This window comes from Chloroflexota bacterium (genome assembly GCA_026706485.1).
Taxonomy (GTDB): Bacteria; Chloroflexota; UBA11872; order UBA11872; family UBA11872; genus JAJECS01.
Map to the genome: position 1 here is coordinate 173,015 of JAPOYR010000002.1, position 57,671 is coordinate 230,685.

General features: G+C 69.1%; 42 protein-coding genes, 1 tRNA gene and 1 pseudogene (1 of these 44 cut by a window edge). 24 read left to right on the forward strand and 20 right to left on the reverse strand.

Translation table 11 applies throughout. The features are described 5' to 3' along the window. Positions 1-26: 26 nt before the first annotated feature. Positions 27-1,307, reverse strand: a complete 1,281-nt coding sequence (locus tag OXG79_01150) for a glutamate-5-semialdehyde dehydrogenase (GenBank protein MCY3782375.1) — start codon at positions 1,305-1,307, stop codon at positions 27-29. A 26-nt stretch (positions 1,308-1,333) separates the two neighbouring features. Further along, positions 1,334-2,446, reverse strand: a complete 1,113-nt coding sequence (gene proB / locus OXG79_01155) for a glutamate 5-kinase (GenBank protein MCY3782376.1) — start codon at positions 2,444-2,446, stop codon at positions 1,334-1,336. Between the two features lie 123 nt (positions 2,447-2,569). Here proB and fusA point away from each other — a divergent pair, with 123 nt between their 5' ends. Both fusA and OXG79_01165 read left to right on the forward strand, forming a co-directional pair. Next, positions 2,570-4,633 carry an elongation factor G gene (gene fusA / locus OXG79_01160; GenBank protein ID MCY3782377.1) on the forward strand — a complete coding sequence of 688 codons (2,064 nt, stop codon included), beginning with the start codon at positions 2,570-2,572 and terminating at the stop codon, positions 4,631-4,633. A gap of 8 nt (positions 4,634-4,641) precedes the next feature. After that, complete coding sequence (locus OXG79_01165; GenBank protein MCY3782378.1) at positions 4,642-5,700, forward strand: M42 family metallopeptidase; 1,059 nt, start codon at positions 4,642-4,644, stop codon at positions 5,698-5,700. 97 nt (positions 5,701-5,797) lie between these two features. Here the strand turns inward: OXG79_01165 and OXG79_01170 are convergent, their stop codons facing one another. Then, a complete protein-coding gene (locus OXG79_01170; GenBank protein ID MCY3782379.1) occupies positions 5,798-6,148 on the reverse strand; it encodes a HigA family addiction module antitoxin in 351 nt (116 codons plus the stop codon). A gap of 337 nt (positions 6,149-6,485) precedes the next feature. Here OXG79_01170 and OXG79_01175 point away from each other — a divergent pair, with 337 nt between their 5' ends. Together OXG79_01175 and OXG79_01180 are read left to right on the forward strand one after the other, a co-directional pair. Continuing rightward, positions 6,486-8,225 (forward strand): hypothetical protein, encoded by a 1,740-nt coding sequence (locus tag OXG79_01175; GenBank protein MCY3782380.1) that lies wholly within the window; start codon positions 6,486-6,488, stop codon positions 8,223-8,225. A 240-nt stretch (positions 8,226-8,465) separates the two neighbouring features. Continuing rightward, a complete protein-coding gene (locus OXG79_01180) occupies positions 8,466-10,130 on the forward strand; it encodes a hypothetical protein (protein ID MCY3782381.1) in 1,665 nt (554 codons plus the stop codon). Here the strand turns inward: OXG79_01180 and OXG79_01185 are convergent. Then, on the reverse strand, positions 10,127-11,752 hold the full coding sequence (locus OXG79_01185; protein ID MCY3782382.1) for a DUF3179 domain-containing protein: 1,626 nt from the start codon (positions 11,750-11,752) through the stop codon (positions 10,127-10,129). The genes OXG79_01180 and OXG79_01185 overlap by 4 nt on opposite strands. A 422-nt stretch (positions 11,753-12,174) precedes the next feature. Between OXG79_01185 and OXG79_01190 the strand changes: the two genes are divergently transcribed. From OXG79_01190 to OXG79_01225, 8 genes are all read left to right on the forward strand, one after another. Continuing rightward, positions 12,175-13,050, forward strand: a complete 876-nt coding sequence (locus OXG79_01190) for a class I SAM-dependent methyltransferase (GenBank protein ID MCY3782383.1) — start codon at positions 12,175-12,177, stop codon at positions 13,048-13,050. Positions 13,051-13,531: 481 nt separating this feature from the next. Then, positions 13,532-16,891 carry an N-6 DNA methylase gene (locus OXG79_01195; GenBank protein MCY3782384.1) on the forward strand — a complete coding sequence of 1,120 codons (3,360 nt, stop codon included), beginning with the start codon at positions 13,532-13,534 and terminating at the stop codon, positions 16,889-16,891. Between the two features lie 127 nt (positions 16,892-17,018). Then, positions 17,019-17,849: a hypothetical protein gene (locus OXG79_01200; GenBank protein ID MCY3782385.1), complete on the forward strand. Its 831-nt coding sequence runs from the start codon at positions 17,019-17,021 to the stop codon at positions 17,847-17,849. Between the two features lie 641 nt (positions 17,850-18,490). Beyond that, positions 18,491-22,741: a DEAD/DEAH box helicase gene (locus OXG79_01205; protein MCY3782386.1), complete on the forward strand. Its 4,251-nt coding sequence runs from the start codon at positions 18,491-18,493 to the stop codon at positions 22,739-22,741. 193 nt (positions 22,742-22,934) lie between these two features. Beyond that, positions 22,935-24,170: a redoxin family protein gene (locus OXG79_01210; protein ID MCY3782387.1), complete on the forward strand. Its 1,236-nt coding sequence runs from the start codon at positions 22,935-22,937 to the stop codon at positions 24,168-24,170. A gap of 11 nt (positions 24,171-24,181) precedes the next feature. Beyond that, the gene (locus OXG79_01215) at positions 24,182-24,898 is read left to right on the forward strand and encodes a sulfite exporter TauE/SafE family protein (protein MCY3782388.1); all 717 of its coding nucleotides are present in this window, start codon (positions 24,182-24,184) and stop codon (positions 24,896-24,898) included. 95 nt (positions 24,899-24,993) lie between these two features. Then, entirely contained in the window at positions 24,994-26,466 is a 1,473-nt protein-coding gene (locus OXG79_01220) for a hypothetical protein (GenBank protein MCY3782389.1), read from the forward strand. Positions 26,467-26,534: 68 nt separating this feature from the next. Beyond that, positions 26,535-26,609, forward strand: a tRNA-Cys gene (locus OXG79_01225). A gap of 49 nt (positions 26,610-26,658) precedes the next feature. Here OXG79_01225 and OXG79_01230 read toward each other — a convergent pair. From OXG79_01230 to dnaE, 5 genes are all read right to left on the reverse strand, one after another. Further along, positions 26,659-28,449: an exonuclease domain-containing protein gene (locus OXG79_01230; protein ID MCY3782390.1), complete on the reverse strand. Its 1,791-nt coding sequence runs from the start codon at positions 28,447-28,449 to the stop codon at positions 26,659-26,661. 19 nt (positions 28,450-28,468) lie between these two features. Continuing rightward, a complete protein-coding gene (locus OXG79_01235) occupies positions 28,469-28,864 on the reverse strand; it encodes a phage holin family protein (GenBank protein ID MCY3782391.1) in 396 nt (131 codons plus the stop codon). Between the two features lie 39 nt (positions 28,865-28,903). Then, entirely contained in the window at positions 28,904-29,803 is a 900-nt protein-coding gene (locus tag OXG79_01240) for an NAD(P)-dependent oxidoreductase (protein MCY3782392.1), read from the reverse strand. A gap of 134 nt (positions 29,804-29,937) precedes the next feature. After that, on the reverse strand, positions 29,938-30,867 hold the full coding sequence (locus OXG79_01245) for a TIM barrel protein (GenBank protein MCY3782393.1): 930 nt from the start codon (positions 30,865-30,867) through the stop codon (positions 29,938-29,940). A 78-nt stretch (positions 30,868-30,945) separates the two neighbouring features. Continuing rightward, the gene (dnaE, locus tag OXG79_01250; protein MCY3782394.1) at positions 30,946-34,749 is read right to left on the reverse strand and encodes a DNA polymerase III subunit alpha; all 3,804 of its coding nucleotides are present in this window, start codon (positions 34,747-34,749) and stop codon (positions 30,946-30,948) included. 242 nt (positions 34,750-34,991) lie between these two features. Between dnaE and OXG79_01255 the strand changes: the two genes are divergently transcribed. Continuing rightward, positions 34,992-36,170 carry an MFS transporter gene (locus OXG79_01255; protein ID MCY3782395.1) on the forward strand — a complete coding sequence of 393 codons (1,179 nt, stop codon included), beginning with the start codon at positions 34,992-34,994 and terminating at the stop codon, positions 36,168-36,170. A gap of 12 nt (positions 36,171-36,182) precedes the next feature. Here OXG79_01255 and OXG79_01260 read toward each other — a convergent pair whose 3' ends face one another. From OXG79_01260 to rpsF, 4 genes are read right to left on the reverse strand one after another with little or no spacing between them, the layout of a single operon-like run. Then, positions 36,183-37,304: a peptidylprolyl isomerase gene (locus tag OXG79_01260; protein MCY3782396.1), complete on the reverse strand. Its 1,122-nt coding sequence runs from the start codon at positions 37,302-37,304 to the stop codon at positions 36,183-36,185. 20 nt (positions 37,305-37,324) lie between these two features. Further along, a complete protein-coding gene (gene rpsR, locus OXG79_01265) occupies positions 37,325-37,708 on the reverse strand; it encodes a 30S ribosomal protein S18 (protein MCY3782397.1) in 384 nt (127 codons plus the stop codon). Positions 37,709-37,735: 27 nt separating this feature from the next. Further along, on the reverse strand, positions 37,736-38,230 hold the full coding sequence (locus tag OXG79_01270; GenBank protein MCY3782398.1) for a single-stranded DNA-binding protein: 495 nt from the start codon (positions 38,228-38,230) through the stop codon (positions 37,736-37,738). Further along, entirely contained in the window at positions 38,227-38,544 is a 318-nt protein-coding gene (gene rpsF / locus OXG79_01275; GenBank protein ID MCY3782399.1) for a 30S ribosomal protein S6, read from the reverse strand. Before rpsF ends, OXG79_01270 begins: the two co-directional genes overlap by 4 nt. A gap of 116 nt (positions 38,545-38,660) precedes the next feature. Here rpsF and OXG79_01280 point away from each other — a divergent pair, with 116 nt between their 5' ends. Both OXG79_01280 and OXG79_01285 read left to right on the forward strand, forming a co-directional pair. After that, entirely contained in the window at positions 38,661-39,629 is a 969-nt protein-coding gene (locus tag OXG79_01280) for an alpha/beta hydrolase (protein MCY3782400.1), read from the forward strand. Beyond that, positions 39,601-40,326, forward strand: a complete 726-nt coding sequence (locus OXG79_01285; protein MCY3782401.1) for a uracil-DNA glycosylase — start codon at positions 39,601-39,603, stop codon at positions 40,324-40,326. The genes OXG79_01280 and OXG79_01285 overlap by 29 nt, the downstream gene beginning before the upstream one ends. A gap of 1 nt (position 40,327) precedes the next feature. Here OXG79_01285 and OXG79_01290 read toward each other — a convergent pair whose 3' ends face one another. Beyond that, positions 40,328-40,660: a hypothetical protein gene (locus tag OXG79_01290; protein MCY3782402.1), complete on the reverse strand. Its 333-nt coding sequence runs from the start codon at positions 40,658-40,660 to the stop codon at positions 40,328-40,330. A 121-nt stretch (positions 40,661-40,781) separates the two neighbouring features. Beyond that, positions 40,782-42,719 (reverse strand): annotated as a pseudogene (mnmG, locus tag OXG79_01295) (tRNA uridine-5-carboxymethylaminomethyl(34) synthesis enzyme MnmG). Positions 42,720-42,889: 170 nt separating this feature from the next. Between mnmG and OXG79_01300 the strand changes: the two are divergent. The 8 genes from OXG79_01300 (at position 42,890) to OXG79_01335 (ending at position 50,297) form a co-directional block, all read left to right on the forward strand. Beyond that, complete coding sequence (locus tag OXG79_01300) at positions 42,890-43,573, forward strand: hypothetical protein (protein ID MCY3782403.1); 684 nt, start codon at positions 42,890-42,892, stop codon at positions 43,571-43,573. An 8-nt stretch (positions 43,574-43,581) separates the two neighbouring features. Then, on the forward strand, positions 43,582-44,355 hold the full coding sequence (locus OXG79_01305; GenBank protein ID MCY3782404.1) for a hypothetical protein: 774 nt from the start codon (positions 43,582-43,584) through the stop codon (positions 44,353-44,355). Further along, positions 44,352-45,254, forward strand: a complete 903-nt coding sequence (locus OXG79_01310; protein MCY3782405.1) for a hypothetical protein — start codon at positions 44,352-44,354, stop codon at positions 45,252-45,254. The genes OXG79_01305 and OXG79_01310 overlap by 4 nt, the downstream gene beginning before the upstream one ends. Next, the gene (locus tag OXG79_01315) at positions 45,255-46,769 is read left to right on the forward strand and encodes a hypothetical protein (GenBank protein MCY3782406.1); all 1,515 of its coding nucleotides are present in this window, start codon (positions 45,255-45,257) and stop codon (positions 46,767-46,769) included. It abuts the gene before it with no gap. A gap of 51 nt (positions 46,770-46,820) precedes the next feature. Continuing rightward, positions 46,821-47,528, forward strand: coding sequence for a DUF4115 domain-containing protein (locus tag OXG79_01320; GenBank protein MCY3782407.1), 708 nt, complete (start codon positions 46,821-46,823; stop codon positions 47,526-47,528). Positions 47,529-47,531: 3 nt separating this feature from the next. Further along, the gene (gene pgsA / locus OXG79_01325; protein MCY3782408.1) at positions 47,532-48,125 is read left to right on the forward strand and encodes a CDP-diacylglycerol--glycerol-3-phosphate 3-phosphatidyltransferase; all 594 of its coding nucleotides are present in this window, start codon (positions 47,532-47,534) and stop codon (positions 48,123-48,125) included. Between the two features lie 101 nt (positions 48,126-48,226). Beyond that, positions 48,227-49,198, forward strand: a complete 972-nt coding sequence (locus OXG79_01330) for a Gfo/Idh/MocA family oxidoreductase (protein MCY3782409.1) — start codon at positions 48,227-48,229, stop codon at positions 49,196-49,198. After that, positions 49,185-50,297 carry a Gfo/Idh/MocA family oxidoreductase gene (locus tag OXG79_01335; protein MCY3782410.1) on the forward strand — a complete coding sequence of 371 codons (1,113 nt, stop codon included), beginning with the start codon at positions 49,185-49,187 and terminating at the stop codon, positions 50,295-50,297. Before OXG79_01330 ends, OXG79_01335 begins: the two co-directional genes overlap by 14 nt. Positions 50,298-50,439: 142 nt before the next feature. Here the strand turns inward: OXG79_01335 and OXG79_01340 are convergent, their stop codons facing one another. After that, a complete protein-coding gene (locus tag OXG79_01340; protein MCY3782411.1) occupies positions 50,440-51,564 on the reverse strand; it encodes a Gfo/Idh/MocA family oxidoreductase in 1,125 nt (374 codons plus the stop codon). A 264-nt stretch (positions 51,565-51,828) separates the two neighbouring features. Next, a complete protein-coding gene (locus tag OXG79_01345; protein MCY3782412.1) occupies positions 51,829-53,079 on the reverse strand; it encodes a ribonuclease H-like domain-containing protein in 1,251 nt (416 codons plus the stop codon). A 33-nt stretch (positions 53,080-53,112) separates the two neighbouring features. Here OXG79_01345 and OXG79_01350 point away from each other — a divergent pair, with 33 nt between their 5' ends. Next, positions 53,113-53,238, forward strand: coding sequence for a hypothetical protein (locus OXG79_01350; protein ID MCY3782413.1), 126 nt, complete (start codon positions 53,113-53,115; stop codon positions 53,236-53,238). A gap of 28 nt (positions 53,239-53,266) precedes the next feature. Here the strand turns inward: OXG79_01350 and OXG79_01355 are convergent, their stop codons facing one another. From OXG79_01355 to OXG79_01365, 3 genes are all read right to left on the reverse strand, one after another. Further along, positions 53,267-55,579: a DEAD/DEAH box helicase gene (locus OXG79_01355; protein MCY3782414.1), complete on the reverse strand. Its 2,313-nt coding sequence runs from the start codon at positions 55,577-55,579 to the stop codon at positions 53,267-53,269. A 332-nt stretch (positions 55,580-55,911) separates the two neighbouring features. Then, positions 55,912-57,066, reverse strand: a complete 1,155-nt coding sequence (locus OXG79_01360; protein MCY3782415.1) for a phytanoyl-CoA dioxygenase family protein — start codon at positions 57,064-57,066, stop codon at positions 55,912-55,914. A gap of 188 nt (positions 57,067-57,254) precedes the next feature. Continuing rightward, positions 57,255-57,671, reverse strand: partial view of a phytanoyl-CoA dioxygenase family protein gene (locus tag OXG79_01365; GenBank protein MCY3782416.1) — the end only. The gene runs 738 nt beyond the window's last position; 417 of the gene's 1,155 nt are visible here — the last part of the coding sequence; the start codon falls outside the window, past its right edge — the gene reads right to left on this strand; the stop codon is at positions 57,255-57,257.

A 57,671-nucleotide genomic window follows, 5' to 3' on the forward strand; every position in this document is an offset into this window, starting at 1 on the left:
CCGCTGCACTCGGCGGACGCGGAGCGTCAGAGCGGGCGCACGTGCCCATCGCCGCGCACGACCCATTTGTACGTGGTCAGCTCGCGCAAGCCCATCGGCCCGCGTGCGTGCAGCTTTTGGGTGCTGATGCCCACTTCGGCACCGAGCCCAAACTCGCCGCCGTCCGTGTATTGGGTGGAGGCGTTCACGTAGACCGCCGCCGCGTCGACCTCGTCGAGGAAGCGCTCGGCATTGGTGAGCGACCGGGTCACGATGGCCTCCGAGTGGCCCGACCCATGCGTTTGAATGTGGTCCAGCGCCGCGTCGATGCCATCCACGACGACCACCGACATGCGCAGGTCAAGCCATTCGGTGTCGAGGTCGTCGCCCGCCAGGTTCACAACCCGGGCAAGGCCGTCCAGCAACGGCAGCGCCTCGGCGTCGGCGTGCATCTCGACGTTCTTTTGCGCCAGGGCCTGCCCCACCGTCGGCACGAACTCGGACGCCACCGATCGATCGACCAGCAGGGTGTCGAGGGCGTTGCAGATCGACGGTCGCCGGGTCTTGGCGTTCACCACGATGCGCTCAGCCGCCGAAAGGTCGGCGCTCGCGTCCACATAGGTGTGGCACACGCCCCATCCCGTTTCGATCACCGGCACCGAGGCCGTCTCGGTCACGAAATCAATCAGCCCCTGGCCGCCGCGAGGCACCACGACGTCCACGCCGTGGCGCGCCTGCAACAGCTCGCGCACCAAGTCCCGGTCGGGGTTAGTGATGGCCTGAATTGCATCCGCCGGCACGCCGGCCGCCGGCAGCGCCTCGCGCGCCAACCGGACCAGCGCGCCGGTGCTGTGCTGGGACTCGCTGCCGCCGCGCAGAATCACCGCATTTCCGGCCTTGAGCCCCAGGGCCGAGATATCGATGGCCACATTGGGGCGCGACTCGAAGACAGCACCGATCACCCCCAGCGGCACGCGACGTCGGGCAACCTCCAGACCGTTGGGCAAGCGCCGCGCGTCGACCGACTCGCCCACGGGGTCGGGCAGGCCGATGACGGTCCCCAGCGCGTCGGCGATCCCGTCGATCCGCGACGGAGTGAGCGTCAGGCGGTCGATGAAGGCGTCGTCGCGACCCGCGGCGCGCGCTTGCGCAACGTCCTCGGCGTTGGCAGCCAGCACGTCGGACTGCTCGGCTCGGAGCGCCGCCGCCATCGCCTCGAGCGCCTGATTCTTGGCGTCGGCGTCCAGCTTGGCGACCTCCCGCGCGGCGCGGCGCGCCGCCGCAACCAGATCGGGAACGCTCGGCCGAACGGCGGTCGGCGCGTCAATGGCGGCGTTGATGTTGACCTCCTCGGTCAGGCCTGGGAACTGTCGAGCAATACCAGGTTGTTGCGATGCACGGCTTCCGCTCCATGATCGTAATCGAGAATCGACGCGATCAAGTGTGACGGCCGACCCAGGATCCGCACCAAGTCGTGCGAGGCATAGTTTACGAGTCCGCGAGCGAAGACGCGGTCGTCCGGGCCGGCCACCGCCACCACGTCACCCCGGATGAAATCGCCATCCACGGCGCAAATGCCGGCGGGAAGCAGACTCCGCCCGGCATCGGTGAGCGCGTGCTTGGCGCCCCCGTCGACGCGCAGGGTGCCGCGCTCGGTGGCCGCAGAGCTGAGCCAGCGCGCCCGGCTGGTGCGGGTGACTTCTCGCGGCGCGAATCGGGTGCCGATGCGCTCGCCGGCAGCGATGCGCGGGAGCACGTCCGGCTCATTGCCGCCGGCGACGACGACCTCGATTCCGTCGAAGCTGGCGCTGCGCGCCGCCTCGACCTTCGACCGGACGCCTCCCGACCCGCCGGCGCCAGCCGCCCCCGCCGCGCTGGCCAGCAACTCGTCCGTCATCACATGTCCGTCTCGAATCAGCTCCGCGTCCGGATGGCGACGAGGATCGCCGGTATAGAGACCGTCAGTCGCCGTCAACAGGATCAGCAAATCGGCATCGACCAGTTGCGCGATCAGGGCCGACAGCGGGTCGTTGTCGCCAAATCGCAGTTCCTCCGTCGCTACCACGTCGTTCTCGTTTGCGATCGGCAACACGCCCTGATCCAGCAGTCCCGTGAGGGCGTTACGCGCGTTGAGAAACCCGTCACGCGTGGTCAGGTCGGCGCGGGACATCAGCGTCTGCGCCACCGTGATGTCGTGAGCCGCGAACACGGTGCCGTAGCGGGCGATGAGCGGCGCCTGTCCCACGGCGGCCAAGACCTGGCGCGTGGTGAGCTGATTGCCCTGCAGATGGAGCGTGGCGCGTCCCGCCGCCACGGCCCCGGACGACACGAGCACCACCTCCGCGCCGCTCCGGATGAGCGAGGAAATCTGCGCCGCGATCTGGTCGATGTATGACTCGTTGAGGCCCGCAGGCGTCGTGAGCAGCTGCGTGCCGCATTTGACGACGATGCGCTTTCGACCAGACATGGTCACCGGGGCTCCAGATCCGCCGTGCCGCTCGGGTGCGTGATTGTAGGGACTCGCCGATATAATGGCGCTCCCCCGCGCCGCGCGCCTTGTGGCGCGCCCAGCCCGAAGGAACTCACGGCCATGGATCGGGACAACAGCGACACGATCCGGAACGTGGTGTTCGTGGCGCACAGCGGCGCCGGCAAGACCTCGCTCACCGAGGCCATGGCCTATGTGACCGGGCAAACCTCGCGACTCGGTCGGGTGGAAGACGGCAACACCATCTCCGACTTCGACCCGGACGAGGTGGAGCGGGGCATGTCCATCAATCTCTCGGTCGTGCCGTGTCCCTGGCGCGGCGCCACCGTCAACGTCATCGATACGCCGGGATATCCCGACTTCATCGGCGACGTGGTCTCGGGACTGCGGGCGGCGGATGCGGCGATCGTGGTGATCGACGCGACTGCCGGCATCCAGGTCGGCACCGAAATCGTGTGGCGGCTCGTCGACCGGCGCGACCGCCCGCGGCTCGTGGTCGTGAATCGCATGGACCGCGAAAACGTGAGCTGGGAAAACGTCGTCCAGGAGCTGCGCGACAAGTTTGGCGCGGCCATCGCCCCCATCCAGATCCCGCTGGGCGACGCGCCGGCGTTCGACGGGGTGGTCGATCTGCTGGACGGCACGGCCCGCGCGTTCACCGACGACGGCAGCGAGCCGATTCCGGTTCCCGACGAGTTGAGCGAGGCGGTCGAGATCGCGCGCGAGCAACTCACCGATGCCGTGGCCGCCACGGACGACGACCTGCTTGAGAAATACCTGGAGGGCGAGGAGCTCGAGCGCAGCGATTTGGAGCGGGCGCTGCGGGAAGGCGTGCGCGCCGGTGAGGTCTACCCCGTCGTGTTTACCGCCGCCACGGCGACCCACGGCGCGCGCGAATTGCTCGACGCCATCACCGCCGTGTTGCCGGCGCCGTCCGACCTGCCCGTCGCGCCCGGCGCCAATGGCGCGACCCTTGACTTCGCCAGCGACGGGCCGGTCGTGGCCCAGGTGTTCAAGACCCTGGCCGACCCGTTCGTGGGCAAGGTCTCTCTGCTGCGCCTCTACACCGGGACGATCTCGGGCGACGTGGAGTTGCGGAACCAGACCAGCGGCCGAAATGAGCGCCTCTCGGGCTTCCAATACCCGGTGGGCAAGGGCGGCGAGCCGGCGGGAGTCGTGGTTGCGGGGGACATTGCCTTCGTCACCAAGCTGGAGAACGTCGCCACCGGCGACACGCTGGTGTCGGACGGCTCCGCGCACCAGATGGCCGCGCTGGACATGCCCACGCCGCTGTTCGAGGCCGCCATCACGCCGGCGACCCAGGCCGACCTGGACAAGATGGGCCAGGTGCTGGCGCGGATCGCCGAGGAGGACCCGTCACTGCAGGTGCGGCGCGACGACCAGACTGGCGAAACCATCCTGGCCGGACTCGGCGAGTCGCACGTGCACATCAGCCTCGAGCGCATCCGGCGCAAGTTCGGCGTGAACCTGCTGGCGGACGTGCCGCGGGTGCCCTATCTCGAAACCATCCGCAAGACCGTGAACGCGCATGGACGGCACAAACGCCAATCCGGCGGTCGCGGGCAGTTTGGCGACGTGCACATCGAGTTCTCCCCGCGGGAGCGAGGTGCGGGCTTCGAGTTCGAGGACCGCATCAAGGGCGGCGCGATTCCCAGGCAGTACCTGCCCGCCGTGGAGAAAGGGCTCGTCGAGTGCTTCGCCAAGGGCGCGCTGGCGGGATTCCCCGTGGTGGATATCAAGGCGGCGGCGTTCGACGGCCAGTATCACGACGTCGACTCGTCCGACGAGTCCTTCCGCAACGCCGCCCGGCTAGCGGTGGAGGACGGCTACCACCAGGCCAGCCCCGTGATCCTGGAGCCGATCGTCAAGCTGGCCATCGAAATCCCCGACGTCAATACCGGTGACGTGATCGGTGATATCAGCGCGCGGCGAGGTCATGTCTTGGGCATGAATCCCGCCGACTACGACGGCGCTTCGATCGTCGAAGTCGAGGCGCCCAAGGCGGAGGTGCAGCGCTACGCCACCGACCTGCGCTCGATCACGCAGGGGCGCGGGCAGTTCACCAGCGAATTCGTCCGCTACCAGGAAGTGCCGCCGCACGTTCAGGATCGCCTCGTCGCCGAGGCGGCCGCCGCGGACGGCTAGCGCGCCAAATGGACGACGCCGGCCGCGAGTTTCTGCAGCGGCTGATCGACGCACCCAGCCCGTCGGGCTACGAGCAGGCCGTGCGCAAGGTCTGGCACGAGGCGGTCGCCGAGTTCGCCGACGAGGTGCGCGGCGACGTGCACGGCAATGTCATCGCGACGCGCAATCCGGGGGGCAGCCCGAGGCTGATGTTCGCGGGCCACTGCGACGAGCTTGGCCTGCAAGTCAACTACATCTCGGATAAGGGGTTCCTGTACTTCAACACCATCGGCGGTCACGACCCGAGCCTGATCTCAGGGCGGCGCGTGATCGTCCACGCGCAGGATGGTCCCGTGCGCGGGGTCACCGGGCAGAGGGCCGTGCACCTGACGCCTCGCGACGAACGCGGCAAAGAGAAGAAGGTCGAAAACATCTGGATCGACATCGGCGTCAGCGACAAGGCGGAGGCTGAGTCGCTAGTTCGGGTCGGCGACGCGGTGACCTATGAGCTCAGCATGCAGCCGCTGCGCAACGGGCTGGGAGTCGCACGGGCGTTCGACAACAAGATCGGCGCCTGGGTGGTGGCCGAGGCGCTGCGGCGCGTCGACGCCGCCAAGTGCTCCGCCGAAGTGGTCTCGGTGGCCACGGTGCAGGAAGAGATTGGTCTGCGCGGCGCTATGACGAGCGCGTTTGGCATCGACCCGCTGGTCGGTGTGGCGGTAGACGTGACCCACGCCACCGACCATCCCAACGTCAACAAGGTCACTGCCGGCGATATCAGCCTGGGCGGCGGTCCGGTCATCACCCGCGGCGCCAACGTGAACCCGGTGGTCGAGCGGCTGCTGATGGAAAGCGCCGAGGCGCTCGGGATGGAAATCCAGATCGAAGCCGAGCCCCGCGGCACCGGCACCGACGCCAACGCCATGCAGCTTTCGCGGGCCGGCGTGGCAACGGGCCTCGTGAGCGTGCCGCTGCGCTACATGCACACGCCGTCGGAGATCATCTCGCTCGACGTGGCCTACCAGGCCGCCGACCTGCTGGCGGCGTTCGCCGAGCGCCTGACGCCGGACATCGACTTCACGCCCTAGCGAGAGCGGGTCGCTGTCAGAGGGCCTTGTCCAGCGCATCGTCTCCCAGGCGAGCGCCCGGACGACGAGCTTGTAAGGGCCTCCGCCGCTTCGACGCTCACTGTGCTGGCGGCGGATGGGCCGGCGCAGTGTGGGTCGGCACTCGAGGCTCAACCCGTTCAGCGATGTCGGGCCCAGACCTTAGCTCCGCCGCACGCAATTCAAAGGTCTTCTGAAGATTCAGCCAAAACTGCGGCGTGGTGCCGAAATAGCGCGACAAGCGCAGCGCGGTGTCGGCCGTCACCCCTCGCTGGCCCTTGAGGATGGCCGTGATTCGGTTGGTCGGGACGGCCAGGGCCTTCGCGAGCGCATTGGCTGAGAGGCCGAGTTCGTCGAGCTCGCCGCCCAGGATTTCTCCCGGGTGCACCGGTCGCATGCGGTTGGTCGTCGCCATCACCAGCCCCCTCATCGGTGGTAGTCCACGATCTCTACGTCGTACGGCCCGTCATCGCCCCACCGGAAGCAGACGCGCCACTAGCCAGCCGAATTCTAGAGTGCCCGTGATGGCTCCTCCGTCGGCGGCCGGATCCACGCGGCACGCGACGCGGGGCACTATCGGCGTTGCCTGGCGTTTGCGCGGCCCGAATTCGCCGGATTGGTCACACTGCGGGTGCTTGGGACGAGGCTATGCTCGGAGCGTGGCTCGCACACGCATGGATGGCTTCATGCGCCCTGAGGATGAACGCAACCGCTCGCGCTCCCGGATACGTCTGCGAGGCGGACGAGGCTGGGCGCGGCCTGGCCGCGTGGCCGGGATAGCGGCGCTGACGATCGGAATCGCGGTCATGCTGCTGGCGGCAGCTGCCTGCGGCGAGGATGAACCGCCGCCGGCGCCGGCCACGCCGACCGCAGCGGCCGCGGCGCCTTCGCCCACGCCGGAGCCGCCCCCACCCACCGCCGCGCCAACGGCCACTCCCACCCCGACCGTCGCGCCAACGAAGACTCCAACCCCAACGCCGACGCCAAGCCCCACAGCCACGCCTTCGCCTACCCCTACCCCCGACCCGACGGCCGCGGCCCTCGACGCGTCCGACTTCGACCGCGAGCGCCTGAACGAGGCCGTCGTCAACAATCCACCGACCTCTGTCCGCATATCTGCCGAGGCCGGCCTGTTGCCGATGGTCGAGGGCGACCTCGCGGTGACGATGGAGCTGGTTCCGGCGGACGAGGCGATGCGCATGCTGACGGAGTTCGATTCGGATGACCAAAAGCTGAGCCTCGAGTTGATTGTGATCGGCGACACGCAATACATCCGCTTAGCGGATCCGGATGGGAACGAGAGCCCCTGGCTGGCGTCTGACATCAGCGACGGCGAGGCGGCGCTGGTGGACGCCGTGGGCGCCGGTGACCTGCTGGACGACTTGATTCCCGACGACGACCAGTCGCCGATCGAAGCGATCGGCGTGGAGGCCTGCGGTGACGGCCGGCAGTGCTTCGTGCTCATAAGCCCGGAGGATCCCTCGGTGCAGATGCTGGTCGATACCGAAACCTATCTGCCGGTGGCGTTTCGCGGCCCGGTTCTCGGCGGCGGCGTCGACACGGACGTCGAGGTGCGGATCGAATGGAACGCCGAGATTTCGATCACCGCGCCGGCCGACGCGCAGCAGGTAACCGCAGAGGAGTTCGGCCTCGCCTTGATCAGCTTTTTCCTCGGCTCGGAGGGCATCAGCCCGGTACCGGTCGAACAGACCGAGACCGTCGTCACCCGGGAGATCATCAGAGAAGTGCCGGCGGAGACAATCGTCACCCGGGAGGTCGTCAGAGAGGTGCCGGTGGAGACAGTCATCGCCAGCGAGCGCTCGGCGTTGTGGCTGGCCTTCGGGGCATCGCCCTATGGAGAGGCGCTCGACGAGATCGGCGACCAGTTCCACGGCGATCCCGGCATTTCGCCGGCACGCCACGACCCCACGGTGGACATCTGGAACTGGGGCGCGGGACGCATTGAGCTGGCCGAGGCCACGGCGGGTCAGCTGTTCGGGCCGGACGGCGAGTTTCCCTGCGGCTCGCTGGACCCGGTCGTCGCCTGCGGCGCGGATGGCCTCGCCCCCGGGACCTACCTGCTGGTCTGGAGCGAGGTGCTCGACCCGGTCCCGCTCGACGACCCCGCCTACGTTCGCACCTTCTGGACGCTCTTACAGGACGGCGATCCGGCAAACGATTGGGAGGCGCTGCCGCAGTTCGCCAACGATGTGCTGGACGGCAGCGACACGCACTACTGGATTGCGGCAATACCTGGCGGCTGGGAGTTGCGCCGCACCTTCGGCCCGCAGCTGGAGCCCATGCCGACCGACGGCGCTGCCATGATTCTGGCGAACGTCGTGGTCTTCTGGGTGCCGCTGTCGGAGCTCGGCGATCTTGACGCCCTGAGCCTGGGCGTCGCCAGCTTCAGCGGTCCCGTCGATGATCCATATGGCGTGAACGGAACTCTCGACCGGTCACCGGAGCCGCAGCAGCCGCTCACGCCGCTCGACGACGTGGGGTTCTAGAAGACTACTTCCCGCGACCGGTCCCACGCTGCACACAGGACGCGGCGTAGCGTTGGTGACTCGTCAGACCGCGGGCGCTCGGGATGCGGCTATGCTCGTGTCTTGCCGAAGTCGTGGTGCTTCGGCTTGATGCGCCTCACGGGGAGTCCTCGCCCAGTGCCTGAAACGTCGGTGTCAGGGAAGGCAGAGCGCCTCCGCCGCACGGCCAGCGCCGTCTCGCTGACCCTTGGAGCCGTGGTCATGCTCGCCGTTGCGGCCTGCGGCGAGGAGGCTGCTCCGCCGGAGACGGTTACGCCAACCGCCGTCGTCGACGCAGCGACGCCTTCGCCCACGCCCCCGCCGGACACGCCCGCGGCAGCCACACCCACGCCAACTCCCGCCGCAACTCCTACGACGCCCCCAACGCCAACGCCGCAGCCCACCGCCACGCCCACGCCGCGGGCGACGCCAACGGCACCCACCGACGCCTCGCTCGGCCGCGCCCAAGCCGTGGGCTTCGATGCCGGACGGTTCGAAGACGCCCTCCAAAACGTCGCCGGGAACGCCACCCGTGTATCGATTGATATTGGCCCACCGATCTTCAAACCAGGGGATTTCACGATGATGGTCGAGACCGGGCCGGCGGGCGACACGATACGCACCCTGATGACCAGCGCGTCTTCAGGCCGCCCGCTGAGCATCGAGATGCTTCGAGTTGAAAACACGCTATTCGCACGTGGGCACGACGCCGACGGCAACTGGACTCCGTGGGTGGGCTCGATCGTCGCCGAGGACCTCGCCTTGCCGCTCGGCGCCATGGGGACCGCGATTGAAGATCTCGAGGCTCTCGGCGTCTCGGGTGACGATCCCGGCTACAGCGTCATCGGCAGGGTTGGGTGCCCGGACGGCCGAACGTGCTTTCTCCTCCAACTCCCCGACTTTGGCGAAGGGCAATTTGCAGAGCTGCTGGTCGATACGGAGACGTATCTACCGGTGGTGATGCGCCTGCGGCTCGAGGGGTTCCCCGGCGTCTACGACATGCTCATCGACTGGAACGCCGACGTCGACATCACGGCGCCGCCGGACGCGCAGATGCTCACGTCGGAGGAGTTCACGGCGGCGGTGTCGACGCTTATCGCCGAACAGTCGGGCGCCATCGTGGACTCGAACCTGCCCGACCCGGCAGCCGCGGGCGGCCCGGACGAGGCCATCCTGGAGTTGATTCGGCTGCTTCCCGAGCTTGGCGCGTTGCCGGACTTAGAAGCGCGCGACGGCAGGGGCGACTTGTTCCACCCCGATCTCGACGGCGCAAACGTGCGCAGCGATTCCACGATTGATATCGACACCTGGGGCGCCGGAGTGGTCGACCTGAGCAACTCAGGCGCGCGCGAGCTGTTCGGACCGGACGGCGCGCTGGCCTGCGGCCCGGCGAATCCCGCCGTGGTCTGCGGCGGCACCGAAGTCGCTCCCGGGCAGTATCTCGTGGTCTGGATGGCGCTCGTCGACGAGTTTCGCCTCGACGACGACAGTCTCTTCCGCACCTTCTGGGCCGTGTTCGACGACGGCGACCCGGCGAACGACCCTCCGCGGCTGCCGATGATCTCCCGCGATGTGCTGGAGAGCGCCGACCAGAACTACCGGATCGAGGCAACGCGTAGCGGCTGGCGGCTTGTTCGCACGTTCGGGCCGGAGTTTGAACGCACGCCGACCGGCGGCGCGGCGATCCTCGCCGAGGCCGTCGTGCTCTTTTGGTTGCCCGTGTCGGAGCTCGGCGATCCGGAGGCGTTGAGCCTGGGCGTGGCCAGCTCGAGCGGCTCACGCTCGAGTCCGTTCGGCCCGAATGGGGCCTTCGACCGGTCACCGGACCCCGGACAGCCGCTCACGCCGCTCGAGGAAGTCGTGCCGCCAGCTCTCGTGAAGCGCTAACCCTGATCGGCGCCGTAGAGCGTCGTCGCGGGGTGGAATGACGACCAGCCGAGCCAGTAGGCCAGGTGGCCCGGTAGCCGAGCAAGTTGGGCGCCGTCAGGGTGGACGAGCGCTTCTTCGGTGAGATTCCAGGTGGTTCCCTGGTCGTCGACAACCGTGCGCGGCTCGGTGCCCGGCCCGAATTCCCGCTCGCCGCGCTCGAACGCCCGCACCGCCGCGCCGGCGCTCCAGGAGACATTGCCCCGGCGACGGTCCATGCCGTCGATGGTCAGCTCCTCACCCAGCGCCACGAGTACGACCGGTTGGTCGGCGACGGTGTCGTTGAGCACCCGGGCCTCGACCACGTCGGCCACCGCATAGGCGCGAGCGGCGTCCCCGAGCACAAGCGCGAACACGCGATCCTTGGGAGCCAGGCCATCCGCCGTCGGCGCCGGGAACATCACGTCGGGGCTGGCGAAGTAGCCGCCATAGGCCGCGCCGGGCGAATAGTCGCGGCGGTGGCCGGTGTTGATGCTCAGCACCGCGGTCGTCGGATTGGCCGTGCGCCAGGCCTCCCACGTCGTGGTGACGATGGGGATGACATCGAGCCGGCCCGGATCGGCCGCCAGCGGCCCAAGCACTGGCTCACCAGTCAACTGGTTCCAGAGCGTGAACGTGCCGCGGTCGTACATCAGCTTGTTGCTACGCATGAGGAAGCCCGACGTGCCGATGCTGAGCACGTCGCCCCGGTAGCGCCGGCTGAACAGCACCCCCGCGCCGCAGAGGGTGCAGTAGGCCAGCGCCACGGGCTCGCCGCCCACGACGTCGTTGGCCATCTCGTGCCAGTCCAGGATCCGGAGCGGGTAGGCGCGATAGTCGCCGTTGATCGCAACGCCGAATACCACGTCTTCGGGCTCGAGGTAGGCGGCGCTCTCGGCCGCGACCATCGGCGCGGACTCCAGCGGCGGGATGCCGTCCAGGCGCACGCCGCCCCAGACGATCTCCTCGAAGCGGATGCTGCGCGGAGCGGATTCGTCGAAGAACCGGGCGAACTGCGGGTCGACGCGGCTGTAGATGCGGCCCTTCCAGGCGGCAAACCCCGGCACGGTGGTCAGGTCGGTTCTGGCGTACCACTCGGCCCACTCCGCCCACGATTCGTGTTGTTCACCGGTGAGTTGGAACAGACCCTGCCGAGCCTTGTCCCACGAGTCGGGATGAAACGCCCCAAGCTGCGCCGCCCGCAGGACCTCGATGAGCACCCCGATCAGGCGCTTGTCGCCGGTGGTTCCCATGTAGGCCACCAGCTCCACCTGCGCCTCCGGATAGGTCGGGTCGAGCAGCAGGCCGTCAAGCAGCGATTGCGCCTGTTCGTCGGACAGCCGGCGGTCGTCCGGCACAGGAGTGCCGGCAAGCGCCGGGCGCGGCGTGGACTCGGCAGTCGGAGTCGGCGTGGGCGCGGCGGTTGGCGTTGGCGCGGGCGTGGCGGTGGGACTGGGTGTCGGAGATGGGGGCGCGGTGACAATCACCTTGGCAGCGGCGGGGGGCCTGGTCGGTGTTTCGGTCGACGGGGTGTCATCGCACGCCGCCAGCGCCGCCGCCGCGCCCGCGGTGGCCAGCAGTCCGAGCGCACGGCGGCGCGACACCACCGCACGTCGCGGGGCGGCTTGCTGACTCCGCGCGCGCCCGGCTCCCTCTCCCCCGGAGGGAGAGGGCTGGGGTAAGGGAGATCCGAGACTCGGGCGAGGAAGGTCGGCCATTTATGCGAAGGTCTCTTTCAAGGGGGACGGGACCGTACGTCGGCGGACGTAGAGGGGTGCGTCATCGCAATCGCAACGATCGACTCCACCTTGAGCGGCCATGCGCGCCCTTGAGCTATCATCGCCGCTACTGTCAGCGGCCCCAAGGTCAGGCCGCCGTATCACGCGTGCGCTATTGACATCCATTGCCATGACTCCGGTGGGGCCCTTCACCAAGCCATACGTATTTGGCCGCCGGGCCGTTTTGCCTTCCGTGCCAAAGCTCCCTTTCGCGCACCGGGCGCCGACCATCTTGCCGAGCGGCTGACGTGACTGTCGACGCCAAGGATCTCCCCTCGCCCGAGGATTTGCACTTTGGGCACTTCGCGGCCGTGCCCGAGTATCGCCAAGTCAACCGCGAGCTGGTGCAAGAGCTATTCCGCCACATGCCGAATCCGTTCGTGCACGTCGATCTGGCCACGGGTACGGGACTCGTGCCGCAGCTGCTGATCGAGGAAGCCGAGAAACGGGGGTTCCGGGGCACCATCATCGGCATCGACCGCAGCCCCAAGGCCCTGGAGATTGCCGAGGCCACCACGCCGCGACCGTCGAACATTGACCTGCGCTTCGTGGAAGCCGACGCGCGATATCTCGAGCGCCTGCAAGGCGATGAGCTGCCCGCCGACGGCGCCGACAGCCTGAGCATTCACGACGCCATCCACGAGATCACCGACCAGGAAGGGCAGCGTCAGGTCTATAACGGCATGGCCGCCATCGCGCGGGACGGCGCCCTGCTGTCGTCGAACAGCACCTTCACCACCGTCTCGATGGCGGTGGCGAACTCGCTGCGGGGACACGGCGAGTGGAAGCTGCACTTCATGCGGCTCACCGGCGCCCGCCGCAACGACAAAGGCGGCGCGCTGCCCTACCGCCGGCCCGAGGACTACCGCAAGATGATCGAAGAGGCCGGGTTCAAGGTCGTGCACGAGCTGGAGCGGGCCATCCACCTCACGCGCGAGGCCCTCAAGGCCATCGCCCGCTATCCGGCCTTCGTGGAAGGCGTCGCGGGCGACCTGGACTTCCCCCGCAAGTTCAGCCTGGCGGAGCAGAGCCACTACCTGAGCCTCGCCGTCGACAAAGTGCGCTACGACGGCCTGCCACGCATCTGGCACGAAATCATCGGGCGGCGACGCGCGACGCCCTAGTCCCGCCCGCTCCTCGGCACGCCGGCCCGTCATTCCCGCTTCGCCGTCATTCCCGCTCCCTCCGTCATTCCCGCTTCGCCGTCATTCCCGCGCAGGCGGGAATCCACCCGTCACTGAACCCGGGGGCGGACAGGTTGCGCCCTGTCATCCCCAAGCCCGGCTGTACTTTGCAAAAGTCTCCGAAGGTGGGAATCCACCGCCCACCACATCTGGCGCGCACGGATATCCACCGCCCGGCAGAAACCTCATTCCACACCAGATCCGTCATTCCGAGCGCAGCGAGGAATCTAAGGACGCTGGCGCCGGCTCCGCGCCGCTAATACTCCTCGCGCCGCTCGAAGTGACAACGGTGGCCCGCGCTGCGCGCAGTGTGGGACCGGCCGCGTCGAATCTCCGAGACGGGCCAGCGGCGCCAGTCCGGTTCCCTCTCCCACAGGGAGAGGGCTAGGGTGAGGGGCTCCGGCGCGGCTACCATGCCCCCATGTCGCGGCTGACGACCGCCGTCGAAACCTACTTCGCCGATCTGCGGCGAATCCGCGCCACCGGCGGCGCCACCGCCGAAACGTCCCGCTACACCCCGCTGGAGAACCTCCTCAACGCGGTCGGCGCCAGCCTCAAACCCAAGGTCTTCGGCGTCGGGCAACTGGCGAACCTGGGCGCCGGCCATCCCGACTTCGGCCTCTACGCCGCCAAGCAGGTGCAGCGCGGCCAGCCCCGCGAGGGGCAGCGACCCGAGCACGGCGTGGTCGAAGTCAAACCTATCGGCGACGACGCCTGGGTCACCGCCGGCGGCGATCAGGTTAGCCGGTATTGGGGCCACTACCGCCTGGTCCTGGTCACCAACTACCGCGACTTCGTGCTCGTCGGCGAGGACGCAGCGGGCCTTCCGGCAAAGCTCGAAACCTTCCGCCTGGCCGCCAACGCAGAGGACTTCGACCGGCAGCTGGACAAGCCGCGCGCCTTCGCCAACCGCGTCGGCGCGGGACTGGCCGAATATCTGCTGCGCGTCTTCTCGCACCGCGCCGTGCGCGGGGCGCTGGAAGAGGCGCTGGGCGTCAAGTTCGAGGGCGAGCGCGGCGCGGCGTTCTTCCGCTCCACCCTGGTGCAAACCCTCTTCTACGGCGTCTTCTCCGCCTGGGTGCTCTGGGCGCGGCAGACGCCCCCGCCCGCGGGCGCGTTCGACTGGCGCACGGCCGTCTGGCACCTGCGCGCGCCGGTGCTGCGGGCGCTGTTCCAGCAGCTCTCCGATCCCGGCCGCCTGCAGCCGCTGGGGCTGGTCGAAGTGCTGGACTGGACCAATGCCGCGCTGGACCGCGTGGACCAGGCCGCCTTCTTCGCCCGCTTCAACGAGGGCGAGGCCGTCCCCTACTTCTACGAGCCGTTCCTGCAAGCCTTCGACCCCGCGCTGCGCAAGCAGCTCGGCGTCTGGTACACGCCCGCCGAGGTGGTGCGCTGCATGGTGGCGCGCGTGGACCGCGCGCTGCGGGACGACCTGGGCATCGCCGACGGGCTGGCGGCGGAGAACGTCTACGTGCTCGATCCCTGCTGCGGCACCGGCGCCTACCTGGCGGAAGTGCTGCGCCGCATCGCCGCCAACCTGAGGGACCGCAGTTCCGGGGCGCTGACCGGGGCGCACGTCAAGCGGGCCGCGCTGGATCGCGTGTTCGGCTTCGAGATTATGCCCGCGCCCTTCGTGGTGGCCCACCTGCAAGTCGGCATTACGCTGCAAGAGCTCGACGCGCCGCTGGCCGAGGACGGCGTCGAGCGCGCCGGCGTCTTCCTCACCAACGCGCTCACCGGCTGGGAACCCACGGTGCAGAAGCCGCTGCCGTTTCCCGAGTTGGAGGAGGAACGCGACCGTGCCGAACGGGTGAAGCGAGAGACGCCGATCCTCGTGATTCTGGGCAACCCGCCCTACAACGGGTTCGCCGGTATGGCCGTCGACGAGGAGCGCGAGCTTTCGGAGGCCTATCGCACGACGCGGCGCGTGCGGCGGCCCGAGGGCCAGGGGCTGAACGACCTCTACGTGCGCTTCTTCCGCATGGCCGAGCGCCGCATCGCCGAAAAGACCGGCCAGGGCGTGGTCTGCTTCATCTCCAACTACTCCTGGCTGGACAGCCTCTCCTGCCCCGGCATGCGCGAGCGCTACCTGGACGCCTTCGACACCATCCGCATCGACAACCTCAATGGCGACAAATACCGCACCGGGAAGGTCGCGCCCGACGGCTCGCCCGATCCCAGCATCTTCTCCACGCCCGACGATCCGGTGGGAATCCAAGTCGGTACCGCCGTCGCCACGCTGGTTCGCAAGTTCGACCACTCGCCCGCGGCGAGAGTCCAATTCCGCAACCTCTGGGGCCAAGCCAAGCTCGCGGCGCTGGCCGAAACGGCCGAGGCGGAACCGGAGGTGCTCTACGACGCCATCGAGCCGGTGCTGCCGCTGGGCCTGCCCTTCGCGCCGGTGTCCGTCAGCCGGGACTGGTTCGACTGGCCGGCGCTACCGGATCTATTTCCGACGTCCTTTCCGGGCGTCAAGACCAGCCGCGATGCATTTCTGGTTGACACCGATCTCGACCGGCTCAAGGCGCGCGCGGCAGATTACTTCGACCCGGCGGTGAGCAACGACGAGATTGCGCGGCGCTATCCCGGCGTGACGCGCAGCACGCGGCGGTTCAGCGCACCTGCCATTCGTGACGCGCTGCTCCGACGCGGCGGCCCTACCGAAAGCGGCTTCGTTCAATACGCCTATCGGCCATTCGACACTCGCGACCTCTATTGGGAAGCGGAGACCAAGTTGCTCGACGAAAAGCGATCCGAGTATTGGCCACACGCATTTGCAGGGAATCTTTGGCTCATATTGCAAAAGAAGGCCCGCCCCGATCTATCGCCGCCGCTCGCCACAGGATTCCTCGGGGACCTCAACCAGATGAATAGCGGTGTGTATTGCGTGCCCTGCTGGCTCAGCGAAGACGGCCTTGGAACCGACGGCAACGGCGCGAAACAACGCCCCAACCTGTCGCCGGCCGCCCGCCGCTACCTGGAACGCCTCGATCTGACCGTCGAGGACCTCTTCCACCACGTCCTCGCCGTGCTGCACGCCCCCGGCTACAACACCGTGAATGCCGATGCGCTGCGTGCGGAAGGACCCCGCATCCCCCTGCCGCACTGGGCCGAACTGTCCGCGCCGTCCTCCTCTGGTAGAGGCGCTTCGCGAAGCGCCCATTCGGCCGACGACGAGAGCGGTTCGCGAACCGCCCCTACGTCCGACCAAGCCGCGGAGGCCGCCCAAACCCTGACCGCCTCCGCCGCCCGCGGCCGCGAGCTGGCCGCCCTGCTGGACCCAGACACGCCCGTCCCCGGCGTCACCACCGGACAACTCCGCCCCGAGCTCGCCGCCATCGCCGTGCCCGCCACCACCGACGACAGCCAGATGGACGGCGACGACTTCGCCCTCACCGCCGGCTGGGGACACTTCGGCTCAGGCGAGGCCGTCATGCCCGGCCAAGGCCGCGCCGTCGAACGCGCCCACACCCAATCCGAACGCGAGGCGCTCCTTGCTCCCTCTCCCTGGAAGGGAGAGGGCTGGGGTGAGGGGATTCCGGCCCCGCTCGGCGACACCACCTTCGACATTTACCTCAACAACCGCGCCTACTGGCGCAACGTCCCCGCCGACGTCTGGCGCTACAAGCTCGGCGGCTACCAGGTCCTCAAGAAGTGGCTCTCCTACCGCGAGCAAACCATCCTCGACCGCCCGCTCCGCCCCGAGGAAGTCCAGCACTTCACCGACACCGCCCGGCGGATTGCGGCGATCCTCTCGCTGACCAACACGACCGAGCGATGAGACCCGAGTTAGATCCATGAGTACGCCTAGTTGGACAAAGCGACCGCGAGGGTTAGTTCGTTCTTCCACCCGACGAATCCGCCGTTGGCGCCGTCGCGCATTTGCGTTCGCTAGGACTGCTCGGGGTGTGCGCAGCCTCATTGCGCTTCTGGCCGCAGGCCTCAGCGCTTACGTCCTGACCCAAGGTTGGGAGTCCGAGGTCGCCGTGACTGGACTCGTGCTGCTCAGTATTTCGGTTGCGATCTTTCTAGTCACCATCGCGCCTACCCAAGCTACGAGAGTATGGCGAGCTATTGACCACCGGGCGAGTAGCGTCCTAGATGTCATCTTCGCTTTCGCCGAAGCCCGCCTGCGCCAACTCACGGTTATTGCTCTTGCATTAGTCACGGTATTGTCGATTGCCTTTTGGGGATGGCTCATTTCAGGCAGCGAGCTTCGCACTGAGTCTCAGGGAAGCCAGCAGACGATAATTCGCACAGATACGACCGAGTCAGGAAGCACGACATTTCGTAATCTGAGCCTAGTTTTCGCTGCGCTACTCGCCTTACCAATTGCGATTTGGCGCACACGCATCGCCCAGCTTCAGGCGACCACGGCCCAGCGTGAGCATCTAGATAGCCTATACCGCCAAGGCGCTCAAAAGCTCATCGACAAAGACCTTTCGGTTCGTCTAGAAGGCGTCCACATCCTTGATCGACTCGCCAAGGACGAGCCAGAGCGATATCACATTCAGATTATGCGCCGACTGTGCGGATTCTTGCGAAACTCGAGAAGTGTGCAGCATGTGACCATTGACCTCCAGGAGGACGATCGAACCGTCGCTGAGTCGATCCGTTCGCGCGGAGAATCAGGTCGTAGAATTGAAGAACAGTCGCATTTCACGCTTGACCTCAACCTCACTAACTTGAAGGGCGTCTGGTTCAACCGCGCAGTACTAGCGCGCGCAGATCTTTCTTAGACTCGTTTAGAGGACTCCTACCTAAACTATGCGGACCTATCAGATGCGGCCTTATATGGAGCCAAACTTGGTGGCGCTGATTTCCATGATGCAGAATTGACGAATGCCAAGTTTTCGCTGAATGGCGATTATCCGGCAACTGGTTTGACGCAAGAACAACTTGATGGTGCGTGGTGCGAAGAGGGCAATCCCCCTATTCTAATTGGTGTCAAAGACGCAGTCACAGGAAAGCAACTCACACCACCAACACGACGGATGTCGTTCAGAACGTATCTTGAGAAACTGAGATCAGAAATTGACTGAATGCGCGGCGAAGGGTAGGTCGCGTTGCGGCACTGCTCGTTCGCAGGGTCGGACTCCAGCCACGGTGGCTGCAATCTGAACTGATGGCGCTTGAGTTGACGAGATGGCCCGTGGCCCCGCCTACTGGCCGGTTTCAGTGTTCCGAATGACAACAGGGACTGGCGGGATGCGGATGCCGAATTGCGCTTCGCCCCCAACTGCCGCGGCCGAGCGCCTGGACTCCGGCCTCCGCCTGAGTGACGGATCTCGAGTGTCCCGCGGCTGAATTCGCTGGGGGTCTAATTCCGTAGGATTGAGGCTGGCGGGCAGCGAGCTTGCCGATCCCAGACGCAGTGGCTGTGACGACTTCCTCGATCGCTCCAACGAACCTGGTCGATGGGCTGTGTCCCACCGTGCGGGACTGGTTCGTCGAGCGCTTTGGGGCGCCGACGGATGCGCAGGCGGCTGGGTGGCCCCCGATCATGAGCGGGCGCGACACGCTTCTGGCCGCGCCGACCGGCTCGGGCAAGACGCTGGCCGCCTTCATGGCCGGGATCGATCGCCTGGTGCGGGCGGCGGAGGCCGGCGCTCTGGAGGCCGAAACCTCGATCGTCTACGTATCGCCGTTGAAGGCGCTGAGCAACGACATCCAGCGCAATCTCGAGGAGCCGCTGGAGGGCATCCGCCGGCGCGCCGTCGCGGATGGTCGTGAGCCGCCGCCAATTCGGACCGGCTTGCGCACGGGCGATACGCCCGCCAACGAGCGGCAGCAGCTGGTGCGCCGGCCGCCGCACATCCTCATCACCACGCCCGAGTCGCTCTATCTGATGGTCACCGCGCAGCGCAGCCGCGAAACGCTGCGCCGCGTGACCACCGTCATCGTCGACGAGATCCACGCCCTGGCCCGCGACCGCCGCGGCTCGCACCTGGCCCTCACGCTGGCGCGCTTGGATCACATCGCCGACGCGCGGCCGCAGCGGGTTGGGCTCTCTGCCACGCAGCGGCCCATCGAGGGCATCGCGCGCTTCCTGACCGGCGTCGACCCGGATGCCGCGCCGCGGTCCTGCGACATCGTGGACCTCGGCCACCAGCGCGACCTCGAGCTGGCGATCGAGGTCCCGCCCACCGACCTGGAAGCCGTGGCGCCGGGCGAGCAGTGGGGCGAAATCTACGACCGCCTGGCTGAGTTGGTGAGCGCGCACCGCACGACGCTGGTGTTCGTCAACACGCGCAAGCTGTCCGAGCGGGTGGCGCACAACCTGGCCGAGCGGCTGGGCGACGAGGCGGTGGCCAGCCACCACGGCAGCCTCTCCAAGGAGCGCCGCCACCGGGTCGAGCAACGCCTGAAGTCCGGCGACCTCAAGGCCCTGGTGGCCACGGCCTCGCTGGAGCTTGGCATCGACATCGGCAGCATCGACCTGGTGTGCCAGATCGGATCGCCCCGGAGCATCGCGACGTTCGTGCAGCGCATCGGGCGCTCGGGTCACGCCCTTGGCCTGCGTCCCCACGGGCGAATCTTCCCGACGACGCGCGACGAGCTGATCGAGGCCGCGGCGCTCATCCGGGCGGTGCGCGCGGGCCGGCTGGACCGCATTCAGGTGCCCCAGGCGCCGCGCGACGTGCTGGCGCAGCAGATCGTGGCCGAAAGCGCCTGCGAGGACTGGTCGGAACCCGACCTGTTCGATCTCATGCGCACCGCCCACCCATTCGCGGACCTGCCGCGGGACGACTTCGATGAGATCGTGGAGATGCTCGCCCGTGGCATCGGCGAAGGCGCCGGCCGGTCCCCGCCGCTGATTCATCGTGATCGGATCAACGGCATCGTGCGGGGACGGAGGGGCGCCCGCCTCGCCGCCATCACCAACGGCGGGACCATTCCGGAGTTAGGCGACTACCAAGTCGTGGCCGAGCCCGACGACGCCGTGGTGGGCTCGGTGAATGAGGACTTCGCCATGGAGAGCATGGCGGGCGACATCTTCCTGTTGGGCAGTACCTCGTGGCGCATTCGCCGCGTGGAGCAGAGCACCGTGCGGGTCGTCGACGCCCAGGGAGCGCCGCCCACGATTCCGTTCTGGCTGGGCGAGGCCCCGGGTCGAACGCGCGAGCTTTCGCAGGAAGTCGGTCAACTGCGCCGCGACATTGCGGACGGCCTCGACGATCCATCAGGCGTGCACGAGCGACTGCAACAGGAATGCGCGCTTTCCCCGACGGCAGCGGCGCAGATGATCGACTACGTCCGCGCCACCCGTGACGGGCTGGGCCTGGTGCCGTCCGATCGTGACGTGGTGTACGAACGGTTCTTCGACGATTCGGGCGGCATGCAACTGGTGGTGCACGCGCCATTCGGCCAGCGCGTCAACCGGGCCTGGGGCCTCGCGCTGCGCAAGCGCTTCTGCGTGCGCTTCGACTTCGAGCTGCAGGCGGCGGCCAACGACGACGCCATCCTGCTGTCGCTCGGCCCACAGCACTCGTTTCCGCTCGAGGAGACCTTTCGCTACGTCACGTCGCGCAACGTGGCCAAGTCGCTCCGGCAAGCCATTCTCTACGTACCGCTCTTTCCGACCCGCTGGCGCTGGAACGTCACGCGAGCCCTGGCGGTGCCGCGCCAGCGCGGCGGGAAGCGGGTGCCGCCGTTTCTACAGCGCATGAAGTCGGACGATCTCCTGGCCGCCGTGTTCCCCGAGCAGGTCGGCTGCCAGGAAAACGTCACCGGGCCGCTCGAGATTCCGGATCATCCGCTGATCGAGCAAACGGTGCGGGACTGCCTCACGGAGGCGATGGCCTTGCCGGAGCTCGTGCGCATCCTCGAGCAGATCGAAGCTGGTGAGATTCGCCTGCACGCGCGAGACACCGTCGAGCCCTCGCCCATGGCCCACGAGATCGTGAGCGGCAAGCCCTACACCTACCTCGATGACGCGCCCATCGAGGAACGGCGCACGCGTGCCGTGAGCCTGCGCCGGGCGCTGCCCGAAAGCGCGCGCGACCTCGGCCAGCTGGACGCCGACGCCATCGCACGGGTGGCGGAAGAAGCGTGGCCCGATCCCCGCAATGCGGAGGAGGTGCACGACGCGCTGCTGAGTTTGGTAGCGGTTGCCGAACCGGTCGTCGGCGATTGGATCGACTGGCTCCACGAGCTGCGCACGGCCGGCCGCGCGCTCCAGTTCCCCGTCGGTGACGCGGTCCTGTGGGCGGCGGCGGAGCACCTGCCGGCCTTGCGGCTGCTGTACCCCGAGTCGTCCGTGCCGGAGGTGCGGCTGCCTCCGCATGCCGAGCTTCCGGTCGACGACCGCGAAGCGGCCCGCCGGCTCCTGCTCCGGGGCCATTCCGAAGTCCTGGGTCCGTTCACCGCGGAAGAGCTTGCCGGGCGCACGGGACTGCTCGCCGAGGACGTGGCGCGTGGATTGGCGCAGCTTGAGGCGGGTGGCTTCGCGCTGCGCGGACAGTTCACGCCGGGCCGGGGCCACGAGGAGTTTTGCGATCGGCGTCTGCTGGCCCGCATGCACCGCGCCACGCTCGATCGGCTGCGACGCGCCATCGACCCCGTGTCGGCGCAGGACTACATGCGCTTCCTCATCGAATGGCAGGGGCTGGGGCCCGGCGGTCGGTTCGAGGGCCGCGCGGGCCTGCGCACCGCCATCCAGCGGCTGCAGGGATTCGAAGCGCCGGTGGCCGCGTGGGAGAGCGTGCTGCTTCCCAGCCGCGTGCGGGACTTCCAGCCCAGCTGGCTCGACGAGCTGTGCCTGAGCGGCGAGGTGGCCTGGGGCCGCCTGTCGCAACCGCGCCCAAACGCCGACGGCGACGCGCCGATCACCGGCTACACCCTGGCCGCCACGCGCGCGACGCCAATCACCCTGGTGCCGCGTCGAGACCTACCGCTGCTGCTGGCGGCCGCACGCGGCGCAGACGGCGGGGAGGCCGAGCCCCCGACGGTCGGCGCCGGGGGTGAGATCCATCGGCTGCTCGAAGCCCGCGGCGCGCTGTTCTTCGACGAAATCGCCGCGTCCCTCCGGCGCTTACCGACCGATGTTGAAGAGGGGCTGCGGGCCCTCATCGGCGGCGGCTGGGTCGCTTCCGACGGCTTCCACGGCGTGCGCGCGCTGGCCGGTCGGCGCCGCCGCGGTGGCTGGCGGCGGCGCGGCGGCCGGCATGGCTTGGGCCCCTCGGCCTCGCCACCCGGCCGTTGGTCGCTGCTGGCAGCCGCTCCCACCGACGAAGCCATGGCCGACGACCTGGCCGAGCGCGTGGCGCACGTGATGCTGGGGCGTTACGGCGTGGTCTTCCGCGATCTGCGCCGGCGCGAGGCGTTCACGCTGCCCTGGCGGGACGTGCTCCGCGCCCTCCGCCGCCTCGAAGCCCGCGGCGCCGTCCGCGGCGGCCGGTTCGTGACGGGATTCGTCGGCGAGCAATACGCCCTCCCCGAGGCCGTGACCGCCCTGCGCCGCCACCGGGCCGAGGCCCCGAACGGCGAGCGCGTCCGGATCAGCGCCGTGGACCCGCTGAACTTGACCGGCATCGTCACGCCCGGCGAGCGGCTGCCGGCCTATCCCGGACGCTCAATCGAGCTGATCGACGGCCTGCCGTCCGTGGAGCACGACGCCGTCGCGCGCTGACAAGCCCGCCCCGGCGCTGCACAATCCGCCCAAGGACCCAATGCGTACTGTTTCAAGGAGACGGAACGCCCGCTGAAGCCCGCACGGCAAGGTGGGCCGATTCAGTCGCGATTGACCACCTGGGGGACGCGCACCGGCTTAGCGTCGGACGCGCGCCACTGCCGGACAGCGGAGATCGAGCATGACGGATCGAATGCGTTGGCTAGGTCTGGCGGGCGCGCTCGCCGCCATTGCGGCGATCATCGCCGTCATCCTGGTCGTGGTGCAGCCGCCGCAGGCCGTCAGCGTGGCTCCCGCGCCGGACGAACCAACCACACCCGAGGCGGCGCAAACGGTGACACAGGCCGCGCCAGCCACGCCCGAGGCCGCGCCGGCCACGCCGCAAGTCGCAGCCCCTGCATCGTGGGCGGCGCCGGCCACACCGCAGGCGACGCCGCAGGTCGCAGCCACTGTGCCGGTGACGGCGCCGCCGACGCCCCAGGCCGCGGCAACGCCCGAGCCTTCGGGGCCCCTGGCGCCCGAGTTCGTGCGCGTCACCCAGTGGCTCAACAGCCCGGCGTTGAGCCTGGCCGAGTTGCGCGGCCGGGTGGTGCTGATCGATGTCTGGACGTTTGGCTGCTACAACTGCCGCAACACCCTGCCCTACCTCCGCGACTGGCACGCGAAGTACGCCTCGGAGGGCTTGCAGATCGTCGGCGTGCACACGCCCGAGTTCGAGTTCGAGCAGATCGAGGCCAACGTGCGCGAGGCCATGATTCGGCTGAACGTGACCTGGCCGGTGGCGATGGACAACAACTGGGGCACCTGGCGCGCGTACAAGAACCGCTATTGGCCGCGCAAATACCTGGTGGATCAGCAGGGCCGGATCCGGTACGACGTGATTGGTGAAGGGTCCTACGCCGAGATGGAGCGCCGCATTCGCGAGCTGCTTGCCGAGGGCGGAGCCTCGCTCGACCACATTCCGGTGGGCGGCGTGGACGAGGGCGCCCCGCCCGCGCAGACGGCGTTGTTCACGGGTGACTCGTGGGATGAAGGCCGGTTCCTGTCCGTCGAGGGCGCGGGTGGAGCGGCGCGGCTCGGGCTGCGCGGCGGCTGGGTCGTGGAGTCCGACCGCGTGCGGCCGGACCCGGACGCAGGCTCGACCGCCTGGGACGCGACCGTCGTCGTCACGTCGGGCATGGCAAACCTCGCCGCGGCGGCCACCGCGGCAACGCCGGTGCTCGTGAAGGTGACGATGGACGGTGCGCCCGTTCCGGAACCGCTGCGCGGCGCGCATGTCTTTGCCGGCGAGGACGGCGCGACCTACGTGTCGATTGGCAAGTTTGGCACCTACAGTCTGCTGCGCCACGGCGACGGCGCACCGCGTGAGCTGCGGCTGCACACCGCCGACGCCGGCCTGTCGCTCTATACCTTCGTCTTTGGGGCCTAGCGCGTCCCGCCGTGGATCAAACGGTCAACCTGGCGGTGGCATTCGGCGCCGGCGTGGCCTCGTTCATCGCGCCGTGCACGCTCGCCTTGGTGCCGGCCTACGTGCTCTATCTCGGCGGCCTCACGTTAAGCGACGGGGATGGGGCGGACGCGCGCGCGACCCGCGGCGCGACGCTGCGAAGCGTTCTGGCCTTCACGCTGGGTTTCACGTCCGTGTTCGTGATTCTCGGGGCTTCGCTTGGAGCGCTCACGCAGACGCTGGCCGACCATTCGGTGTGGCTGAACCGGGTGGGCGGCGCGCTGATCATCGTGCTGGGACTGATGGCCCTGGGGCTGCTGCGGGTTCCGCTGGCGCAGCGCGGCTTCGCATTCCGCCCGCACGTGTCCTCGCAGCTGCACGTGGCCGGGGCATTCCTGGTCGGCGGCGCCTTCGCCGTCAGTTGGGTTCCCTGCGTGGGACCCATCCTGGGGGCGATCCTGGTGCTGGCGGCCACCACGGCATCCGTTGGCGAGGGCGCCCTGCTGCTGCTGGCCTATTCGCTGGGCATGATGCTGCCGTTTGCCGCCGCCGGCGCATTCTCCGGCTGGACGCGTGCGCTGCTGCAGCGCCACGGCCACGCCCTGACCTACGCGACCCACGCGGGGGGCATTCTGCTCATCGCGCTGGGGATCGTGGTTTTCACGAATCTCATGCCCGTTATCGCCAGATATATCCCGATTGGCGTATGACGAGCACGACGAACGGAATAGAATGGAGCAGGGTCGCGGATGTGCGCCGACGCCCGACCGGCGCCGGGCCTGGACCCTAGGACGGAGCGAGGACCATGAACAGCACGCCGGACAGCCAGGCCGCGGCGCGGCTCGCCGCTGCCGTTGGGCAAATCCTTCCCGTCGATGGCGAGCGCTCGCTGACGGCGGTCGCCGCGCAATTCGACCTCCAAATCGCGCCCGCCGATGACGTGGAGACGTTCGCCGGCCAATTGATCGTCACGGCCGGCGAGGCCGACCGGCTCGATGACGTAGTCCGGGTCCTGGTCACCGAGAGCGTCCTGTACCGACGGGAAGCGCGTGAGCCGGTCGACTCGGTCGAGTACGGCGAGCTGTCGGCGGCGGCGCAGGCGCTTGGCGTTGCGGTGCCGCCATTGGAGGAGATTGACGGCGCAACCGCGGACGTCGACGGCGCCGAGCGGCGCACCCGGCTCCTGGGCGCCATGTTTGCGCTCTACTCCGACATGATGAGCGGTCCGGAAGAGGACCGGCCCCTGAAGCTGGCGAATGTCCTCGGCGGCCTGCTGCGAGCGAACGACATCGACATCCTGCGGCTGCCTCAAGTCCGCGCCCACGATGTTCGCGGCGTCGTGCGCATGGGCGGCATTGAGCATCTGCTCACGGCCGTGTGGGAAGTCGGCGACGACCCGCTCGAAGTCGACACCTCGGAAGAATCCATCCAAGCGCAGGATCGGCGCACGCTGATCGTGGCACTTCAAGGGTTTCCGCGCGAAATGCGGCTGGACCCGGAGCGGGACCGCCGCAAAATCCTGCTCGACGGCCGCGATCTGACGCTGCTGCTCGAAGGCCGCTGGACCGTGCCGCACGCCGTGCGCTGGAAGGCCCGCGAGCAGCGGGAAACGGGAGTGTTCGCGCGCCTGCCGATAGCCCCGCCCGAAAACGACCCGACCGCGCTGGCGCTGTCGTCCGACACCGCCGAAATCGTCGAGGTTGACGCGGATCAGAAGACCCTCGCGGCCAACGTCGCCGAATTCGACCAGACGATCTCGGAGGAGATCGAGGCCTCGGAGGCGGAGGCGAAGCGCCTCCGCGTCATCGGGTTCATTTTGGCCGGAATTGCCGCGGTTGTGGTCGCCGGTCTGTTCGTCAACTCCAAGATTCAAGAGTCGATCGCGGAGGGGAACCTGGACGCGGCCAGCGTCACGGCCATGCGCGCCGCCCAAGCGCAAGAAGATGCCCTGGAACGGCTCGAGGTCACCGGCCTGAACCGGTACTTCTCCGACGACGTCATTGCCAGCATCCGGCAGCAGATTGAGAGTCTGCGCGCGAACAACGTCTACATCACCGCCCGCATCGACCGCGAGGTCTTGCGCGAGAACTCGGGCGTCCAAGACGAGTTGGCGTTCATCGCCTTCCGCGAGACTGGGGAAACCGAGCTGCGCGGCCAAGGCGACGGGCGCATCATCAGCAGTGATCCGGCCTACCGCGCCGTGCTTGGCTTCATCATGTCTCGGAGCGAGGCCGGCCAATGGATGGTGACGGACCGGCGTGTGTTCGACACCAGCTAAGGCCGCGGTGGGCTGAACCGGTTCCGCATCGCCGTTAGGTATTCTGGCGCGCGGTTCGGGGCCGCCAAGGCGACGTAGCCAAGTGGTAAGGCGGGGGTCTGCAAAACCCCTATACCTCGGTTCGATTCCGAGCGTCGCCTCCAGCTGAGGGCCTGATCGGGCCGACCGCGACTCTACCGCCGGTGGGTGCGCCTAACCGTGCGCCGCGCGCCGCACGCGCTCCCACACCTGCTCGACGAGCTCTCGATCCGGGCCACCCGGCGGCGCCGGCAGGAACTCGTCCCGCCCGGCGCGGGCGTGCAGCCACGCGATGACGATATTGCGATGGTCGTCTGACACGGACGCATCGGACTGACGGGGCTTCAGAAGGTCCTGCAGCGCGCGGCGAACCGCACCGCGACGCGGGCGCGTCAGCACGACGTGCCGCGCGATCCGGCCATCGGCAATGAGCGCAATCTCCGCATCGCCGGGCCGACGACCGCTGTCCACCACCACGACCCGCTCGCCCCCAAGCCCACCGGCAAGGGGCAGACGCTCGGCGCGGGATCGTCGCAACCGGCGCACGATCGACTCCCGCTCCTCGGCGGGAGCGTCGGCATCGGTGACGACGGCAATCGCCGCCTCACGGCCACTGCGCAGATAGGCCAACGCCGCGGCCCGCCGCCAGGGTTCCACGGCGCACGCGCCCCGAGCCGGCAAGTCGAGCAGCCGGCGCGCGGCCTGCGCGGCGAGCCGCGCGTCCCGCGCCGTGGGGAACGGCCCCACGTAGTCGCCGGACTCGCCCCGCATCGTCGATGCGGTGTTGATGACCACCGCCGCGGCCGGACCGACGTGGACCAGGAGCCGCGAGGCGCGGCGTTGGCGCTGCACGTTGTAGACGGGGGACAGTTCCCCGATGAGCTCCGCCTCGCGCAGCAGCGCGCGCAGCTCCGATCCTGTGACCTCCCAATCAATGTGATCGATTCGCGGCAGCATGTCGGCGCGTTGGCGCACGAAGCTGTGCGACGTGGTGAAGTGGGCCCGAACGCGGCGCTGGAGCGAGACGGTCTTGCCGACGTAGAGCGCTCGACCAGACGAATCGCGAAACACATAGGCGCCGGGAGACGGCGGCAGATTGCGCGAGGCCCAGCGGGCCAGCTCCTTGGCCCGCTGGGGCATCGGTCCCTCCGGTCCACCCTCCGCGCCCAGCGCGCGCAGCGCCTCGACGGTGGTGACGCCGCGAGCGCGCGCCCGGTCCATCAGCGCGGCGAACAGGCGATGCGTGGCCCGGGCGTCCGGCAGCGCGCGGTGGCGGGGCGATTCTTGTTCGCCAAGCAGCTCCAGCGCGTCCGCCAGGCCGGAGACTTCGGCCTCCGGCATCAGCACCTGCATCAGCTCCATGGTGTCGAGACCGTCGCCGGGAAAGAGCGGGCGCTGGCCCCACACGGCCTCGCGGTTGAGATAGCCCAAGTCGGTCGGCAGGTTGTGCGCGACGAGCACCGCGCCGGATTGGAACTCGCGGAAGTCGTCCAGCACTCGCTCGATCGGCGGCGCGTCAACCAGCATCTCGTCGGTGACGCCCGTGTAGCGCGTGATGAACTTGGAAACGCGACCGGGAATGCGGACGAGGGTCTCGAACGTCCCGACGACCGTTCCGCCGCACACGCGTTCGGCGCCGATTTCGAGGACCCGGTGCCGCCCCCCGCGTCCGCCGTTCGTCTCGATGTCGAAGATCACGAATTCCGCGTCGCTGAGGTCCTCGGCGCGGTGCCGCCACGCGGCCAGCTCCCACTGCCCCGCCGAGGCCTGTCGCAGCCGGTCGTCCTCGAGCAAGAGCGGCTCGAGCGCCCGAGTCGCCACGGCCGCGGCCTTGGACTCGACGTGCAGCACCGCCCGAGCCAGATGTCGCAGCGACAGCGGGCGATCGGCTTCGGTGAGCTCGCCGATGGCGGCCTCAACGAGCGCGCTGCGCCGCGGACGAGCCGGTCCGTCCGCCGCGGTCACGCGGCGTGCGCGTGGCGCGTCATTCCTTGCGCCCGCCGAGCAACACCGACCCGACCATGTTGATCACGCCGACGATGATCGAACCGATCACCGCTCCGACCACGGTGCGAATCTCGATGGCCTCCACCGCCTGCGCCGCCAGCCAAAAGACCCCCGCGCTGACCAGCACGTGCGAAAGCCCCAGCGTCAAAACTCCCAGCACGCAGGTGACCGGCTTGAGCAGCACATCCACCACCGGGCGCACGTACGCGTTGACCAGCGCGAGCACGGCGGCAAAGGCCGTGATCGTGGTCCAAAAGTCGCGCGTGCCCTCGGGCGGAAACGCGATGCCGTCGGGCACAAAGGCCGCCACGGCCAGCGCCGCGAAGAAGCAGGTGACGAAGCGCGCGAGCAGATAGCGCAGCTCGCGGGTCATGCACGACCCGTGGCAACACCGGCGGCAGCGGCCGCATGGCTACGCGGAGTCGCCGGAGCGAACCTCCACACCCGCAAGCTCCTCGAGCGGCTTGATCAGCGCCGCCGCGTCCAGGTCGCCCAGCCCCTTGTGGCGCACCTCCTGGTAGAGCTGGTCGGCCAGCGTCGTCGCCAGCAGGCGCACGTTGCTCCGCCGTCCCAACTCCAGCGCGAGGCCCAGGTCCTTGAGCAGCAGCTCGACGCCGAATCGGGCCTCGAAGTCGCCCGGAAACACCAGGCCCGGCATGTCCACTTCCATGCAGCGGCTGGCGGCGTAGGCCCCCATCAGCGTGTCGAAGAGCTGCTGTGGGTCGATGCCGTTCTTGACCGCCAGCACGTAGGCCTCGGCGTTGGCGGCGCGAACCCCGGCGATAATCATCTGGTTGGCCAGCTTGGCCACGCAGCCCGCGCCCACCGGGCCGAAGTGCTGCACGTTGCCGCCCACGATGTCGAGCAGCTCCTGGCCGGCTTGCCAGTCCTCGGCCGTGCCGCCGACGAATACGGCCAGCGTGCCCGCTGTTGCGCCGGCCGGACCGCCGCTCACGGGAGCATCCAGGTAGCCGACGCCCTTGCCCGCGGCCTCGGCGGCGCAATGCTGCGCGGTGTCGGGGCCGTTGGTGCCAAAGTCGATCCAAAGCTGGCCGTCGCGGGCTGTCTCGATGGCGCCGTTTTCGCCCAGCAGGATCTCCAGAGAGTCCTGCGGCAGCGGCACGTTCAGGCACACCACGTCCGACTGCGCGGCGACCTCCGCCGGCGTGTCGGCAGCCGTGCCGCCGTCCGTGACGAAGGCGTCCACCTTGCCGCGGCTACGGTTGTGCACGATCAAGTCATGCCCCGCCGCCCGCAGATTCGTCGCCATGGGAAGGCCCATCTTGCCGAGGCCGATATATCCAATTCGCATGCGCGGATAGCTCCTTAAGTCATTCACTCAATTCGGCGGCGCGCCGCAGCCCTGATCGCGCCCGCAGGAGTGACCGGTCGGCGTCCGCGCTACCGCTGGGGCATTCCCAGCCTCAGCAAACCATACCAACGGACTCAGACGCGCGCCCACGCCGCGCCAAACGTGCGCTTGGCGTTGCCGATGATTTCGGCCGTGGTCTGGTAGGGCGCCGGCTTCATTTCGAAGCTGACCAGCGGCATCGCCGTCGGCAGGTCCTTCTCGAAATACCCGATCTCGAACAGCGCCTCCAGGAACGCCGTGAGCTCCGGCACGTCGTTCACGCCACCCGGCTCGCCGAACACCGGATGCTGGTCGCCCCATTGCGGGTGCGAGCGGTCGCTGATCAGGCAATTGCCGATGTGGGCTTGGATGATGTGATCCGCCGCCTTCCGCACGGATGTCGGCGGGTCCTCACCGAGCAGCGGCAGATGGCTGAGGTCCAGGCAGAGCCCGAAGTTCGGCGTGTCGGCGCGAACCATCTCGCTCACCCGGATGCATAGCTCGACGGGACCCAGGAGCGAGCACTTTTCGATTTCTCGGTCGAACTGCTCCAGCGCAATCCATATGCCCAAGCGGGCGGCGTGGTGGCAGATCTGCTTGAGCGAGTCGGCCAGGCGGTCCAGCGCCGGCTCAACGTCGTCATCGGTCGCCGGCGCCGAGTTGGGGCCGTCGAGCACGCCGACCAGCGTGGCATCCAGCTCGTGCGCCTCGTCAACGCCGCGCAGCATCGCCTCGATGCCTCGCTCCCGCACGTCGGGATCGGCCGATGAGAGATCGAGCTTCTCCAGCAGCAGCGCCGGGTGCGCCCCGTAGCCAAGCGCCAGTCGGGCCGTGCGCGCGCGTCGGGCCAACTCCGCACGCGTCGCATCGTCGTTGACGTGCGTGACCTCAAGGGCGTGAAAGAAGCCGTCGGTGGCCAGCGCCTCGACCGATTCGAGAATCGGCCCGTCGCCGCTCTGCAGCTCCGGATGCAGCATGAAGTGCACGATGCCCACGTGCATGTAGGCCTCGGGTGGTCGGTCCATCGCACGGTCCTCCGTCACACGGCACTGCGCGCATATTGGCCCGACCGGATGCGCCTGTCGAGATTCCTGGCGGCGGGGCTAGGTGGATTCGGCGGGCGCCCGCTCCACCACCACGTTGTCGGCTTCGTACTCCCGGACCACCTGGGCCACCAGTTCCGGGCTGGCGCTCACGGCCTTGGGCCAGCGCAAGCGCGTGACGTCGCCGTCGGGCGCCTCGACGTGCAGGTCGAGCGGAACCTCGCCGGGATAGGCGGCTGCCGCCTCGTCCAGCCGGCGCAGCAGATCGATGTCATGCCCGAGGTCAGGGCTGCGGCGCAGCACCACAACAACTCGCCGCGGCGCGCCGCCGTTCGTCGCGCCGTTCGCTTCGCCGGCCGCCGCGGGGGCATCGTCGCCATTCGCGGAACCCTCCGGCGCGGCGTCACCGCTCGGCGGCACGAGTTCGCTGCCCGCGGCCTGCACCTCCAGGCTCCCCGCCACCGGTGTCGACTCGACCGGAGCGTCGGCATCCACCGCCGGAGGCTCCGGCTCGGCGCCCATCGCGTCGCCGTTGACCGCGGGTTCAACGTCGACCATCGGATCGTCGCCAACGTCCGCCGCGCTCGGCACTGCCGCAGCCTCGACGAAGGCCTCGGGGTCGTGGCCGATGCCGTCGTCGGGTGCTGATTCGCCGGCGGGCGTCGCCACATCCTCCGAATCCTCCGTGGCTGGTTGCGGCGGATAGAGGTTTTCGGCAACGAGCTGCAGCGATCCCCGCCGGTCCTCGAGCCTGCCTCGGGCCACGATCACGCGGTCGATCTCCAGGCTGTCGCCAATCTGCGCCCAGATTCGCGGGAACACGACCACTTCGATGGTTCCCGGCGCATCCTCGAGGGTGACGATGGCCATGGTGTCGCCCTTCTGCGTGATCAGTTGCCGCACGTCCGCCACCAGCCCGCCCACGGTGAGGTTCTGGCCGATATGTGACGCATCCAGGTCGAATATTTGTGTGTCGACGCTGGCCCGCAGCGCCTCACGCACGCCCGGATTCGACAGCGGACTCGGCGACACGTGCAGCCCGAGCAGGTCCTTCTCCCAGCGCCGCCGATCGGCGTTGTCGGCCGGTTCCACCTCCGGCAAGGCGTCGTCGCTGGTCTCGCTGGCAGGCAGCGCCCCCATTTCGAACATGGTGGTCTGCCCCGACACGCGGTCGTTCCGCGCCTGCTGGCCGCGCTTGAACGCGGCTTCCAGTCCGGCGAGCAGCGCGTTCCGCTCGCCCAGGCCGTCCAGGGCGCCGACTTTGATCAGCGCTTCGACGGTGCGGCGCGTCACGACCCGACCGTCGATCCTGGCGCACAGGTCGGCCAGCGACTCGAACGGCCCGCCGTCCTCGCGGGCGTCGAGGATCGCGACGACCGCCTGCTCCCCGACGGTCTTCACGGTCCCAAGGCCAAACACAATCTGGCGTCCGCGATGCACGAAGGAAGCGCCGCTCCGGTTGACGTCGGGCGCCAGCACGTCCAGGTCGAGCACCTCGGCCTCGGACTTGGCCCGCGCCACCTTGGCCAGGTCGCCGCTGTCGGTGTCCAGCAACGCGGTGAGGAACTGCACCGGATAGATCGCCTTCAGCCAGGCCGTCCAGTAGGCGATGACGGCATAGGACACCGCGTGCGCCTTGTTGAATCCATATCCGGCGAACGGCTCGATCAACCCGAACACGTCCTCGGCCACGGCCGGCGTAAGCCCGTTGGCCGTGGCCCGCTCGATGAACTCCGCGCGCTCCTTCTCCAACGCCTCACGAATCTTCTTGCCGACGGCCTTGCGGAAGCGATCGGCTTCGTCCCAGTCATACCCGGCAAGCTCGCGCACGACGCGCAGCACCTGGTCGGCGTAGACGAGCACCCCGTGCGTCTCGCGCAGGATCGGCTCGAGCTTGGGGTGGGGATAGACCGGCTTCTCGCGCCCATGCATCGTGTCGATGTAGCGATCGATGTGCTGCATGGGACCCGGGCGATAGAGGGCGATGATCGCCGCCAGGTCGTCGATCGTCGTGGGTTGCAGGCGGCGCAGGGTGGAGGTCATGCCGCTGCTCTCGAGCTGGAACATGCCCACCGTGCGCCCGGCCCGCAGCATGGCGAAGGCCCGGTCGTCGTCCAGCGGGATCTCCTGCGGCGCGATCTCGTCGCCGGTGTCCTCACGGACCAGCTCCAGCGCGTGCGTGATCGTCCGGAAGTTGGACAGCCCCAGGATGTCGAGCTTCAGGATGCCGATGCGGTCGATGGTCTGCCCCGTGAACTGCGCCACGGGCTGACCGTCAGCCGAGCGCATCAGCGGCACGTGCTCGATGAGCGGCTCCCGCGACACCACCAGCCCTGCGGCGTGCGTCGAGGCGTGGCGGGACACGCCCTCCACCTCGCGCGCCCGGTCGAGCAACCGCCGGATCTCGTCGGTGCCGTGGTAGAGCTGCTGCAGCTCCGTCACGGTTTCCAGCGACCGCTCGATGGTGAAGGGATTCACCGGATTCACCGGGATCAGCTTGGCCACGCGGTCCACGTCGGGCAGCGGCAGGTCCATCACGCGGCCCACGTCGCGCACGGCCGCCCGCGCCGCCAGGGTGCCGAACGTCGCAATCTGCGCCACGTGATCCGACCCATAGGTGTCGGAGATGTAGTTGATGACCTCGTCCCGCCGATCGCTGGGGAAGTCGAGGTCCACGTCGGGCATGGATCCCTTGCGCCCGACGGTGAGGAAGCGTTCGAACATGATGTCGTGCTTGATCGGGTCGATGTCCGACATGCCCATCGCAAAGGCGACCAGGCTGCCGTTCACGGAGCCGCGCGGTGCCGTGAGCATCCCGCCGTCGCGGGCGAAGCGCACGATGTCGCCGACGAGCACGAGGTACGACGCGAACTCGGTCTGCTCGATCACGTCGAGCTCGTACGCCAGCCGCTCCGCATAGACGGGCGACGGGTCGGCGGCCAGCCGCGATCGAAGGCCACGCTGCGCCTGGTCGCGCAGATAGTCGATGGCGCTGCCGCCGCCGGGCAGGGCGATTTCGGGCATCGCAATGCGTCCGAACGGCAGGTCGATGTCGCACCGCTCCGCAATCGTCACCGTGTTCGACAGGGCGTCCGGCACGTCGGTGAACAGGCCGGCCATTTCCTCTGGCGCGCGCAGGTGGAAATCGCCCTCCATCCGCAGGCGTGAGGTGTCCGAGAGCGTGCGCCCGGTCTGAATGCAGAGCAGCGTGTCGTGGGCGTCGCGATCCTCGCGCCGCACGTAGTGCACGTCATTCGTCGCCACCAGCGGCAGCCCCAGACCGTCGGCCAGCTCCATCAGCCGTTGGTAGTTCGTCTCCAGCTCGGGCTGCGAACGCTGGACTTCGATGTAGTAGTTGCCCTCGCCGTACACCTCGGCGTGCCAGCGCGCCACGGACTCGGCGTGCGCCATGTCCCCGGCCTCGATGGCGCGCATCAGCTCGCCCGATGGGCATCCGCTCAGGCAGATCAGCCCCTCGCTGTGCTCACGCAGCAGCTCGCGATCTACCCGCGGTCGGTAGTAAAACCCCTCGAGATGCGCCCGTGACGTGAGCTTGACGAGGCTGCGATAGCCCTCATGGTTGCGCGCGAGCAGTGTGAGATGAAACGCGCGCCGGTCGAGGGTCGCATCGCGGTCGGTGCGCGACCGCGGCGCCACGTAGACCTCGCAGCCGATGATCGGGCGCACGCCGGCGTCCTTGGCCGCCAGATAGAAATCCGCCGCGCCGTACATGACCCCGTGATCGGTGAGCGCAACGGCGTCCATCTCGAGCTCGCGGGTGCGGTCGAGGATGTCGGGAATGCGGCAGAAGCCGTCGAGCAGGCTGAATTCGCTGTGAACATGCAAATGGGCGAAATCAGCCACGCCGCGCCTCCCCGGTCAGCCGGCAGCATTGTAGGCACCGAACATATTGCGGACAACCGGCAATGTCCCAAATCTCCGGTAGGGGCAGGTTTGAAACCTGCCCTTCCGGGGTCCACATGCCCGGTGGCCCAGGCTGCGTGCAGCCTGGGAGATTCATCCGAAGCCCATCCCACGCTGCACGCAGCGCGGGCCACCGGACACGCCCGTAGAATGACCGCGCCGTCCATCCCGAGGGTCACTGCGTGCTGCGTGCGCCTCGCATGGCCCCGTTCGGCTGGCTCGCGGCCGCCAACTTCGCCTTCGGCCTGGGCATGGGCATCTACCAGACGATCTTCTTCAACTTCATCGGCCAGGACCTCGGCATCAGTCCCAACGAACTCGGCCTGCTGGAAACGGTCCGCGAGATTCCGGGCCTCTTGACGGCCGGCATTGCGGCGCTGGTGATGACGGTGGCGGAGCCGGTGGTCGGCGCCGTGGCGCTGCTGCTGCTTGGCGTGGGATTCGTCAACTACTTCCACATCGACGGCATCCCGAGCTTGATCCTCTTCTCGCTCGTGGCCAGCGTGGGCTTTCACATGTGGATGCCGATATCCAGCACCCTGGCGCTGCGCCTGAGCCACGTCACCGAGCAGGGCAGCCGGCTGGGCCGGCTCCGCGCCGTGGCGGCGGTGGCCAACCTCGCCGGCATCGGGCTCGTGGCGCTGGTCGCCGGAGCCAGCGGGCTGCGGCCGCTCTTCGTCGTCGCCGGCGTGCTGGCGATCGCCGGAGCGCTGCTCGTCCTGCGCGTGCGCGGGGTGCCACGCACCAAGCGTCCGCCGCGCATCCTGGTTCGGCGGGCGTACTGGCTCTACTACGCGCTCACCTTTCTCGACGGCGCCCGCCGCCACATCTTCATGACTTTCGCCCTATTCCTTTTGGTGCGGGACTACGGATCGCCGGTGCAGACCATCGCCATCCTCAGTCTCGTCAACGGCGTCGTCAGCATCGCGGCCGTGTACCAATTCGGCCGCCTGATCGACCGGTTCGGCGAGCGCCGAATCCTGATGGTCGCCTACGGCGCGCTGGCTCTGATCTTCGTGGGCTACGCAGCCATTCCCGTTCTCGCCGTGCTCTTCGTGCTGTATGTGCTGGACAACCTGTTCTTCAGCGCCGACACCGGCGTGACGACCTATCTCGGCAAGATTGCCGTCGACCCCGCCGACATCAGGCCAAGTCTGGTCACCGGCATGACGGTCAACCACATTGCCGCGGTCATCATCCCCATCACCGGCGGCATTCTCTGGGAGGCCTATGGCCACTGGGTCCCGTTCGTTGGCGGCGCGATCCTGGCGGTCGCGTCGCTGGCGCTGAGCACGCGCATTCGCGTGCACGTGGGAGAAACCGCTCCGTCGCCGGTGGCCGAAGCGAAAGCCGCCCCCTAAGCGGACACCCGACTACGGCAGCGAGTTCCGTTCCGTCCAGTCGATGATTTCGGTGCTGAGCATGTATTCGATGGGCTGCTCGGCGGTGCGCTCGGTCAGCCAGGCGTCGAGCTTCCGCGCTCGCAGCGTTCGGGCGTGCGCCGCGCTCAGGGGGCGCTCGTCCACGCGGTCGGTCACGCGGAGCAGATACCAGCCCAGGTTGCCTTCGAAGGGACCGACGAGCTCACCGATCGGGGAGGTGAACGCCACGGCGTCCCAGACCTCCGGGCGGATGCCGCTAGGCGTCCAATCGACCACCCCGCCGGCGGTGCGGGAGACGCTGTCAACCGAGACCTCGCGCGCCACGTCCTCCATCGCCTCGCCGTCCTCGATGCGCTGGATCACCTCGGCGGCGTCTTCCTCGCGGGCGAGCACGATCTCCACGGCCTTGACGTGGGCGGGCATGGGATCCGTATCGGCAAAGAGCTCATCGGCGAGCTGCTGCCGTCGAAAGCTGTCCGCCGCGAACCGCTCGATGGTCGCCGCGTCGAGACCGGTAGCCTCGCGGATGGCCTCGATGGCCGCAGTTTTGGCGTCGTCGCGATCCGGCGCCACGCCGGCCACCTTGGCCAAGTGCGCGCGGAGGTCGTCCGGAGCAACTTCGCGGCCCTCCGCCGTCCAGGCATCGCGGATCAGGACCGCGTGCGCCAGATGGGACACGCCGTTGAAAGCCACGCCGCCGAGCTGCGCGCGCAGGTCGCCCGCCCGCGCCTCGTAGTCTTCGACCGTCTCATCCGCGTCCAGGGCCGCAAGCTCCTGCTGCAGCTGGTAGCGGCGGAATGACAAGAAGTCGCGGTATTCGGTTGCCGTGATCGGTTCGGACCCAACCGTGGCCACGGCCGAGTTCGGCAACGCGCCGTATTCCGAGTAGAAGGCGCTACCGACGAGTCCGAGCACGACGGCGGCTGCCAGGCCGGCCACCAGCGTCAGCCATTTCGCCGCGGCGGCGGTGCGCTGCGGGCGGCTGAGCATGCCCCAGTCCCGCAGGGCGACCATGAGGTCGCGCCAGCCGATCGTCGCGGTGCGTGGGCGGCGCTGCTCCCGCCGACGGTCGCGCTCGGCGCGGCGCCGCTGTGCATGGGTGCGCGGGGCCATGCGGCGCCTGCGGCTAGGCGCTACGCGTGCAGGCGGCGACGCACGACGTACGGCAGCAGCGCGAGGTAGCGCGCGCGCTTGATGGCGCGGGCCAATTCACGCTGGTGACGCGCGCACGTCGACGTCTTGCGGCGCGTCTCGATCCGACCCGAATCGGCGATGAACCGGCGCAGGAGCTGGGCGTTCTTGAAGTCGATCGGCTCCCGCGTCTCGCAGAAATAGCAGGCGCGCCGGCGAAAGCCTCGCCCGCCCCGCCGCGACCGCCCGCCGCGTCCGCCTCCGCCACCGCCACCACCGCCGCCGCCCGAGCGCGTGTCGGGCGTCGTCGGTCGGGCGTCCTCGCGGACCTGCCGAGCCGATGCCGGAGCGCCCTCGCGCGGAGCGCCGGTGCCTTGGTCAGTCATGCAACCTCACGATGGATCAGGGAGCGATCAGAAGGGCAGATCATCAGCAGTGATCGAGTCGTCCGTGTCCTGGCGACCGCCCTGGGGCTGCTGACCGCGAAAGTCGCGCCGGTCCCCACCGCCGCCGTCGTCGCGCGGCGGTCCATCGGCGTCGTCTTGCCGGCCGCCGAGCATGATCAGGTCGCGTACGACAAGCTCGGTGCTCGTGCGGTCGTTGCCCTCGCGGTCCTGCCATTCGCGCGTCTGGAGACGGCCTTCGAGGTACACCCGATTACCGCGCCGCAGATACTGATTGGCGACCTCGGCATTCCCCCTCCACGCCACAACCCGAAACCACTCAGTGCGTTCGCGCTGCTCACCACCCTGGCTGCGCCATGACTCGCTGACGGCCACGGTGAAATTGGCCACCGGCGTGCCATCTTGCGTGAAACGCAACTCGGGATCACGGCCAAGATTGCCAATAATTTGCACCTTATTGAGCCCACGGGACCGACCGCGGCGGCGGCCGCCGTCGTCATTCATCGCCGGCTTTCGCTTTCAACCGCCAGCGCGGGCGACATGTCCAGCTCTTGACGGGCAATTAGGAAACGCATCACGTCCTCATTGATCCGCAGCGACTGCTCGAGATTCTGGATGCGAGCCGGATCGGCGGAAAACTCCAGCAGCACATAGTGCCCTTCGCGCTCGTCTTGAATGGTGTAAGCGAGCTTGCGCTTGCCCCAGCTGTTCACGCTGTTAACCTCGCCGCCCGCGCCGCTGATGTGATCCGCCACGGTGTCAATGTGACTCGAGGTCAGCGTAGGGATGCGCTCGACGCCATAAATCACGACGAGCACGTAGTCGCGTACCAAACGGCCCTTCCCACTGGGTTTGCACGGCTCGCCAACGGCCGCGCCGAAAGGGTTCTTGCGGTCGTTGCCATACTAGCACGGGGTATTTCCGAGGCTGACGCATGGCGTCCTGGTCCCGATTGGTCTGGCTGGCCGCACTGGCAGGCGGCGCGTGGGCGGCGACGCGCGGTCGGCCGCAGCCGTTTGACGTGGAATCGCACCTGGACGGCGGGACGCTGCGGCCGATATCGGAGGGACGGCTCTACCACCGCGCGGTCGGCGCCGGACCCGACCTGGTGATGCTGCCGGGATTCGGCGGCAATGTCAGCACCTGGGAGTTCATCACCCCGCCGCTGGCGGAGACCCATCGCGTGCACTGGGTGGACCTGCTCGGGCACGGGCTCTCGGACAAGCCGGCCGCGGCGGACTATGGCGCTCCCGCGCAAGCCGAGCGGCTGGACGAGCTGCTCCGCGCCGAGGGGCTCGAGCGCGTGGTCATCGTGGGCAGCTCCGCCGCCGGGCAGCCCGCCGTCGCCCTGGCCGCGCGGCATCCCGACCGCGTGGCGGGGCTAGTGCTGGTCGATCCCTTCCTGGTCGCCGGGCCCGGGGTTCGCCTGGGCATCTGGCTCAGCCGGCAACTGCCGGGCACGTCGGGAATCATCCTGCGCACCCTGAGCGCGCAGCGATGGTACGTGCGCCTAAGCAACATGATCGGCCGCCGGCATCCGCTGAGCGTGGACCGGGCGACGGTGGACCGGCAGTACCTGCCCTATGGCTCGCCCGGATTCCTGGACGCGCTGCCCGCGCTCCTGGCGGGCGTCGATCCTGCCCCGGCCCAGGCGTCGATCGGCGAGGTCGAGTGCCCAGTGCTGTTGATCTGGGGCGCCGCGGATCGGCTGGCCGGCCGCGGTCAAGCCCTGGCCCTGGCGGCAAGTTTCCAGGACGCCGAACCCGTGATCCTCGAAGACGCCGGCCATGTGCCCCAAGAGGAAGTGCCCGAACAGGTGGTCGCCTGCATGCGACCGTTCCTGGACCGCGTGCACCGCGCGAGCCACTCGCAGGATGGTCGGGGAGTCGCGCCGCCGGGATGAGGCGCGGGTCGCCGCGCTCACCGAGCTGGAAGAGCGGATCGCCGCCTGCCGGCGCTGCCCGCGCTTGGTGGCCTGGCGCGAGCGGACCGCGCGTGAGAAGCGCGCGGCCTATCGCTCAGAGACCTATTGGGGGCGACCGGTGCCCGGCTTCGGCGACCCGGCGGCGCGGATTCTCATCGTCGGTCTGGCGCCCGCGGCGCATGGCGGCAACCGCACCGGACGGGTGTTCACTGGCGACCGCTCCGGCAACTTCCTCTTCGGCGCCCTGCACCGGGCGGGTCTGGCCAACCAGCCCACGAGCACCCACCGAGGAGACGGCCTGCGGCTGCGCGACGCGTTCGTCTCCGCCACGGTGCGCTGCGCGCCGCCCGCCAACAAGCCGACCACCGAGGAGCGCGAGACCTGCCGCAACTACCTGGAGACCGAGCTCGACCTGCTCGCCGACATCCGCGTGATGGTCGCCCTGGGCGGCTACGCCTGGTCACAAGTGCTGCGCATCTGCCGCGCCCGGGGGGACTCGCCGTCGCCCACACCGGTCCGATTCGGCCACGGCGCCGAGGTCACGCTGGGCGACCGAACGCTGCTCGGGTCGTATCACCCCAGCCAGCAGAACACGTTCACGGGCCGTCTCACGCCGGACATGTTGGATGCCGTGCTCGAACGGGCGGTGGCGTTGGCCGGCGAGAACGCTCGCTAGCCTACGAGTCGTCCGCGGCTCCGGTGTCGGCCAAGTCGTCGGAGTTGAGCCCGCGAAACACCGCCAGCAGATTGCGGCGCCGCGCCACGGCATAGACCACGAACGCCACGAACATCAGCACCACCAGCGCGCCGAACAGGGCGAAGGCGGCGGCCAGCGCGTACCAGAGCACCGACCAGAACACCGTCAGCAGCGCCAGGCCGACCGCCAGCAGCAGCGGCGGCGCCAGCACGCCGAACCGCACCCAGCCCTTGACCGTGTGCGGACGCAGTCGGTCGAGCAGGCGGCGACGCCACCCGGGGGGCTGAGCGGAGTTTGGGAATGCGGTTTCCACGTCAGGTCGCCATTTCGATGGGCGCTCGCCGCGTCTTGCGCGATCTCGTGGACTTCAGCCGTCGAGACGCCGGCTGAGTCCCTCTGGTCGCCCCGCCGTCGCCCGACTCCAGCTCCGCGCACCGCTTGAGATGCACCAGCAGCACGGCAATGTCCGCCGGGGTGACGCCCTCGATGCGCGCCGCCTGGCCCACCGTGGCCGGTCGGAACTTCTCGAGCCGCATCCGGGCTTCGGTGCGCATGCCGTGAATATCCGGATAGCTGACCGACGCCGGAATGCGCGACTGCTCCATCTCGCGCGCCCGCGCGACTTGGGCGGTCTGTTGCCGCACGTAGCCGGCATAGCCGATGTCGAACTCCACCGCCGCGGCGGCGGCCAGCGAGACCGGTGGACCGCCGCCCGCCAGCTCGACGATGAGATCCAGGGTGACGCCGGGACGGCGGAGAAACTCGGCGGCGGGCAGCGTTTGGGTCACCGGCGGCAGGCCGAGCCGACGCAGCCGCGCCGCGACCGCCGGCGTGGCGGGAATCCGGGTGTCCGCCAGCCATGCCTTGGCCCGCTCGGTTTCGTCCTGGGTCCGACGCAGGCGGCGGACTCGAGACTCGCCGGCCAGGCCGACGCGATGGCCAAGTTCGGTGAGCCGCATGTCGGCGCTGTCGTGCCGCAGCAGCAGGCGGTACTCGGCCCGCGAGGTGTGCAGGCGATACGGCTCGGTGAGGTCTCGGCTCACCAGATCGTCAATCATCACGCCGATATAGGCCTGGTCGCGTCCGAGGACCAGCAGCTCGGCGTCGCGGATGCTCCGCACGGCGTTGATGCCGGCCATCAGGCCCTGGGCCGCCGCCTCTTCATAGCCCGTGGTGCCATTGATCTGCCCGGCGAGGAAGAGACCGGCGGCGCGCAGGGTTTCCAACGTATGCGTGAGCTGGAAGGGCCGGACGAAGTCATATTCCACCGCGTAGCCCAAGCGAAGCACCCGCGCGTCGCGCAACGCCGGCACGCTGCGAATCATCTCGATCTGGACTTCGGCCGGAAGGCTCGTGTTGGCGCCCTGCACGTAGACCTCGGGCGTGGCGAAGCCTTCCGGCTCGAGAAACAGGGTGTGCGCGGGCTTGTCCGCAAAGCGCACGATCTTGTCCTCGATGGAGGGGCAATAACGCGGACCGGGAACCGTGATCGCGCCGTTGAACATGGGGGCGCGGTGCAGGTTGGCGCGAATCACCGCATGCGTGCGCTCGTTGGTGGCGACCCGATAGCAGGGCATCTGCACGCGCCATCCCGGTTCCGGCACGTGCGGATAGGCGGCGTGCCGCGGCTCGGCCAGCCGTTCGTCGTCGGGCACGGGATCGAAGCTGAAGTGCAGCGGATCGGTGGATCCGTGCTGGACCTCGGTGCAGGAAAAGTCGATCGTGCGTGCGTCCACGCGCGGCGGCGTGCCGGTCTTGAGTCGACCGAGATCGAAGCCGTGGCGCGCCAGATCGTCCGCCAAGGCGGTTGCCGGGGCCTCGTCCGCGCGACCGCCCGGCGTTGACTCGTCGCCCCGGATCAGCCGCCCTTTGAGGAACGTGCCGGTGGTGACGACGACCGCTCGGGCCGTGTAGGCGCGGCCGTCCGCGGTGCGAATGCCGACGACCCGCCGGCGTCGCTCGCCACTCCCGGCGAGTCGGCGCCAGATCAGGCTCTCCACCTCACCCTCGACGAGGTCGAGTCCGGGTTGTCGCTCGAGCACCTGCCGCATGGCGACGCTGTAGAGCCGCTTGTCCGATTGCGCCCGCAGCGCGCGCACCGCCGGTCCCTTGCCGGTGTTCAGCTCGCGGATCTGGATGAGGGTGCGGTCGGTGTTGCGGCCCATCTCTCCGCCCAGCGCGTCGATCTCACGCACCAAGTTGCCCTTGGCCGGACCGCCGATGGACGGATTGCACGGCATGAGCGCCACGCCGGACGTGCCGAGGGTGAGGGCCAGGGTGCGCGCGCCCATGCGGGCGGCGGCCAGCGCGGCCTCACAGCCCGCATGACCCGCGCCGACCACGATGACGTCGTAGCTCGCGGCGGATGGCATGGTCAGAGGCGGCGCAAAACCGCGCCGGTCCGTCCCGGTCCGAGACGAGGGTCGCGGGCTATAATTGGCGTCAACGTTGGCCGGCCGATCGTTCCGTTGGTCGCGCTCCGGAGCCCATTATCGTTACCAGCGGGCCTGACTTCACCACCCAGGTCGTCGACGCGTTCGTCGTGCCCACCGAAACCGGGGCCGCGTTCTTCGTCGATGCGGACTACACGGAGTTGGACGCCGCCAACGGGCCGGTGCAATTGGCCATCTACAGCCCCTATGAGGTGTCGCCGGGCGAGGTCGCCGTGGTCCGCGGGCGTCTGGAGGCGGACCTCTTCAGCTACGCGGCGTCGGCGGCTGGCTTGGGACGGGCGTGGATTCGCCACGCGCTGCTGGCGATCCTCGAGCTCACGATTCTCGGGGTGCTCATCGCATTCCTAGTCGCTAACCCATCACGCGTCGCGTTTATCGTCGGCTGGGCGCTGCCCTTTGGGTTCTTCATCGCCACTCGCTCGGCGCTGCACGCGTTCGCGCAGCGCGAGTACGGCGCGCGCGCGCGCCGCCTGTTGGAATCCGGGGCGGTGCTCGCCGAGCCGGCCATCTCGCAGTTCGGCGGCAGCCTGGCCCACGTGCGCGACATCTGGCGCGGGCTGGAGGAAGGCGCCTTTGCCCGCGACACGGTGGCGCTCGAGCTCGCGTCCGAGCGGCTGTTGCGCTGGCCCGGGGCCGAGGCGTTCTATCGCTCCCAACGTCAGGCGGACGAGCCCTCGCAGCCGCGGCCGCTGCGAAGTCGGCTGAGGCGCCTGCTGCTTCCCAAACGGCCCGTCGCCCCGCTGACGACGCTCGTCGCTCGACCCCGCCCATGATGCAACTGGTGTGTTGGGCAGTCCCTGTGCGCGGCGGCTATGTGTTGCGCGCCGATCAGTCGGCGCACGCCGCCGTTCGGGCCGCGGACGGGCGCCGACCGCAATTCGTGGACTGGGCCGTGGCCATCGTGCACCCCGGGTCGTCGGGCTTCTCCGCGGCGCGAGTCCACCGGCCAACCGTCCTGGCGATCGAGTCGGCAATGCGCCGCGGCGCGCCCACGCGCCCCAACCGCGCCGGACGCCTTGAGCGCCTGCGCCGCTCGTGGGCATCGCTGGCGCTGGGCGCGGCGCTGGTGGTGCTTTCCGGAACGCACTGGGTGCTCGCGCTGGCGGGCGCGTGGCTGCTCGCCGGGCGCCCCTGGATGTCGGCGCTGCTGGGGATCGGTCGGGCGGACTCACCCGCCACCGCGTGGACCGCCGCCGACGTGCAGGTCTCCGCCGCGCCCCACGCGGGCCTCGGCCAGGTCGCCGATGCGCTGAAGCGGGCGGCTGACGACGCCGGCGGCTACGGGCAGGCGTTGGCTGCCGCCCAAACGCTGGGGCTCGACGATGCCGCCGAGGTCTACTCGACATTGATCAAGCATCCAAACCCAATGGCGCTGCCGGTCGAGGTCGGCATGTGGACGCCAGCGGCGTCGGTCGAAGATCGAGCCCTGGGCGGCGTATTGCCGGATGTCGCCGAGACGCCGGACCCGCCGGGCGAAGGCGCCGACGCCGTCGCGGAAGCCGAGGTCGAGCCCGGTGACGAGGCCTCCGACGATCCAATGGACCGCCTGCCATGATTTCGACGGGGGCGCGGAGCCTCGAGATCCCCATGGACATCGACCGGTTCACGGACAGTCTGCGAGGCAGCAAGTGGCGCGAGATTCGCCAAACGCTGGGCGACACCTACGAGGTGAGAACGCTGTACGAGGGTCCGCTGCCGGGCCTTCCGCGCGCGCAGGTCGTCCGACTGTCATCGGGCGATCCCGACAGCCCCATCCGAATCCTGTTTGACGCCGTGCCTCTGAGCCTTTCGCGGCCGGTGCTGGTCGCCGGTCGCGCGGTGACCCGGGTCTTCACCTCGCGCGCTCGCGAACGCGCCGAGCTGCTCGATCGCATTGCCGTGCGGATCCACGTGATCGAAGTCGACGGCGACGCCGCCGATATCCCGCCGTTGCCGCTCGCGACTGGACTCGATGGCGGCTTGCGTCTGGCGCACAGCGTCGCGAATGAGGAGGCGTGGAGCGCGTTGCGCGAGTCGGTGCAACGGTTCCGGCCGACGCTCGCCATGGACCTGCGCGATGCCGGGGCCGCGGTCCCCGACGCGAACCTGGCCCTCGTGGTGCATAGCCTCACGCACGCGGCCGGTGCAACCGACGCCGGGGCGCTCCCCGGAACGACCGAGGGCAGGGCCATCGCCCGAGACGTCAGCCGTCGCGGCATCTCGCCGTACCGCGGAACCTCGCGCGAGCGCGCGGCGGCGGGATTGCGGCAGTTCGGCAACGGCGCCCTCACGCGCATGAGCCCGCGCGACCCTTCGCGATCGGTGGCCAGCCTCGCGACCGATCTCGTCGCGGCCGTCGGGATCACGGCGCTGTCATTGGGGCTGCGGGAGCTCGACCGAGCCATCGCGCTAACCGAAGCCGCGGGCGCGGGCGTGGACGAGTCCATTCGCGAGTTTCGTCGCATGGGGGCTTAAGTGGCCGGGGAAGGACGACCAGCGCAAGCCGCCGGCCTCGATCCCGTGCGCCACGCGCCCAGCATTCCCGTGGAGTACGCGCCCATTCCGGTTGGGCCCAACGACACCGAGTTGGTGGCGCACGACCGGCACCGCTTGAGCGACGCCCTGGTGCGTGGGATTCCCGTCGCCCGCACGCTGCGAATCGATGAGCTTCCCGACGACGTGGCCACCGTTGCCCGGATCGAGGTCGGCGCCATTCGCCGCCTGCGGCAGGCGGCGCGGGCGGCCCAAGCGCGCCGCTGGCGGGTCTATGTGGCGGCGGCCGGTCTGCCCTTCCTGACCGCCACCCTGCTGGGCCTCCTGGGCGTGTGGCTGGGCACGGTTCCGGTCATCGGCGAGCCGGTCGGCGGGTTCGTGGGCACCGCCGGCGGCAACGTGGGTGGGCTGCCGCTCGCGGCAATCATTGCGGCGCTGCCGTCGGTGTGGTGGATCCGGCGCGTTCGCCGCGCGTCGCGGGCCGCTCCGCAGCCCAACCTGCGCCAGGAGTCGGTGGCGACGAGCGAACTCACCGTCAACGACGACCTCGGGCCGTTCCTCGCCGACGCGCGCGAGACGATGCGTGACATTGGCGGCATTCTGAGCGGCAACCCGCGACCCGGCGGCGAACAGGCGCACCGTCTGGCCATCCGATTCGGCGCGCTGGCCCGCATCGCGGCGCGGCACGACGTGCCGTCCGTGGTTGCCTTTGCCGCCGACGCCGGCGAGCAGTTTCGCATCGCGTCTCAGCCGCCCGCCCGGCTCATCCCCGGCCTGCGCCTGCGGCGCCGGCCGGCCAGCGTCGTCAAGATCCTCGCCCCCTATATGCAGCGGCGTGCATCGAGGATGCAAGCACGGGCATCGCGTCTGCTGGGAATCGCCAGCGGGCTGGTCGTCGCGGCGGCCGCGTTCTTCGTCGCCGGCGTCTTTGGCATCCGAGGCGACGAAGCCCTGCTGTTGCGAACGAACGAGGCCATCGTCTTCCCGTCGTCGGGCACCGTGCTCGCGCTCCGGCATGGATTCGACGGTCCCGCGGAGTCCGGAACGAGCACGCTCACGGTGGTGCAAGGCCCCGGCATCTTTTGGAGCTGGCCGCGGCCCATCACCGAGCGCCGCTTGGTGCCGCTCACCAACCGCGCGCTTGACATCGCGGTGCCATTCCCCGGCGATCCTCCCGGCCAACATTTGAATGTCGAATTCCGCTACGAGATCGACGACCTGAAGTCATTTGTCGCCACCATGGAGTCCCTCGACGAGATCGACTCGGCGCTGGCCCGGGTGGTTTCCGCCGAGCTGGCCAGGGGCTTTGCCGATCGCTACGCGACGGAGCTGGCGTCGCCCAACGCATTGCCGGCGCCGTTCATCGTGGCCGGTCTCCAAGAGGGCGCCGGCGAACTGTTGGGGAATTTTGTCGAGTTCTCGGAGACCAGCGACGCATTCGCGATGTTCGGGGTGACGCTGCGGCCCGAGCCGTCCCACAGCTTCTCGCGCGACTAGGCGGCGGCAGCGTGGCCGTCCCACGGTTCGGCGGCGGGTAATAATTCCCGCATGGCTTCGCTTGGCGAACAGCTTCGGACGGCACGGGAAGCCGCCGCGCTCACGATCGAGGAAGCTGCCGTCGTCACGCACATCCCGCGCGAGCACCTGGCGGCCCTGGAGTCGGACAACCTGGCGGCGCTCCCCGGGCCGCCCTTCAACGCCGGGTTCATCCGCATCTACGCCGAAGCGCTGCAACTGCCGGTCCAGCCGCTGCTCGACCTCTACCACGCCCAGGCTGGCGAAGTCCCCGCGGTCGTCGGCGCCGGACCGATTCCCGGCATCCGGCGCGGGCGTCAGCGGCTGCTGGCGTCCCTGCTGCTCGTCGTGGCACTGGGCGCCGTGCTTGCCGTTCTGCTGCTCACCAACTTTGGAGGACTGGCCGACGATGGCGGGGGGACGAATGGCCGCGATGTCGCCACGCCGTCGGCCGTCGACCGCGGCGCGGTGTTCGAACTGGTCGTGGTGAGCGAAACTCAGGTGCGCATCGAGGTCGACGGGCGCGCGCTCGTGGACGAAATCCTGGCGCCCGGCGAGTCGCGCCAATGGAGCATGGAGCGAGAAACGGTGCTCGACGTCGGCGCGGCGGACGCAGTGACCATCACGATCGATGGACAGCCGCTGCCGCGGCTCGCCGACCCGGGCGAGCCGGCCCGGCATACCTGGCGAGTCGACATTCCGGGCGCGCCCACCGCCGCGCCGCGACCCACAAGCAACTGACCCGTGACATCTGCTTCGCAGGACGCCCGCTCCGCGCCCAAGCAGTGGCAGTCCTATCTGCCCAACGCGCTCACGATCGCCCGCGTCGCGTCGATCCCGGTCATCGTCTGGCTCCTGTTCTGGGACTGGTGGTTCTCGAATCAGATGGCCGGATTCGTGTTTGCCGCGGCTGGGGCGAGCGACGTTTTCGACGGCACGCTGGCGCGGCGCTTTGGCACGGGCTCGCAACTGGGCATCTTTCTGGATCTCGTCGGCGACAAGCTGTTGGTCGCCGCCGTGCTCTTCACCATGGTCGAGCTGGGCTGGATGCCGGGATGGCTTGGCGCCAGCTTCATCGCACGGGAGTTCGCGGTCATGGGTCTGCGGGCCTATGCCGGCGCCCAGGGCGTCACCGTTGCCGCCGGTCGCCTGGGCAAGGCCAAGATGATGTGGCAGTACATCGCCTTCAACGCGCTGATGTGGGAGCGCACCGCCCTGCCGTGGTTCCTGGTCGGCGCGGCCCTGCTGCTGACGCTGGCCTCGGGCATTCACTACGCCGTGGGCATTTGGCGAGGCCTGCGAGCCCGCCCGGCCCCCGACATTCCGGAAGTGATCTAGGCGCGAACCCGGAGACGCGCGGACCGCGGGAGTGCCGTCGCGTCCTGAATCCAGCCGGTTTACCATGGCGGCTGACGCGCTGTGAGCATGGAGCGGCGGAGATGACGCGCCTGGCGTTGGTCGGCAGCGGACCGGACGACGCGGCCTATGCCCGCATCGCGCCGCGCGCCGGCGCCGGCGTCGTCGCCGTCACGGACGGCGCGCAGGCCGCCTCGAACAACGTCATCGCGGCAGCCACGCTTGCCGAGGTGCTGGACACGCACTCAGACGCCATCGACGCCGTGATCGTCCAGTCGCCCACCGACGAGCGGGTGAGTCACATCGAGACGGCGGCGACGGCGGGCAAACATGTGCTGGTGAAAGGTCCGCTGGGACGCTCGGCCGCCGAAGCGCGCGAAGCGGCCAAAATCTGCGCGGCGGCCGGCGTGGTGCTCATGGCCGGGCAGATCGATCGGTATCGCCCGGAGGTCGCGGCCGTGCGCGCGAGCCTGGACGCGGGCCAGATGGGCCAGCCCGGCCTCGTGCGCAGCCACCGCTGGCAGCCCCCGCCCAGGGGCGACTGGCGGCTGGACCCAAACCGCAGCGGCGGCATCTTCATCCACGAGCTCACGCGGGATATCGACATCGCGGCCTGGCTCTTCGACGGGCCACCCGACACGGTGTTCGCCATCGCACGAGGCCCGGACCCCGACCGACCGGATGCGGCGGTGGTGCATCTCGGGTTTCCCGACGGCGGCATGGCCGTGCTGGACGTGATGACCGGCCTACCCGAGGGCGAGGGCTACTGGTCGTTGCAGCTGATCGGCGCGGACGGCGCGGTATACGCCGACGACCAGCACAACATGCAGCTGCTCTACGCCGGCGGATCGCCTGCCGCGCGCCTCACCAGCACCGGCGACGCCACCGTTCTCGCGCAGCTCGAGGCGTTCGTGGAGGCGATTGACAACGGCTCGGACTCCGCGGCGAGCATTGGGGACGCACACCTCGCCCTCAAGGTCGCCGAAGCCGCCATGGCATCGGCGGCGTCCGGCCGCGCCGCCGCGCGCACGGAGGACGGCTATGTCCTTGTCTAGCGCCAACTCGGTCTTCCGCGTGGCGGTGCTGAGCGTGGTCAAGCACGACTACGTGCCGCTGGGAATGGTCACGCACCCGAGGTTCGATCTCGTCGTAGTGGCCGACGACGCCGCACAGCCCGAGTGGGTCCACGAGCGCAACCAGAAGCTGGCCGACCAGTTGAACATCCCCTACGTGCGCGACGTGGAGGCGGCCATTCGGGACTACGACGTGCAGGTGGCCTGCGTCAGCCCCGAGGCCGAGCGCCACGCGGACCTCAGCGTGCGCGCCGCCGACGCCGGGCTGCACGTGGTCCAGGACAAGCCCATGTCCACCCTGGTCTCCGAGTGCGACCGCATCGTCGAGGCCGTCGAGCGCAACGGCGTCAAGTTCCTCATGTGGAACCGCGACATGCTGCCGGCAATGCTGTATGCCAGGCAGGAACTGCAGAGCGGCGCAATTGGTGACGTCCGCGCCGTGCACGTCGACTTCTACTTCGCGAAGGACGCAGGCCCCCGACGCGGGGAGAGCCCGTCCGCCTCACCCAAGATCGACTGGCTCGAAGCGCTCAAGGCCGCCCATGTGGACGGATCGGACGGCGGCGTGGGCCACGCCCCGATGGGCGAGTTGCAGATCGAGGGCATCTATCCGCTGTCGCACGTCGGCCTGCTCACGGGCGCGCGCGTCAAGCGCGTGTTCGCGCGCACGGCAGCCCACTTCCACCAGCGCAACGTAGACCACGGCATCGACGACCTGGCGTCGGTGACGCTGGAGATGGAAAGCGGGATCGTGGGCACGCTGTGCATCGGCCGCATCGGGCGCGCCAAGCACGACAACGACGGCGAGATCAAAGTCCGCATCCTGGGCACCGCCGGCGCGATGGTCATCGACGAGCCGCGGCCCGCGGTGCGAGTTTTCTACCGGGGGCGGACCGCCGGCGATTCGCCCGCGGCACGCGTGGGCGGTGACGCCGACTGGCTCCTGATGGAGAATTTCGCCCACGCCATCGACACCGACGGCGACACGATCCTTAATGCGCGCGTCGGTCGCGACATCGCGGCCACGGTGCAGGCCGCCATCGACTCGGGCCGCACCGGCCGCCCGGTCGAGGTGACTTAGGAGCCTCCTGCCTTAACCCCTTCCCCCTGACAGGGGGAAGGTTGGGATGGGGTCAGCGGCCGCCGCCCCACCCAATCCGTTCGCCCTGAGCTTGTCGAAGGGATTGCCGAACGGATTGGGTCTCTGCCCTCGCTGACGTTCCCTAGCCCCCGTACGGCGCGTCGAACTCGGCCGTCTCCACCCACGCCCCTCGCTCGGCGGACGCGACGGCGGCGTCGGTGAAGATCTGCACCCGCCAGCCGCCATGCAGTTCCGGCATCTCCGTGGGCTCGCCGGCCATCGTCGCCAGCAGCGCGGGATGGACCATGTCCCTGAAATTGTTGATGGCGTCGGGCGGCGTCACGGTCTCGAGGTGCTCCGATTCGCCGGGCTTGCGCGCGATGCGGATATCGCCGGTCCAGCGGTTGATGGCCAGAGAAGCCTCTTCGCCGTGCAGCTCGACGTCCGGTGCCAGCGCCGTGCGCAGATACGGCGCGTGCGACACCAGGAGCACACCCACGGCGCCGTTGTTCATCTCGAACGTGAGATTGCCGTAGTCGAACGCCGTGCCCTTCCGCCGTGAATCCGCGTCCGCGGCGTCGTGCGCTTCGCTCCAGGCCAGCGCCTCCTCGAGATTCACTTCGCCAAGCTCGGGCTTGGGCGGCGCCAGCACTCCCGCCTGCGCGAACACCCGACGAGCTTCGAGCCCGGTGAGCCAGCGCATCGTGTCGTAGGCATGCGAGCCGCCGTCGGCGACGCTGCCGGCGGCCGACTGCTCGGCGTCGTCGCGCCAGGTAAAGGGCATGGACGTCAACCGCGGGTTGTGCCAGCGATAGACGATGGCGCGGACCTCGCCGATCAAGCCCTCGCCCAGCAGCTGCTTGACGCGCGGAAATACCGGCACGCCGCGGATCCAAAACGGCACCATATGCCCCAGCCCGGCATCGCGGTAGGCGCACCAGACCTCATAGGCTTCGCGCGCGTTCATGGCCACCGGCTTCTCGCACACGATGTGCTTGCCCTGCGCGGCGCATTCCAGGGCGATCTCGTAGTGCATGACGTCGGGAACCACCACCACGACGACGTCGACGTCGGGATGGGCCACCAGTTCACGCCAGTCGGTGGTGACGAGCGCGGCGCCGTCCTCGCGCCCGGCGGCCTCCAGCAGATCGCGGCGACGCGCGCAGACGGCGACGATGTCGAATTGCTCCGGGACCTCTCGCATCTCGCGCCGATACGGCACGCCGATGTACCCCGACGCACCAATGACGCCAACCCTGAATCGCATGGCTCTACCTAACGGATGCCGCGCCGCATCATCAAACCGCGCACGGTGGGCTTTGTCCACTGGGGCGGTGCCTGCCCAAGGGGTTTCGGCGCATTGCCCCGCAAACGGGCGGGATTCGGACCCGCCCGTTCGCTGTAGGGCAGGCCTTGTGCCCGCCCGGAGCATCGGCGGCGCGGGCGCCCACCAGGGACGCCCCTACATGCCCGGGCAAGGGTCGAGCCGGGGTAGCGGGAGATCGATTCGCCCCGAGAATCCCGCGTGCGCTCAGCCCGAGGGACGGCGCTCCATCAACGCCCCCAATCGGCGTTCGAGCCGCGCGAGCCGATGCTCCAGCGCGGGACGCGCGAGCGGTTGGGGCAGGGCGTCCAGGAGACGATCGGCGTGCGCCAGGGCCTCCACCGTGCACTCGCGCGCGGTGTCGAACGCGCCGGCCCGATGCTCGTGGTACTTGGCCAGCTCGACCAGCGCCCAGACCGCGCCACGTCCCTGGCGTCGCCGCATGACCTCCCACACGTGCAGCGCCCGCGGCCAGGCGCCGCGACGCTTGTGGGCCAGGCTCAGCGGCGCCTGCGCCAGCGGCTGCAAGGCTTCGTCCAGGCCAAGCTCCAGCGCCCGCGCGTAGGCCGCGAGCGCCGCGTCGAAGTCACCGGCAAGCGCAAAGGACCGCGCCGCGCCCAGCACCTGGGCGGGATGGGCGGCGGGACTGCGCCAGTCACTGAAGGCGTCGCAGGCGCGCGCCAGCAACGCCGCCATGGACACCATGTCCACCCGGTTGTGGGCCACCACCGGCACCAACTCGCGGGCGTCGCCGGTCCGCAGATAGCGAAAGTAGATGTCGGGGATCTCGTGGCTCGGCACGTCGAGCTCCCGTTCGACGCCCAGGATTTCCCGCTCCAGCGTTCCCAAGTCGCGGCGCGGGAGCTGATAGCGCCACAACCGGCGCGCCACGTGCAGCAGATCCAACGCGCCCAGCGCGTCGAGGGACGTGCGTCGGCGGTTCATGATGAAGCGCGTCCGCAGCAGCGGCAGGTCGAAACTCTTGCCGTTGAAGCTCACCGTCCAGTCGAATCGCGAGATCAGGCGCGTCAGGTGCGCCATCAGGGCCGGCTCGTCGGCGTGATCGCGCATGAAGTACTGCTCGACCCGCAGCGCGCCGTCCTCCACCCACCCGCACCCCACCAGGAAGGCGTAGGTGCCCGTCCCGCCGGCCAGCCCGGTGGTCTCCGTGTCGACGAACAGCGCCCGTTCCAGCTCGAAGTCTGCGAGCTCCGGATCGCCGCTGAGCGTGGTCAACGCGCGCCGATCGGAGTCACCCGGCCAGCCCGTCGACAGCCCGCGCGGCAACGGCTGGGTCTCACTGACGACGACGAACGACCCGGCGTCGTTGGATTCGAGCGCGCCGCCGATCACCTCCTCGACCGGCACGGTGGGCGCCGCGCTCCGAGTCGCGACCGCAGGGGCCGGCTCGACCGGCTCCCACGGCCGGTTCCACGCCATCGCCCGGCCGCTGGTCATGAGCAGTCGTCAATCACCGTAGAGGCAGCCCTAGTGGCTGCCCGGACCAGCGGCGGTACGGGCGCCCGCAGGGGACGCCCCTACGAGGCCACGCAAACATCCGTCATTCCCGCGGAGGCGGGAATCCACCGGGGACTCAACCTGTTGGCCCATGCGTAGGGGCGACGCATGCGTCGCCCCCACATCGTTATCCAACGGTCTCTTCCACGGACAGCGAACCCGAATGCGGCACGGCCAATGCAGCAACAGGCGAGCCCGCGCGCGCCCGCAGCACCCGCAATGTGGCCGCCTTGGCGCCGATGCCCGATGCCACCGGCGGACCCACGCAGGCCGGGCACCCTTCGGCGCAGTCGCAGCCGGCGGCCAGCTCCGCCGCCGCCTGCATCACCTGGTCGAACGTCGCATACAACCGCTCGCTCAGCCCCACGCCGCCCGGATACCTGTCGTAGAGATACAGCGTCGGCGCCTGGGTGAACGGCGACTTGATCTCGCTGACCACGCCCAGGTCGTGCGGGTCGCACATCAGGTGGACCGCCGCCACGTTGGGCAGCAGATGCCGCGCGCCCCAGAGACCGGCTTCGACCTCGCTGCGGGACAACGTTTCGGTCAGCGCGGGCCGCATCCAGGCCCAGCACGCCTGGGTGTGCATCTCCTGCTCGGGGAGGTCGATGGTGCCCCAGCCGACGTTGTCGTCGTCGCTGATGCGCAGCTTCTTGAAGATCGTGGGCCGCGCCGTCACGCGCACCTCGCCCCACGATCGCCCCAGCGGCGCGTCGGCCTGCTGCTCGAAGTCGTCCAGCACCGCGACATTCACGTTCATGCTGGCGACGGTGTAGTGCTCCACCGACACCTCTTCGACGTACGCCTTGCCCTGCTCCCAGTCGAGGCGGTTCACGTGGTACTGCCGCCCGTCGTGGAGATAGATCGCGTCTTCGTGCACCCGCGTGGGCGCGGAGAAGCGGTCGACCTGGCCGATCACCTGTGGCCGGCTCTCGTCGGTCACGATCACGATGTTGTCGAGCGTGCCGGTGCGCAGGCTCACGAACTGCGCGGGGTAGTCGTCGGCGGTCCAGTGATAGGTGCCGCCGGCCTTGTGCAAAACGCCCGCGTCCTCGAGCATTCGCACCCCGCCGTCCGTGGTGGGTACGCCGAAGGTCTCGTTCTCGACCAGCGGGAGCTCGAACGCCGCGCACTTGAGGTGGCTGGTGTAGACGTAGACGTTGTCGGGGTTGATGAGCGCCGACTCGACCGACTCACGCAGCACGAAGTCCGGATTGCGCGCCACGAACTGGTCCAGCGGGCTCGACCCGGCCACATAGACCGCCACCGACGATTCGCGGCGGCGTCCCGCGCGGCCCACCTGCTGCCAGAAGCTCGCCAGCGAGCCCGGATAGCCGCACAGCACCGCCGCCTGCGCCTGCCCGATGTCCACGCCCAGCTCCAGGGCGTTAGTGGCCACAACCGCCCGCACCGTGCCGTCGCGCAAGCCCGCCTCGATCTCGCGGCGCTCGGCCGGCAGGTAACCGCCGCGATAGCCGCGGACCTCGCCGCGGCCCAGGTGCGGACCGCCGCGCAGCTTGCTCAGCAGCAGCTCGGCGGCCGTGCGGCTGCGGGCAAAGGTGAGCGTCTGGATGTCGTTGCCCAGCAGTACCCCGGCAATCTCCGCCGCCGCGTCGATCTCCGAGGCGCGAATCCCCAGCTGCGCGTTCACGACCCGCGGGTTGTAGAAGATCAGGTGCTTCTCGCCGCGCGGCGAACCGTCGTCGTCGACCACGCCCAGGTCGCGCTCGGTGAGCCGGTCGGCCAGCTGCTTGGGATTGGCGATGGTGGCGGAGCAGGCCACGATCTGCGGTCGCGAGCCGTAAAACTCGGCCACGCGCAGCAGCCGCCGCAGCACGTTGGCCAGGTGGCTGCCGAAGATGCCGCGATAGACGTGCAGCTCGTCGAGCACGATGAAGCGCAGGTTTTCGAACAGCCGGGTCCACTGGGTGTGGTGCGGCAGGATGCCCTGGTGGAGCATGTCGGGATTGGTGATGACCACGTGCCCGGCCTGCCGCAGCTTGCGCCGCGCGGTGGTCGGCGTGTCGCCGTCGTAGGTGTAAGTCTTGATGTCGGCCTCGGTGACCTGGACGAGCGAGTACAGCTCGTCGAGCTGGTCCTGCGCCAGGGCCTTGGTGGGGAAGAGGTAGAGCGCGCGGGCCTGGGGATCGTCCAGGATGGCCTGCACGACCGGCACGTTGTAGCAGAGCGTCTTCCCCGAGGCGGTGCCGGTGACGATGCACACGTCCTCGCCGCCGAGCACCCGCGCGATGGCCTCGGCCTGGTGGGTGTAGAGCTCGCGCACGCCGCGCTGCTCCAGCGCCCGCCGCAACAGCGGCGCGACGCCCTCGGGCCAGTCTCCATACCGCGCCTCGCGTGCGGGCCGCACCTTCCACGCGGTGACACCACGAGCAAAGGCCGCGTCGCCGGAAAGCCGGTCGGCAAGCTGGGCGGCGTTCACGCGGGGATCGGGTGGTTAGACAGAAGGGCACCACCGGAAACGCCAAGCGTCACCGGCCCACCCTAGCGCACGTTTCCCCACCACACAAATACCGAACACTCGCCCGCGAAACCTGTGTGTAACCCCTTCGTCATTCCGGCGAATGCCGGAATCCAGGCCCCGCCCAACGCGGAGGCGGGCTACATGCCTGGCGTAGAGCCTGCCCTGTAATCGTTACGGCGGGCAGGTTTGAAACCTGCCCCTACCGGAGACGCGCGCCACGTTGGGCGTAGGGGCGGGTTTGAAACCCGCCCGTTCCGGCATATGCACGGGCTTCGCGGGTGGCGTCGAGGTCAGACCGCCCAGCTAGCGACGAAATCGTCCACGGTCACCGGTTGCCGCGGTTCGGCGTGGAGGCGTTGCGCCAGCCAGTCGCAGCGGCGCCACAGCTCGTCGGCCTCGGTGTCGCTGAACCATTCGCCGAAGTCCGGTCCCCATCCCAGCGTGAGCGGATGGACGGACTTGGACTCGCGCTGCAAGTCCTCCGGCAACTCGTCGAAGTCCGGCTGCCTCAGCAGGTAGATGTGCCGCGCGGCTTCGGCCACGCAGGCCGTGAGGGTCAGCTTGGACGCGGGGCCGGCGCCGGGGTGCAAACTCTCGAGGGCGGCGCGAAAGACCGCCGCGTCGCCGTCCAGGACGCCTTGCAGCGCCTGCGCGGTAAGGTCCCGCTGCTCCGCGGCGAGGCGATTCCAGCTCTGGAACGCGGCGGCGGACGACGGCGAGAGATGGCGCGTAAAGCCCGGGTCACGCGGCATGGCGTGCACCGAAATGCCGCCGTGCACGGTGCGCCGGAGCTTCGTGCTGTAGTTGCTGCCCCAGTGCAACATGCTGTGGTAGTAGATCAAGCCGTCGCCGGCCTTCAGCTTCACGGGCATGCCTCCCGGCAACGGCGACCGCGGATCGTCCTTGAGCCGCCGGTCCTCGTCGGGAGTGTTCAGGCGGCGGTGGCTGCCGGGCACCACCCAGAACACGTCGTCGTCGTAGAGCGGCAGGTTCCACTGCAAGTAGCGCGGGCCGGTCTCCGCCAGCTCCTCTTGCAGCAGCCACAGCGGCGCCACCCCGTTGTTGCCAATGTCGCGGTGCCACTTGGCGGGGCCGTGGTCGACGCGCGGGTTGCACATCATCATCATGTGCATGGGCACTGCCTCGGTCCCGCTGAGCAGCTCGCGACTGGTGCCCATGACCGGCTCGCTGAGCCATAGCTCCACCGCCGGCGCGGTTTCCTCGTCCACCAGCGCGTGGAAGTCGGGCACGCGCGGCTGCATATGTTTCTCCCACGTGCCGCCGGGCGGATCGTCGGGCCCGGCCTCGCGACGCCAGACCTCGCGCTGCCGCTCCAACAGGCCCTCGCAGGCGTCGCGCACGGCGTCGAGTTTGTCGGCGGGGATGACGTTGCGCACGAAGAGATAGCCGTCCCGACGGAGCATTGACTTGTTCAGGCTGGGCATGGGGACTCCGATGTTGGGCGACGCGCGACGCGTCGGATCAGACGGGACGCTTCACGAAAGGTGCTCGAGCGCTGAGTTTCCCACGCTGCACGCAGCGCGGGCCACCGGGCCACTCCAGGTCGGTGTAGGGGCAGGTTTGAAACCTGCCCCTACCGACAAGCGCAATCGCTTCGTGCGAGGAGTCGAGCTCAGTTCGTCCAGCTCGCGACGAACTGGCCCAGCGTCACGGGCTGTCGAGAGTCGGCGTGGAGGCGCTGCGCCAGCCAGTCGAAGCGGCGCCACAGCTCGTCGGCCTCGGCGTCGCTGAATCGCTCGGCGAAGGCCGGTCCCCAGCCCAACGTCAGCGGGTGGAGGTGCGTGGCCTGTCGCTGCATCGCCTCCGGCAGGTCGTCGAAGCCCGGCTGCTTGAGCCAGTGGATGTGCCGCGCGGCCTCGGCCAGGCAGGCCGTGAGGGTCAGCTTGGAAGCCGGACCGGCGCCAGGGTGCAAGCGCTCGAGCGCCGTTTCAAATCCTGGCGCGTCGCCGGCCAAGACGCCCTGCAGCGCCTGCGCCGTGAGGTCCCGCTGCTCCGCCGCGCGGCGGTTCCAGGTCTGGAACGCGGCGGC

Coding starts and splice junctions, on each gene's coding strand:
- OXG79_01330 (MCY3782409.1), top strand. CDS start 48,227: ATGACGCGCCTGGCGTTGGTCGGCAGCGGACCGGACGACGCGGCCTAT.
- OXG79_01340 (MCY3782411.1), bottom strand. CDS start 51,564: ATGCGATTCAGGGTTGGCGTCATTGGTGCGTCGGGGTACATCGGCGTG.
- OXG79_01210 (MCY3782387.1), top strand. CDS start 22,935: ATGCGTTGGCTAGGTCTGGCGGGCGCGCTCGCCGCCATTGCGGCGATC.
- OXG79_01260 (MCY3782396.1), bottom strand. CDS start 37,304: ATGGCCCCGCGCACCCATGCACAGCGGCGCCGCGCCGAGCGCGACCGT.
- OXG79_01220 (MCY3782389.1), top strand. CDS start 24,994: ATGAACAGCACGCCGGACAGCCAGGCCGCGGCGCGGCTCGCCGCTGCC.
- OXG79_01195 (MCY3782384.1), top strand. CDS start 13,532: ATGTCGCGGCTGACGACCGCCGTCGAAACCTACTTCGCCGATCTGCGG.
- OXG79_01165 (MCY3782378.1), top strand. CDS start 4,642: ATGGACGACGCCGGCCGCGAGTTTCTGCAGCGGCTGATCGACGCACCC.
- OXG79_01180 (MCY3782381.1), top strand. CDS start 8,466: ATGCTCGCCGTTGCGGCCTGCGGCGAGGAGGCTGCTCCGCCGGAGACG.
- OXG79_01310 (MCY3782405.1), top strand. CDS start 44,352: ATGATTTCGACGGGGGCGCGGAGCCTCGAGATCCCCATGGACATCGAC.
- OXG79_01280 (MCY3782400.1), top strand. CDS start 38,661: ATGGCGTCCTGGTCCCGATTGGTCTGGCTGGCCGCACTGGCAGGCGGC.
- rpsR (MCY3782397.1), bottom strand. CDS start 37,708: ATGACTGACCAAGGCACCGGCGCTCCGCGCGAGGGCGCTCCGGCATCG.
- OXG79_01245 (MCY3782393.1), bottom strand. CDS start 30,867: ATGGACCGACCACCCGAGGCCTACATGCACGTGGGCATCGTGCACTTC.
- OXG79_01345 (MCY3782412.1), bottom strand. CDS start 53,079: ATGACCAGCGGCCGGGCGATGGCGTGGAACCGGCCGTGGGAGCCGGTC.
- OXG79_01360 (MCY3782415.1), bottom strand. CDS start 57,066: ATGCCCAGCCTGAACAAGTCAATGCTCCGTCGGGACGGCTATCTCTTC.
- OXG79_01170 (MCY3782379.1), bottom strand. CDS start 6,148: ATGAGGGGGCTGGTGATGGCGACGACCAACCGCATGCGACCGGTGCAC.
- OXG79_01270 (MCY3782398.1), bottom strand. CDS start 38,230: ATGAATGACGACGGCGGCCGCCGCCGCGGTCGGTCCCGTGGGCTCAAT.
- OXG79_01320 (MCY3782407.1), top strand. CDS start 46,821: ATGGCTTCGCTTGGCGAACAGCTTCGGACGGCACGGGAAGCCGCCGCG.
- OXG79_01240 (MCY3782392.1), bottom strand. CDS start 29,803: ATGCGAATTGGATATATCGGCCTCGGCAAGATGGGCCTTCCCATGGCG.
- fusA (MCY3782377.1), top strand. CDS start 2,570: ATGGATCGGGACAACAGCGACACGATCCGGAACGTGGTGTTCGTGGCG.
- OXG79_01285 (MCY3782401.1), top strand. CDS start 39,601: ATGGTCGGGGAGTCGCGCCGCCGGGATGAGGCGCGGGTCGCCGCGCTC.
- proB (MCY3782376.1), bottom strand. CDS start 2,446: ATGTCTGGTCGAAAGCGCATCGTCGTCAAATGCGGCACGCAGCTGCTC.
- OXG79_01335 (MCY3782410.1), top strand. CDS start 49,185: ATGTCCTTGTCTAGCGCCAACTCGGTCTTCCGCGTGGCGGTGCTGAGC.
- OXG79_01235 (MCY3782391.1), bottom strand. CDS start 28,864: ATGACCCGCGAGCTGCGCTATCTGCTCGCGCGCTTCGTCACCTGCTTC.